This is a genomic window from Streptomyces sp. NPDC051322 (assembly GCF_040689485.1).
Taxonomy (GTDB): Bacteria; Actinomycetota; Actinomycetes; order Streptomycetales; family Streptomycetaceae; genus Streptomyces.
Window position 1 is genome coordinate 283987 of sequence record NZ_JBFBAK010000004.1, and the last position, 57671, is coordinate 341657.

Genomic DNA, 57671 nt, shown 5'->3' on the forward strand with positions numbered 1-57671 from the left:
TGGCACCGGTCCAACACCTACCGCTACAGCCTGCCCGATTTCTGGTAAGAGAATGGACTCATCTGTGACCAACACCGAGCTCACCTCCACCTCCACCCGCCTGCGCATCCCCCGCCCGGCGACGCCCTACCAGGGGGACATCGCCCGCTACTGGGACGGGGAGGCCAGGCCCGTGAACCTGCGTCTCGGCGATGTCGACGGCCTCTACCACCACCACTACGGCATCGGTGAAGTGGACCACGCCGCACTCGGCGACGCCGAGGACGGCGCAAGCGAGAAGAAGCTGATCGCCGAGCTCCACCGACTGGAGTCGGCGCAGGCCGAGTTCCTCCTGGGGCACCTCGGCGACGTCGGGCCTGACGACACGCTGGTGGACGCCGGCTGTGGCCGCGGCGGCTCGATGGTGATGGCGCACCAGCGCTTCGGATGCAAGGTCGAAGGTGTCACGCTGTCAGCCAAGCAGGCCGACTTCGCCAACGGTCGTGCCCGCGAACTCCGTCTCCAGGACCACGTCCGCGCCCGCGTCTGCAACATGCTCGCCACGCCCTTCGAGACCGGGTCGGCCGCGGCCTCGTGGAACAACGAGTCGAGCATGTACGTCGACCTGCAGGACCTCTTCGCCGAACACTCCCGCATCCTCGCGGTCGGCGGTCGCTACGTGACCATTACCGGCTGCTGGAACCCGCGGTACGGCCAGCCCTCGAAGTGGGTCTCGCAGATCAACGCGCACTTCGAGTGCAACATCCACTCACGCCGGGAGTACCTGCGCGCCATGGCCGACAATCGCCTCGTGCCACAGGCCGTCGTCGACCTCACCCCCGACACTCTGCCCTACTGGGAGCTGCGGGCCACGTCGTCGCTGGTCACCGGAATCGAGGAGGCGTTCATCAACTCCTACAAGGACGGGTCCTTCCAGTACCTCCTCATCGCGGCGGACCGCGTCTGACGTCTTGACGGCCGGGAGGGCCCGCTCCGACGGAACGTGCCCTCCCGGCGTAACGGTGCCGCCGGGGTCAGCCCGCCTTCGGCGGCTTCTGCGCGTCGAAGGCGAAGACCGTGTTCTTGGCCGCGGCCACGATCACCGCACGCCCCGCGAGGGTCACGCGCGGGCTTGCGCCCTGCTCGCCCGTCAAACCATCGGCCTGCGGGTCTGTCGTCCACAGGGGTGCGCCATCGTGCGGCGACAGCGCGACCACCCGGCCGGTGGCCGAGCTGAAATACAGCGCGTCGGCTCCCGCAACGGGACCCGACGCCCCCTCCACGCCCGTCTGCCGCGACCACTTCTTCCGGCCGGTCGCGGGGTCCAGCGCTGTGACGAGACCGGTCTGCCCGCTCACGTAGACGGTGCCGTCCGCCATGCCGGGCGTCCCCGCGTAGGTCTTGCCCAGTCGTGAGTACGTGACCTTCCGCGACGCCGGATCGACCCGCGCCACCCCGTCGTAGCCGACCAGCGCCGTTCCCTCCCTGTGTTCCTGCAGCAGTACGAGCCTGCCGTTGCCGACGCCCATCGGCACGGCGGGGCCGTTGACCGCGAGGGGCCCGCCCAGTGTCCCCGAGGCGCGGTCGACCGTGTACAAGGTGGGGTGGCGCACGTCTGAGGCATCCACCTCCGCATCCGTCGCGCACATCGCGAAGAGCCGTGGGCCCGCCGAGACGGGAGCACACTGCGTACCCGCGGGGAACGACGTCCTCCAGGTGACCTCACCGCTGTGCGCGTCCCGGGCATCGAAGCGGGAGTTGGAAGCGTCGACCGTCACGACGGCGGAGCCGATCACCACGGCGTCCCGAGTCCGACCCGTGACGGCCGTCGACTGGGCGCCGGACGGCACGGACCACAGCTCCCGACCGTTGTTCGCGTCGATGGCCACCACCTCGCTGGGAGGATCCTGCGGGGAGCCCTCGGCGGCGAAGCGGTAACCGAGCACCGTGTCGTCGGTGGCGCCCACCAGGTGCATTCCCTGGACGGGGACGCCCGGACTCTTCGCCGTCCACACCCGCGAGCCGTCCCGGGCCCTGATACGGGCCGCGACAACACCGCCGCCCCCGCAGAACAGCGCGTCGCCGTGCGCGACGCAACGCAGCTCGTCGGGGATGTCCGCGCGACCACCCTGCACGGTCTTGCGCCACGGCGCGAAGCCGTCCGGAAGTGCGCCACCCGGCGCCGCGACGCTGTTGCCCTTGTCGCCACCGCTGTTCCCGCCGAAGCCGCCCGCCTTCAGCGCGCCGACTCCCCCGCCGATCGCTGCCACTGCCACCGCGGCCGCGAGCACAGGCCGCCATCGGCGACGCAGTCGGCGGCCGATGGAGGTGCCCGTGCTCCCGGTGTCGGGACCGGCCGGGGCGGCAGGCGTGACGAAGTGATGCTGGGTGATCACGTCGCGGGTGCGGCCCGGGTCGACCCCGTTCGGGTCGGTCCCACCGAGGTCGGCCGGCAGGTCCCGCAGCAGCACGAGGAGTTCGTCCGCCGAGGGGCGCTCCTCGGGCTCCTTGACCAGGCACGACTCGACGACCGCACGCAAAGCCACCGGCACGGCACCCAGCGACGGCTCCTCGTGCACCACCTGATACGCCGTCATGTAGGGGCTGTCCGCGTCGAAGGGCCCGCGGCCCGTCGCCGAGTACACCAGCAGCGTCCCCAGCGAGAAGACATCGGACGGCGGCCCCACACCGCGCGGAGCCTGCAACTGCTCCGGCGACATGAAGGGCGGCGTACCGATGACCCGCCCTGTCATCGTCAGCGTCTGCTGGTCCGCGGCGCGCGAAATGCCGAAGTCGATGACGCGCGGGCCCTCGGCCGAGAGCACGACGTTCGAAGGCTTCAGGTCACGGTGGACGACCCCTACCCGGTGGATGTCGCGCAGCGCCTCAGCCAGCCCGATGGCGAGCCTCCGCAGCTCCGCTCCGTTCAGCGGGCCCTTCGTGGCGATGCGCTCGGCGAGCGTGTGCCCCTCGATATAGGTCGTCGCCATCCACGGCTGCTCGGCCTCAGGGGCAGCGTCGACCACGGCGGCGGTGAACGCGCCGCTCACCCGCCTCGCCGCCGCCACCTCCTGCCGGAAACGGATACGGAACTCGTCGTCCCCCGCGTACTGCTGGTGAATCAGTTTGATCGCGACAGGTCGCCCCGAGCTCGTACGGGCCAGAAAGACCGTGCCCATGCCACCCGAGCCGAGCCGCGCCTCAAGCGGATAGCCGCCGATCTCGGCTGGATCACCTCCGCGCAGCGACACTCTTCCCGCCCTCCCGTTCCCCGTGCACCTCTGCCACCACGGCCCTGCGTACCTGTCCTGCACACAAACTAGCCGCAGGGCAGTACGGCAGAGCAAAGCGGGTGACGAACAGGGCGCCCAGGGTTGCTCCTGCGCCGCACCGACGAAGCCCCGCCAAGGGCACAGAACCTGTGGCGACCCCGCAGTTGTGCGCATTCATCTATATGGACAGAATTCAAGAGACCGCTCTATTGACGCGGTCACGGCAAGTCCTTACCGTCTGAGAAAGCGCTTTCCCCCGTCTGTGACGGCCCGCCCCGTTCAAGCTGTCGAATAGCTCCTCCGCAGCGGAGGAGCTGCCGCAGACAGGGACCAGTTCGTGTGCCGGCTCTTCCGTCGCCGGACCCAAGTCACACCCTCCGACGGCACGGACCACGGACACCGCACACCCCCCACAACGAATCCGGAGACAAGCGATGCAATCGAGAGCCGCAGTAGCATCCGTCAGCCTGCTGGCCGGCGCCCTCCTCACGCTGTCCGGCAACACGGCGCGGGCCGTGTCGGTTCACGGCGACCACAGCGACGCCCTGCCCGCGGCCGTCGGCGCGGTGAAGGCGGCGGGCACCGTCCTCTACGTCGCGCCGAACGGCAAGGACAGCGCGGCCGGAACACAGTCGGCCCCGACCACGCTCACCTCAGCGATCAGCCGTATCACCCCCGGCGGCACGATCTACCTGCGCGGCGGGACGTACAACTACTCCTCCACGGTCATCATCCCGGCCGGCAAAAACGGCACCTTCAGCGCCCGCACCACCCTGTCCGCCTACCTGGGCGAAAAGCCGGTGCTGAACTTCTCGGCGCAGAGTGAGAGCTCGTCCAACCGGGGCATTCAGCTCAACGCCAACTACTGGCACCTGTACGGCTTCACCGTCCAGCACGCCGGCGACAACGGCATCGCCGTTGCCGGCAGCAACAACGTCATCGAGCGCACGGTGACCGCCTACAACCGCGACACCGGCCTGCAACTGGGCCGGATGGCCTCCAGCACCCCCAAGGCCGACTGGCCTTCCAACAACCTCATCATCAGCTCCGAATCGCATGACAACTCCGACTCCGACGGCGAGGATGCGGACGGTTTCGCCTCGAAGCTCACCACGGGGACCGGGAACGTCTTCCGCTACGACGTGTCCCACAACAACATCGACGACGGCTGGGACCTCTTCACCAAGACCGACACCGGCCCCATCGGTCCGGTGACCATCGAGTACTCCCTCTCCTACGGCAACGGCACCCTCAGCAACGGCACCCAGAACAAGAACGGTGACCGCAACGGCTACAAGCTCGGCGGCGACGACATCAAGGTCAACCACATCGTCCAGCACAGCATCGCCTACATGAACGGTCACCACGGATTCACCTACAACAGCAACCCCGGCGCGATGTCCATCTCGAACAACGCCAGTATCAGCAATGGTGAGCGCAACTTCTCGTTCGACGAGGGCAGTTCAGTGTTCCGCAACAACACCTCGTGCCGCAGCGGCAGCGGCTCCAACGACAAGGTCGTCGGCAACGCCGACAGCTCCAACCAGTTCTGGACCGGCACCAACGGGTCCCGCTGCTCCTCCTACACCGGCGCTCTGGGCTGGTCCTTCGCCTCCGACGGCCACCTCGCCGTGACCTTCGGAGGCCAAGTGGTGACGCCGTAAGCGAACCGGTCGCCCGAAGCGCAACATCCTCGAAGAGAGCACGTCAGCAGAAGCAAACGCCGAGCATCGAAGCCGAACGAGGAGCCAAGAATGCAAAGAAAAGTCGCACTGCGACTCCATGCGGCGCTGGCCACGATGGCCCTGGCGGCCGCGACCGGTGCGGTTCTGTCGATGCCCGAGGCATCGGCGGCGACCAGTGGCGCCACCGGCTACGCGGCCCAGAACGGCGGCACCACCGGCGGTTCGGGTGGGCAGACAGTACGGGCCACCACGGGAACCGCGATCAATGCGGCTCTGTGCAGCCGGGCCAGTAGCAGCACACCGATCACCATCCAGGTCGAGGGAACCATCAACCACGGCAACACCAGCAAGGTGTCGGGCAAAAGCTGCAGCACCGCCGACGACGTGATCGAGCTCAAGCAGATCAGCAACGTCACGATCACCGGGGTCGGCGACGGCGCCGTCTTCGACCAGCTGGGCATCCACATCCGCGAGGCCAGCAACATCATCGTCCAGAACGTCACCGTCCGGAACGTCAAGAAGTCCGGCTCCCCCACCTCCAACGGCGGAGACGCCATCGGCATGGAGAGAAACGTCCACAACGTCTGGGTCGACCACGCCACCCTCGAGGCATCGGGCGGGGAGGACGAGGGGTACGACAGCCTCTTCGACCTGAAGGACAACACCCAGTACGTGACCCTGTCCTACAGCATCCTGCGCAACTCCGGCCGCGGCGGCCTCGTCGGCCACAGCGACAGCGACCTGTCCAGCAGCTTCATCACGTACCACCACAACCTGTACGACAACCTCGACTCCCGCGCACCCCTGCTACGCGGCGGCACAGCCCACATCTACAACAACTATTACGTGGACCTCAACAAGTCCGGTATCAACTCCCGGGTCGGAGCCCACGCCAAGGTGGACAACAACTACTTCAAGGACTCCAAGGACGTCCTGGGCACCTTCTACACCGACAAGACCGGTTACTGGCAGGTCAGCGGCAACGTCTTCGACAACGTGACCTGGTCCAGCCCCGGCAGCGAGAACTACCCCGCCGGCCCCAACCCCCAGTCCAACACCACGGTCAGCATTCCGTACTCCTACAGCCTCGACAAGGCCAGTTGCGTGCCCGGCATCGTGAGCCGGACGGCAGGCGCCGACAAGGGTCTGCGGGTCTCGGACGGCAGCTGCCAGCCGTAGGGCCCGCGGACGTCGTAGTCGGTAAGCGGCCGCACCGATCGCAGCACGTCCACCTTGCGGCCAGGAGCCGCCGCTCGCCGAGGGTGAGCGGCGGCTCCTGGCCGGGAGGTCGGTGCCGTGCTGGTCGCGCTGGGCGCCGGCCCACTCCCGGTACCGCTCGCGGTCCCAGTCCTCCCGGCTGGCGGCCGTCAAGCCGAACCGGTCGTCGATGTGTCCCGCCGCGTGCAGGGCGGCCAGCGCGGGCAGGAGGTAGCGGCCCGTGAGGTCACCCGTCCCACCGAAGACGACGAGTCGTCGGATGGTCATCGGGAAGCGCCCTTCGCCCGTTCGAGATTGACTCCGCCGGCCGGCGCGATGCCCTGTCAACGAGCTCTCGGCCCACTCCCGACCGCACGTGGAGAAGTAATGGGCAATCCGGTGGTTGCGGAAGCTGACGGCTCGTCGTCGAGTCCTGCCGCTCGTGCAGACCTGCGTATGGCGCACGCCCTCCTGTGGCCGGTCAGACTCGGCTACGCGCCGCTGGGCGCGGTACTGCTCGAGTCTGTCAATCCAGCGGTGCGACTGGGGCGTTGACGGTTACTGGGGGTCCGCTGAGAGCCTGCCGTCGAGGGCGTTGAACGGCGGTCTTCCCGCGCATGGTCCGGCGGCCCTCGCCCTTGGCTGTGGCGGCGAGCGGCATGATCGCCGTGTAGACGCACTTCAATGGAAAGCAGGTCGTCCAGGAGCTGGGAGGGACCCCGCGCCAGGGAGCACCCGGCGCATCTCGCTCAGCGGCCCGGACGCACAGAGCCGCGCAAGCCCCCGCGACGTTCGGATCGTTCGCGCCGTCGCCGACAAGCCAGGAGTTCTCCTGGGCGTGACCACGAACATGGTATGGACCTGCCAAATCAACGGCGCTACTGTGAACCCGCCATACCGTGAGAGCGCTCTCAGTCTCTGCCCTTCGCACCCCCACCGAACTTCGGCTCGACGAAAGGCAACTACCTTGAGAAAAGCAACAGTTCTTCGCGCAGTGCTTTCGGCAGGCCTTCTCCTGACCGCCACGACCGTCGGGCTCACCGAAGCGGTGGCTGACGGCACGTCCACGCCTTCCCCTGTCAGCGCCGCCCGCCAGGCCCCTGCCTCGGACGATCTGCTGAGTGCCATGCAGCGCGACCTCGGGCTCACTCGAACCGAGGCGGTCGGCCGGCTCGCCGCCGAGACGGCGGCACGCCAGGTCGAACGCAGCGCCAAACGTGCGGCGGGCCACTCGTACGGGGGGTCATGGTTCGACGCGACGAGCGGAAAGCTCGTCGTGGCCCTCACCCGGACCGGCCCCCGGAAGGCCGTCGAGGCGACCGGCGCCCGGGTGACGCTCGTCCAGCACAGCGAACGGCAACTGAACTCGACGATGAAGCGCGTCAACGCCCTTCATGCGCCCGTCGGGGTGGCCGGCTGGCACGTCGACCCTCGGAACAACTCCGTCACCCTCGACGTCGTCGCCGCCCACAATCAGGACAACGATGTCCGCAGCTTTGTGGCCCGAGCCCGCAAGGCTGGCCCAGTCACCGTGAGCCAGACCGACCACACTCCTCGCACCCTCGCGGCCGGCACCGTGGGAGGCGATCCCTATTACACGGGCAACGTGCGCTGCTCCATAGGCTTCTCCGTGTCCGGCGGTTTCATCAGCGCCGGGCACTGCGCCCAGCCCGGCGCCGCCGTCTACGGCTGGGACCACACCTACATCGGCAACTTCCAAGGCTCCTCCTTCCCGGACAACGACTACTCCTGGGTCAACGTCGGCAGCGGCTGGTGGACCGTGCCAGTCGTACTCGGCTGGGGAACCGTCCCCGACCAGCTCGTGCGCGGCTCGGCCGAGGCACCCATCGGCGGATCCATCTGCCGCTCCGGATCGACCTCGCACTGGCACTGCGGCACCGTGCTGGCCAAGAACGAAACCGTCAACTACAGCGAGGGAGCGGTACACGAGATGACCAAGACGAACGTCTGCGCCGAGCCGGGCGACTCCGGTGGCTCGTTCATCAGCGGCGACCAAGCGCAGGGCGTCACCTCCGGCGGCTGGGGCAACTGCAGCAGCGGAGGCGAGACCTGGTACCAGCCGGTCAACGAGATCCTGAACCGTTACCACCTCACACTCACCACCGCGTGAGGTGACCGCACGCGCTCCAGGCCGCGCCGCCCTCCGCCCCCGAACGGTGGCCGGCGCGGCTCGCACGGACCCCTGAGGTCCGCCTCGGCCCGTGCCTGCCATCCGGTTGCGCCCGGTCGCCTGGCGGGCGTCAAAGTTCCCCCAACTCCTTGCGGCAACAAACCCATACCCCCAGGAGTCCGTTGTGCTTTCCCGCCGTGCCCTTCTCACCGCCGCGGTGGCCACCGCGGCCGCTCTTCCCCTGGCCACTGCCGGCACCGCCACCGCCGCCGCCCGCTCGGGGCCGAGTGTCCTCGCCGCGTCTCTCCCGATCGTGCTCGCGAACAACTCGGGCAGCTCCGCACCGGTCTACGCCTACATTTCCGGCGCCGACACCTCCGGCTGGCCCGGCTTCGTCACCGCGGACGGGGGCTTCCACCGGCTGCCGAGCCCGTCCTCGGTCCTGACCCCGGCGCCGGACTACGCCATCCCGCTCGGCGCATCGGGTTCCGCGCCCACCCGTCTGACCCTCGGCGACTACGTGATCGGCGGCCGCGTCTGGTTCTCGACCGGGCGCAAGATCCAGTTCTTCGTCAACCCGCCGGGCGGCAACGGTGGCGTCCCCGGTCTGGTGCAGCCCGGCTTCACCAGCTCCGACCCCAACTGGACCACCGGCTGGACCTTCTGCGAGTTCACCTACAACGCGGCGAACCTGTACGCGAACATCAGCTACGTCGATATGGTCGCCATGCCGGTCTCCATGGCCACCACCGGCGCCGCCGGGAACCAGTCGGTGCCTGCGCTGCCCTCGGGGGCCCTGGCTATCATCGCCTCCGGGCTGCGAGCCCAGCACGCGGCGGACGGGGCGCCCTGGGACCAACTGGTGGCGACCGACTCCTCGGGCACCGTCCTGCGCGTGCTGGCGCCCTCGCACGCGCCGGTGGACTTCGGCTCGTACTGGAACCCGTACCTGGACCGGGTGTGGGACTACTACCGCACCCACACCCTCACCGTGGACGGGCAGGGATCGATCGGCGCCTACTCGGGGACCGTCACCGGCGACGTGCTCACCTTCTCCGGACTCAACACCAACGGCGTGCTGTTCACCAGACCTTCCGCGGCCGACATCTTCGGCTGCGCGAGCGGCCCCCTGTACAACTCCGGCGCCGACGCCCGCTCCGCCGTCGCAGCCCGCCTCGCCGCTGCCCTCAACCGCTCCGACCTCCTGGTCTCCGGCGGCGATTCCCAGCCGAACGGTGTCACACCCGCCCAGTACTACACGGAGTCGACCACCAACCACTACGCCCGCCTGGTGCACCAGTACGCGAGCATCGGCTACGCCTTCCCGTACGACGACGTCGGCCCCACCGGCGCGGCCCCGGTGGACGGTCACCTCCAGGACCCGGCCCCCACGTCCTGGTCCGTCACCCTCGGCCCGGGCAGCGCATCGACGAACCCACCGGGCGGCGGCGGAACAAGTGCGTACTCCACCATCCAGGCGGAGGACTACGCCGCCCAGAACGGCACCCAGACCGAGACCTGCACCGACACCGGAGGCGGCCGCGACGTGGGGTACCTCGCTGCCGGGGACTGGCTGAAGTACGCCTCGATGGACTTCGGCCCCTCCTCCCCCGCCCAATTCTTGGGCCGGGTCGCCTCGGGTGCGGCCGCCGGCGTCAGCGGCGCGATCCGGGTTCGCGTAGACAGCCCCACCGGGCCGCAGATCGCCGAGATCGACCTCGGCTCCACCGGCGGCTGGCAGACCTGGCACACGGTGCCGGCCAACATCACGCGGGCGGTGACCGGCGTGCACGACGTGTACCTCACGTTCGCGGAGAGCACCGCGGATTTCGTCAACGTCAACTGGTTCACCTTCACCCGCTGACCGTCACCTCAGCCCCGCCATGGAAGGGCGGGAGGACCGCGATTTCGAGCTGTGTCGGCGGGGTCGAATCTGCCGGTCCGGCTCGTCGCGCAAGCGGTCCTCCGGCACCAGCCGCTCAGCGTGCGGGACGACCTGCGAAGCGTCCGGGCCTACGGAGCGGGCCAGGCACACGGCGAATCTCTCTTGACGAGACCCCTCACTTGGTACGGCCGGAAATCACTCCTGCGGTCGAGACGTCGTACCTAACCTGCAGACCGTCCCGACCAGCAGTTCCGCACCGGCTTGGGAAACCACTCCGCGGCACACCGCTTCTCGTCGACTATGTCCACCTCCTGATCCTTTGCGCAGGCGAGCGGCCCGACTGTCTGCCTTCTCCGGTATGGCGTGCCGGGCCCCTCGCCGCCGCAGGCAATCGCGGCAGGGGCCATTGCTTCAGCCCTACCCGGCACGCATCCGCGACTGGTTGCGCCAGGGGCGCCGCCAGCCCCATGCACGCACTTTCATCAGACTTCCTTCACGCAATGGTCACAAGTTTCGGTATGCTCCAGCACCTCTATCCGCACCATTGAGGGGGGAATCCTCATGAACGCCCGCCACGCCCTTGCCACCGCCGCGGCTGCCGCTTCAGTCATCGCGCTCAGCCTTGTGGCCGCCGCTCCTGCGCAGGCTGCCGAGTACTCCTCCGCCCTGAAGATAAAGGGCGTGCAGTACGACGCCCCGGGCAAGGACTCCAACAAGTGCTCGGGTGGCAACACCAAGAACGAGTACCTGACGATCAAGAACTACTCGCGCACGTCGACCGTCAACCTGAAGGGTTACGTCGTCAAGGACGCCGTCGGCAACAAGTTCACCTTCAAGGCGTCCCACTACCTGCAGCCCGGCGACTACGTCAGCCTGCGCGGTGCACACGGCACCGATTCCGACGCCAAGAACGTCGTCTACCGCCAGAACTGCAACTTCATCTGGAACAACGACAAGGACACCATCTACCTGTACAAGCCCACCGGCGCCCGCGCCGACGTCCACTCCTACACCAAGAAGTCCAACGACCGCGACGGCAACGGCTACATCACCTACCACGGCTGAGCAACCGGTACCTAGCGTCGTGGAGGTTGGGCACCTGTCCATCTTCCTGCCCAAACTCCACGACTGCAGGAGCGGAGCGGGCCGATCACCGCGCCGAGACCCACCTGACACCCCGATACCTGCTCGACCTGCAGTTACATCTGACTGCCGGAACCGTCGCATCGCGGCCCTCAGCAGCTCCGCGGAGCGGATGGTGCGGAAGCCCCGCGAGGCAGCCGGCAGCCCAGCCGATGGGCAGAACTGCGTCCGTCGGATGTAGGGGCCCACGAGCAACATCCCGGTGATCACCACGCCCCGAACAGCTCGACGACGAAACGGCTCAGTAGTGGGTCATCCCGGCTATCCAGGAAGAGTTCGGGTCAGGCGAGGAAGCTCAGCCGCACCTGACGGTTGGCATTGTCGACGTTCGTGTCCACCAGACACACCGACTGCCAGGTGCCCAGTTCCAGGCGGCCGCCGATCACCGGAAGCGTCGCATGCGGGGCCACGAAGGCGGGCAGAACGTGGTCCCTGCCGTGTCCGGGGCTGCCGTGGCGGTGCTGCCAGCGGTCGTCGGCGGGCAGTAGTCCGTGCAGCGCGCTGAGGAGATCGTCATCACTGCCCGCCCCGGTCTCGATGAGGGCGATACCGGCCGTGGCGTGCGGGACGAAGACATTGAGCAGGCCGTCGCGGCCCGCCGCCGCCTCCCGCAGAAACTGCTCGCAGTCCCCGGTCAGATCGGCGACCCGCTCGGCCGCTCCCGTGTCGATGTGCAGAATGCGTGTGGTGAAGCTGTCGTCCGGCATGCGCACCATTTTCACTCCCGAGCGGCGGAAGCGCGCGTCTGTTGTCCCATTGGGCCGGAGATCTCCGGCGGGAAGATCTCACCCTCCCGGCCCGTTGGGTGACGTGTGAACGAGTTTGCGGCACATCCGGTGGACGTGGTGGTCATAGGCGCCGGGCAGGCAGGACTGTCGGCCGCGCACCATTTGCGACGTGCCGGGATGGTCCCGGACCGCGATTTCGTGGTGCTCGACCATGCACCGCGACCGGGCGGCGCCTGGCAGTTCCGCTGGCCGTCGCTGACGTACGCCAAGGTCCACGGCATGCACGCCCTGCCGGGCATGGAGCTCACCGACGCCGACGGCAGCCGCCCGGCATCCGAGGTCATCGCGGCGTACTTCACTGCGTACGAGGACACCTTCGACCTTCGCGTGCACCGGCCGGTCGAGGTGTCGGCGGTGCGGGAGGGGGACGGCGGTCTGCTGCTGGTCGAGACGTCACGGGGCGTATGGCCGACCCGCGCGGTCATCAATGCGACGGGGACCTGGGACCGGCCGTTCTGGCCTCGTTATCCCGGCCAGGAGACGTTCGCCGGGCGCCAGTTGCACACCGCGGACTATCCCGGTCCGCAGGAATTCACCGGACAGCGGGTGGTCGTGGTGGGCGGCGGGGCATCGGGCACGCAGCATCTGATGGAGATCGCCGAGGTCGCCGCGGACACCACCTGGGTGACGCGCAGGCCTCCGGTGTTCCGGGAGGGTCCGTTCAACGAGGAGTGGGGGCGGTCCGCAGTCGCTCTGGTCGAGGAACGGGTGCACCGGGGCCTGCCGCCGCAGAGCGTGGTTTCGGTGACCGGGTTGCCGGTGAACGACGCCGTCCGCGCCGCCCTCGCCAACGGCACACTCGACCGGCTGCCGATGTTCGACCGGATCACCCCCGAGGGAGTGGCCTGGGCCGACGGACGCAGCGTGGCGGCCGACGTCATCCTGTGGGCCACCGGTTTCCGTGCGGCCATCGACCATCTGTCCCCGCTGAAGCTCCGGGAGCCCGGCGGCGGCATCCGGATGGAGGGGACCAGCGCCGCACGGGACGAGCGGATCCACCTGGTCGGTTACGGGCCTTCCGCGTCCACAATCGGCGCCAACCGGGCGGGACGGGCCGCTGTTCGCGACATCAAGCGTCTGCTGGACCGGGCTCCGGCGCCCGCCTGAACCGGACAGACGAACAGGGGATCGCCTGTTCCCCCGAACGCGTGAGCGTACGAGGTTCCGTTGCTTTCTCACCATCCGGAGCTGGATGCTTACGGTGCGCAAGCGACGGGCTGCAGACCGTATGTGCGCAGTCCCACTGATGCACCACGCACAAGGAGAAGCACCACATGAACTTCCTCACCAACCTGCTCGCCGGCGTCGTCCACTTCGTGGGTTGGCTCATCTGACACTCGTCTCGACCGGCGCCGTCGCTTCCCGTCCCACGGGAGCGGCGGCGCTGCCGTGTGGCCCGGCTGCGCCCGGGCCGTCGGCAACGGGCTCACACGGTGGGGGTCAGCTCACTGTCCCGGCGCACCAGGGCCGCGTATCGGCCGTCCAGGGCGAGGAGTTCCTCGTGTGTGCCGCGCTCGGCGATCCGGCCCTCGTCCAGCACGATGATCTGGTCGGCGTCCCTGACCGTGGAGAGCCGGTGCGCGATGGTGATGGTGGTCCGGCCCGCGGAGAGTCCGTCGATGGCCTGCTGGACGGCGAATTCGGTGCGGGTGTCGAGCGCGCTGGTCGCCTCGTCCAGGACCAGCACCGGTGGGTCGCGCAGGATCGTACGGGCGATCGCCAGGCGCTGCTTCTCACCGCCGGAGAACCGGTAGCCCCGCTCGCCGACCAGGGTGTCGTATCCGTCGGGGAGTGCGGCGATGTGGTCGTGGATCTGGGCCGCTCGGGTGGCTTCCTCGAGCTCCGCGTCGGTGGCGTCCGGTTTGGCGAAGCGCAGGTTGTCCGCGACGGAGGCGTGGAAGAGATAGGTCTCCTGCGAGACGACGCCGACGGCGCGCGCCAGCGTGGCGAAGTCGAGTTCGCGCACGTCGACTCCGTCGAGGGTGACGTGGCCACCGGTCACGTCATAGAGCCGGGGCAACAGGTAGCTGAGGGTGGACTTGCCGGATCCGGTGGGTCCGACGACGGCCAGGCTGCCCCCCGCAGGCACCGCGATGTCGATGGCGTGGAGGGTGCGGCCGGACTTCTCGTCGTAGGCGAAGTCGACGTCCCGGAAGCGCACTTCACCGCGGACCTTGTCGAGCCGCGCCGGGTTCTCCGGTTCGGTGATGTCCACCGGCAGGTCGAGGTACTCGAAGATCCGCTGGAAGAGCGCGAGTGAGGTCTGCATCTGCACGCCGGTCGACAGCAGACTCACGGCAGGCCGGAAGAGTCCCTGCTGGAGCGATACGAAGGCGACGAGCGTGCCGATCGAGACGGCGGGGCCGCCGGCCTGGAGCGACAGGCCCGCCGCCCAGTAGATGACGGCCGGCATGGCGGCCATGACGATGCCGATGGCCGACATCCGCCAGCGTCCGGCCATGCTGGAGCGCACCTCGAGGTCGACGAGCTGCTCGGATTCCTCGGCGAAGCTCCGGGTGAGCGAGTCGGCGCGGCCCATGGTGCGGCCGAGCAGGATGCCGCTGACCGACAGCGACTCGGTCACCGTGGCCGCCATCGCCGCCATCTGCTTCTGCCGCTGGGTCGTGATTTTCTTGCGCTCCCTGCCGACCCTGCGGCTGATCCAGACGAACACCGGAAGGAGCAGCAGGGAAACGACGGTCAGCCGCCAGTCGAGGGCGAGCATCGCCACCACCGTGGCGATGACTGCGGTGAGGTTGGAGACCAGGGAGGTCGCGGTGGAGGTGACGGTCGCCTGCATGCCGCCGATGTCGTTGGCGATGCGGGACTGGACCTCTCCGGTTCGCGTCCTGGTGAAGAACGCGAGTGGCATCCGCTGGAGTTGGCCGTAGACGGCTGTGCGCAGGTCGTGCATGACCCGCTGGCCGACGGTGGTGGAGATCAGGGTCTGCAGGACACCGAAGACGCTGTTCACCACCGCAGTGGCGATCATGCCCAGGGCGAGCAGGCTCAGCAGACCCGTGCGGCCCTGCGGAATCGCGGTGTCGAGGATGGCACGGAGCAGAAAGGGCGAGGCAACCGAAACCAGCGACGACGCGCCGACCAGCAGCCCGACGAGCGCCAGGCGTGCGCGGTACGGGCGGAAGAGCCGGAGGATGCGCCGCAGCTCGGCGGGCGGCTGGCCTGCTTCGCGGGGCGGGGGCGTCCAGTTGATGCGGTCGGGGTTCATGAGCTCCTTCGGAGGGGTCCGGTACATGTCTGCGTGGAGCATAGCTCACTGTTACCTATACTCACAATGCACTGCGTCCTGATATTGTTCCGGCATGCAGCCCTCCTCCTCCGGTCCCCCCGACGCCGACGCGCTGCTGGCCGAGCAGCTCTTCCGGGTGACCCGGAGGCTTTTCCGTATCCACAAGCAGCATCTGGCACCGGTCGGGATAACACCCGCGCAGTCCCGGCTGCTGCGCACCGTGTCGCACTGCGCCGAACCGCCGCGGATGGCCGATCTCGCCCATCGTCTGGAGGTGGTGCCGCGCGCCGTGACCAGCCTCGTCGACGCGCTGGAGGAGAGCGGCAGCGTCCGCCGTGTCCCCGATCCGACCAACCGCCGGGTGGTGCGGATCGAGCTCACCGACAACGGCCGGGCCACTCTGCGGGCGTTGCGCGACGCGCGCAGGATTGCCGCCGAGGAGATCCTGGCACCGCTGTCGCCCGAACAGCGCGAGACGCTCGGCGAGTTGCTGTCCACGCTGATGGACGGGGCACCCGTCCATCGAAACGGCGACTGCCCGCCGACATCCGAGCATTAAAATCGATTGCCCCGACCGGTGGTGAAGCGCGAACCTTGCACGGTTTGAGCCAACCTCCGATTCCTGGGACGCCATGCAGATCCGCGATCTTCCTTATCCAGATCCAGGCGAACCCGACGTCCGGTCAGGTCCACGTTTTCTCTACTGGCTCGGGCGCAACCAGCTCACCGGGCAGCTCAAGTCGCTCTCCTGGGGGTTGCTGAGCCAGTGCGGGATCGCGGGTCTTCCGCTGGCTGTCGGCTTTGCCGTCCAGGCCGTCATCGACCGGTCGGGCAGTCGCCTGGCCCTGTCCGGTGGGCTGATGGTGCTGCTCGGCGCAGTGATCGCGCTCGGGGACACCATGCTGCACCGGACCGCCGTCACCAACTGGATCACCGCCGCGGCCCGGGTCCAGCAACTACTGGCCCGCCGGACCGCCGAACTCGGTTCGGCGCTGACCCGCCGGGTGGCGGCCGGTGAGGTCGTCGCCGTCTCCACCGGTGACGTGGAGAAGATCGGCTGGTTCGTGGAGGCGGTCTCCCGCTTCCTCGCCGCCGCCGCCGCGCTGGTGATCATCTGCGTGGGTCTGGTGCTGTACCTGCCCTCGCTGGGCATCGTGGTGGCGCTCGCCATGCCGGTGCTGGCCCTCTCCGTCCTGCCGCTGCTCTCCCGTGCCACCGCGCGGGCGGACATCCAGCGGGAGAAGGCCGGCCGGGCCACCGAGCTGGCTTCGGACACCGTCGCCGGTTTGCGGGTCCTGCGCGGAATCGGCGGCGAGGAACTCTTCCTCGGCCGTTACCGGCGCGCCTCGCAGGAGGTCCGCGAGGCCGCGGTGCGCAGCGCGCGCATGTGGTCGCTGATCTCGGGGATCCAGGTGCTGCTGCCGGGGCTGCTGCTGATCGGGGTGGTCTGTTACGGCGCGAAGCTCACCGGCGAGGGACGGATCGAGGTCGGCCAGCTCGTCACCGTCTACAGCGCGGTGGCCCTGCTGCTCTCACCGTTGCGGCACTTCGAGGAGATCGCCATGGCGTACTCCTTTTCCCGGCCCTCGGCGAAGCGGGCGGCACGGGTGCTGGCGCTGGAGCGCACCTCCTACGAGACCACTGCGGACGGCGCCCCCGCCGGCGACCTCTACGATCCGGCCACCGGGCTGCTTGCACCCGCCGGCCGCTTGACCGCGGTGGTGTGCGGTGACCCGGACGCGGCGGGAACCCTGGCCGAGCGCCTCGGCGGGCACCCGCCGACCGAGGAGAAGACCCCCTCCGTACTGCTCGGCGGTGTGGCCCTGAACGACCTGCCGCTGGACACCGCACGCACCGCCGTCCTGGTACAGGACAAGGACCCGGTGCTGCTCTCCGGCACGGTGCGCGATCTGCTGGACGTACCGGCCTCCGGCCAGGTGACGGCCGATGACGCGCTGGCCGCCGCCCAGTGCGGTGACGTCCTGCAGGCGCTCGCCCAGGCGTCTGTCGACGCCGACGGCGACCCGATGCGGACCCGCATCACCGAACGCGGTCGTTCGCTGTCCGGCGGGCAGCGGCAGCGGCTCGCGCTGGCCCGCTCCCTGGTGACCGACCCGGAGGCGCTGGTACTCGACGAGCCGACATCCGCCGTCGACTCGCACACCGAGGCGCGGGTCGCGCAGGGCGTCAAGCAGTTGCGCGCCGAGCGGACGACCGTGGTGTTCACCTCGTCTCCGCTGCTGCTCGACCATGCCGATCGGGTGGTCTTCGTGCACGACGGAGCCGTCGCGGCAGTCGGTACGCACCGCGAACTGCTGCGCAGCGATCCGCACTACCGGGCGGTCGTCACCCGTGAAGCCGACGAGGAACCGGCCGGTGACGGTTCGGTAGGAGCCGGGCCGACCGGAGCAGGGCTGAGCACCGTGGAACTGACCGACGACGCGCAGGCGTTCGCAGACATCGAGGAGAGCGCATGATCGGCGTCGCGCCACCGGCGTACGACCCGGCGGCACCGCAATACGACCCGGCGGCACCGCAAACGGCGGCCACCCTGCCCGTCGGTACGCCCGCGACCGTGCGGGCCTATGTCCGCGGGCTGCTGAAGCGCCACCGCGGCGCGTTCGCCGTGCTGATCGGGGCGAACGCGATCGCCGTGATTGCTTCGCTGGTCGGCCCCTACCTGCTCGGCGGGCTGGTGGAGGACCTCTCGAACGGTACACACCAGCTGCATCTGCAGCGCACCGCGCTGGTCTTCGCGGCTGCGCTGCTCGTCCAGACGGTCTTCGTCCGTATCATGGGGCTGCGGGGCGCCATGCTCGGCGAGCAAATGCTGGCCGATCTGCGCGAGGACTTCCTCGTACGATCCGTCGCGCTGCCGCCCGGTGTCCTGGAGCGGGCCGGTACGGGCGACCTTCTCTCCCGTATCACCACGGACATCGACCGGCTCGCCAACGCGATGCGTGAGGCCGTGCCCCAGCTGGCGATCGGTGTGGTCTGGACCGGGTTGCTGATCGGTGCGCTCACCGTCACCGCGCCGCCCCTGGCGCTGGCGGTGCTGGTGGCGCTGCCGGTGCTGATCACGGGCTGCCGCTGGTATTTCCGGCGGGCGCCGTCCGCGTATCGCTCGGAGGCTGCCGGCTACGCGGCCGTCGCCGCGATGCTCACCGAGACCGTCGACGCGGGGCGGACGATCGAGGCGCACCGCCTCGGCGCGCGCCGGGTGGCCCTCTCCGACCGCCGGGTGAAGGAGTGGACTGCCTGGGAGCGCTACACGCTCTGGCTGCGTTCGGTGCTCTTCCCGGTCATCAATGTCACCTACGTGACGATCCTGGGCGCCGTACTGATGCTCGGCGGTGTCTTCGTACTGCAGGGCTGGCTCAGCGTCGGACAGCTGACGACCGGCGCGCTGCTGTCCCAGATGATGGTGGACCCCGTCGGCCTCATCCTGCGCTGGTACGACGAGTTGCAGGTCGCCCAGGTGTCGCTGGCCCGGCTCGTCGGTGTCCGGGAGATCGAGCCCGACGCCGGTGACGCACAGGTGCGTCCGGACGGGCGGGAGGTGCGCGCCGACGACGTGCACTTCGGCTACCGAGAAGGCGTCGACGTACTTCATCGGGTGACGCTGGATGTGCCACCCGGGACCCGCATGGCACTGGTCGGCCCGTCCGGCGCGGGCAAGTCGACACTGGGCCGGCTGCTCGCGGGGATCTACGGTCCGCGGACCGGCGAGATCACGCTCGGCGGTGCGGAGCTGGCCAGGATGCCGGCCGAACAGGTCCGCAAGCACGTGGCCCTGGTCAACCAGGAACATCACGTCTTCGTCGGCTCGCTGCGGGACAACCTGCTACTGGCCCGGACGGACGCGGACGAAGCCCAGCTGTGGGCGGCGCTCGGCGCGGTCGACGCGGACGGCTGGGCGCGGGCCCTCGACGACGCCCTGGACACCGAGGTCGGCTCGGGCGGACTTGCCCTGACACCGGCCCAGGCCCAGCAGATCGCGCTGGCCCGGCTGGTGCTGGCCGATCCTCACACCCTGGTGCTCGACGAGGCGACCTCGCTGCTGGATCCACGGGCGGCGCGGCATCTCGAGCGGTCGCTGGCGCGGGTGCTGGACGGGCGGACGGTGGTGGCGATCGCACACCGACTGCACACCGCGCACGACGCGGATGTGATCGCGGTGGTGGAGGACGGGCGGATCCGCGAGCTGGGCAGCCATGACGAGCTGGTGACGGCGGACGGGGCGTACGCGGCGCTGTGGAGGTCATGGCACGGGTAGGGCGCCCCGGCGCGTGCCTGTTCCGTCCCCCGCTCCCCCGGTCTCCGGCCGGAGCAGGGAACGGAACGGGCACGCAGCAGGCAGGAGCCCTCAGATGACACCCATCGCCGCGGCCGCCCCCACCCCGCCGGCCACCATGAACAGCGGCATCAGCACCTTCAGTTCCACCCAGCTCCCCGCCCGGAACCGCATGAACTTCGGCGGACCCAGCGGATACCAGTGATGGCGCCCGAGCGGGATCGGCCAGAGTATCGGACAGCCGGACACCGTCAGCGCGTCCCCGACGTCATGGACCAGCGCGCCCAGCACGATCGGCAGTCCCAGCCACATGTACGCCTGGCCGGGAGCGGCGAAGAGCCAGTCCGAACCGTTGCCCGGCTGGTCCAGCACGCCGGCCAGAATCCACGCACTGGCCGCGCCCAGCAGCCACACCAGGACATCGCTGCTGGTGCCGCGGGAGGCCCGCCACAGCAGCCCCTCGATGGCGAGCACCATGTGGACGAAGAGTATGGCGAGCACGGCCCACCGGCCGCCGAAGACCGCCGCCGCTGCGGCGCCCGCGCCGAGCAGCACCGCCCACAGCCAGGTGTGCGTCAGCGTGCGGTGTCCGCCCGACCTGCGCGGGTCGCCCTTGCCGCGGGTGGCCTTGTAGACGGCGGCTGCGATCGTGTCGACGATCGCGCAGAGCGCGTGCGACAGGGGGCCGAACGCTGTCGAGATGGTCGCTGCCTTGTGGTCCAGGTCCGGAGCCAGCGCGGCGCCCGCGCTGATGAGCGCGCCGACGACAAGGACCGGCCACGGCATGGGATGCCCGTACGCCGCGGCCGCGGCCCCCACCCCCAGCCAGGCTGCTGCCCCTGACAGTGAGTGCGCCGGTCCCATCATGGTCGTTCCCGCCCCGTTTGCTTGTGCCGAAGGCCAGTTGAGGCCTGGTCGAGAGGGCAGCGTATCTCCCGTGATCTTTCTGGCGGCAGCCGGTTCCCCTCTGGAGGCGGAAGGCAGGCAAGATGGGGGGTGTGACCCTTATCGATCAGCTCCCGCCGACCGCCGACCCCGATGCCCTGTTCGAGGCTTTCTCGTCGTGGGCGGAGGATCAGGGCATCACGCTCTATCCGGCTCAGGAGGAGGCGCTGATCGAAGTGGTCTCGGGTGCGAACGTGATCCTCTCGACCCCCACCGGATCGGGGAAGAGCCTGGTCGCGGCGGGTGCGCACTTCACCGCGCTGGCTCAGGACAAGGTCACCTTCTACACCGCTCCGATCAAGGCACTGGTCTCGGAGAAGTTCTTCGACCTGTGCAAGCTCTTCGGCACCGAGAACGTCGGCATGCTCACCGGCGACGCCTCGGTGAACGCGGACGCCCCGGTCATCTGCTGCACGGCCGAGGTGCTGGCCTCGATCGCGCTGCGGGACGGCAAGTACGCGGACATCGGCCAGGTCGTGATGGACGAGTTCCACTTCTACGCGGAGCCGGATCGCGGCTGGGCCTGGCAGATCCCGATCCTGGAGCTACCACAGGCGCAGTTCATCCTGATGTCGGCGACCCTCGGCGATGTCTCGCGCTTCGAGGAGGACCTCACCCGGCGCACCAGCCTGCCCACCTCCGTCGTCCGGTCCGCCAGCCGCCCGGTGCCCCTCTCCTACGAGTACCGGCTGACGCCGATCACCGAGACGCTGACCGAGTTGCTCGAGACGAAGCAGTCGCCCGTCTACATCGTGCACTTCACGCAGGCCGCCGCCGTCGAACGGGCGCAGTCGCTGATGAGCATCAACATGTGCACCCGCGAGGAGAAGGACAGGATCGCCGACCTGATCGGCAACTTCCGCTTCACCACGAAGTTCGGCCAGAACCTTTCGCGCTATGTGCGCCACGGCATCGGTGTGCACCACGCCGGCATGCTCCCCAAGTACCGACGCCTGGTCGAGAAGCTGGCACAGGCCGGGTTGCTGAAGGTGATCTGCGGTACGGACACGCTCGGTGTGGGGGTCAACGTCCCCATCCGTACGGTGCTGTTCACGGCTCTGACGAAGTACGACGGGACGCGGGTGCGGACTCTCCGGGCCCGGGAGTTCCATCAGATCGCGGGCCGCGCGGGCCGGGCCGGTTTCGACACCGCGGGTTTCGTCGTCGCACAGGCGCCCGAGCACGTGGTCGAGAACGAGAAGGCGCTCGCCAAGGCGGGGGACGACCCGAAGAAGCGCCGCAAGGTGGTCCGCAAGAAGGCCCCGGAGGGCTTCATCGCGTGGAGCGACAGCACCTTCGAGAAGCTGATCGCCTCCGATCCCGAGCCGCTGACCTCACGCTTCCGAGTCACCCACACCATGCTGCTGTCAGTGATCGCCCGCCCCGGCAACGCGTTCAACGCGATGCGCCGTCTGCTCGAGGACAACCACGAGCCGCGCAAGGCACAGCTGCGTCACATCCGCCGGGCCATCGCGATCTACCGCTCGCTTCTGGACGGCGGAGTGGTGGAGCAACTGGACACGCCGGATGCGGAAGGCCGCATCATCCGGCTCACCGTGGACCTGCAGCAGGACTTCGCGCTCAATCAGCCACTGTCGACGTTCGCGCTCGCCTCGTTCGATCTGCTGGATGCCGAATCGCCTTCGTACGCACTGGACATGGTCTCCGTCGTCGAGTCGACGCTGGACGACCCCCGGCAGATCCTGGCCGCCCAGCAGAACAAGGCGCGCGGTGAGGCGATCGGCCAGATGAAGGCCGACGGGCTGGAGTACGAGGAGCGCATGGAGCGGCTGCAGGAGGTGACGTACCCCAAGCCACTCGAGGAGCTGCTGGTGCACGCGTACAACGTGTACCGCACCAGTCATCCGTGGGTGGGCGACCACCCGGTCTCGCCGAAGTCCGTCATCCGTGACATGTACGAACGCGCCATGACCTTCACCGAGTTCACCTCGCACTACGAACTCGCGCGCACCGAGGGCATCGTGCTGAGGTATCTCGCGGGGGCCTACAAGGCGCTGGACCACACGATTCCCGACGATCTGAAGTCCGAGGATCTGCAGGACCTGATCGCCTGGCTGGGCGAGCTGGTCCGCCAGGTCGACTCCAGCCTGCTCGACGAGTGGGAGCAGCTCGCCAACCCCGAGGTGGAGACCGCCGAGGAGGCCGCCGAGCGCGCCGACCAGGTGAAGCCGATCACCGCCAACTCCCGTGCCTTCCGCGTGCTGGTCCGCAATGCGATGTTCCGCCGGGTCGAGCTGGCGGCGCTCGACCAGGTGGCCGCGCTCGGCGAGCTGGACGCCGACGCAGGCTGGGACGAGGACGCCTGGGGCGACGCCATGGACGCCTACTGGGACGAGTACGACACCCTGGGCACAGGCCCGGACGCCCGCGGTCCGAAACTGCTGATCATCGAGGAGGACGCGGAGCACGGGCTGTGGCGCGTCCGGCAGATCTTCGCCGATCCGAACGGCGATCACGACTGGGGCATCAGCGCGGAAGTGGACCTCGCGGCCTCCGACGAAGAGGGCCGCGCGGTGGTCCGCACGACGGCAGTCGGCCAGCTGTGAGCGGGCCGATCCGTCCACGCGGCCACGCCGTGCGCGGGGGGCCGAGCTGTGAACGTGGCCCACGCGGTGAAGGTTGCCGAGTATGAAAGTGGCCGAGTGTGAAGGTGGCCGAGGTGAACCAGGAGAACAACGCATGACGAACCCCGCCGAGCGGCTCATCGATCTGCTCGATCTGGAGCAGATCGAGGTCGACATCTTCCGCGGCCGCAGCCCGGACGAGTCCCTGCAGCGGGTCTTCGGCGGGCAGGTCGCCGGTCAGGCCCTGGTCGCTGCCGGCCGTACGACGGACGGAGAGCGGCCGGTCCACTCACTGCACGCGTATTTCCTGCGGCCCGGCAGTCCCGGTGTGCCGATCGTCTACCAGATCGAGCGGGTCAGGGACGGACGCTCCTTCACCACCCGCCGGGTCACCGCCGTGCAGCAGGGCCGCACCATCTTCAATCTGACGGCTTCCTTCCACCGGCCCGAGGAGGGCAGCTTCGAGCACCAGCTGCCTCCGTCACACCCCGTACCGGACCCGGAGACACTGCCGACCGTGGCCGAGGAGATCCGCGGTCATCTGGGGGCCATGCCGGAGACACTGCAGCGCATGGCGCGTCGGCAGCCCTTCGACATCCGCTATGTGGACCGGCTGCGCTGGGCCCCGGACGAGATCGCGGGCGCCGACCCGCGCAGCGCCGTGTGGATGCGCGCGGTCGGGCCGCTCGGCGACGACCCGCTCGTGCATACCTGTGCGCTCACCTACGCCAGCGACATGACACTGCTCGACGCCGTCCGTATCCCTGTCGAACCGCTGTGGGGGCCGCGCGGCTTCGACATGGCGTCGCTGGACCACGCCATGTGGTTCCACCGGCCGTTCCGTGCCGACGAGTGGTTCCTCTACGACCAGGAGTCCCCGATCGCCACCGGTGGCCGGGGCCTGGCCCGCGGCCGGATTTTCGACCGGGCGGGACGACTGCTGGTCTCCGTCGTCCAGGAGGGGCTGTTCCGCAAGCTGGGGGGCTGACGGGCCCCCGGAATCCCCGCATAGCGTTCGACTATCGGTCGCATTCCTGAATCGCGCATTGTGAGCGTCCCCCTCCTGAGCGAGCCTGGCCACAGTCGGCACCAGGCCGGCGAGTCCAGCGAAGGGGAGGAAATGGCAGCACACCTTCGGCTCAACTTCATCGACGGGAAGTGGGTACCGGCCGAGTCCGGACAGACCCGCGAGAACGTCAACCCAGCCGACTTCTCCGACGTGATCGGCGAGTTCGCCGAGTCAGGTGGGGTCGACATCGACCACGCCGTCGATGCGGCGGCGGTCGCGCTGCCCGCCTGGCGGCAGCTCGGTCCCATCAGGCGCGGAACTCATCTGACGGAGGCGAGTCGCATCCTCGGTGAGCGCGCCGAGGAGGTCGCCGCGGCCATCACCCGGGAGCAGGGCAAGCTCCTGTCGGAGGCACGCGGCGAGGTGTCGCGGGCGCGCGCCATCCTCGACTTCACCGCTGGACAGGCTCGGCTGCTCGGCGGAGTGACGGCGCCGGCCGAGGAGGAACGTACCTTCGCCTATACCTTCCGTAAGCCGATCGGGGTCGTCGGTCTGGTCTCTCCATGGAACTTCCCGCTGGCCATTCCGATGTGGAAGGTGGCCCCGGCGCTGCTGTCCGGGTGTACGGCCGTGCTCAAGCCGTCGCCCCTGACGCCTCTCACGTCGGCGCTGCTGGTCGAGGTGTTGCAGCAGGCGGGCGTCCCGGACGGCGTGGTGAATCTGGTGCAGGGCGACGTCGCGGCCGGCGAGGCGCTGGTGGCCAATCCCGCGGTCGCCGGGATCAGCTTCACCGGATCGCTGCCGGTGGGCACGGCCATCCACGCGGGCGGTGCACGGCGGCTGCTGCGCACCCAACTGGAACTGGGCGGCAAGAACGCGCTGATCGTGTGCGACGACGCCGATATCGGCCGGGCCGTGGACGCCGTGCTGCACGGTGCCTTCGGACAGGCCGGGCAGCGCTGCAGCGCGACCAGCCGGGCCGTCGTCGACACGAGGGTGCGGGACGAGTTCCTGGACCGGCTCGTGGCGCGGGTGTCGGACCTGCGGGTCGGTCCGGGCAACGATCCCGCGTCGGAGATCTGTCCGGTCGTCAACACAGCCCGGCTGGAAGCGGCGCTGACCGCGGTCACAAGGGCGCAGCGGGACGGCGGGAAAGTGCTGTGCGGTGGCGGCCGGGAGATCCGGGAGGATCTGCCGGAGGGCTGCTACGTCCAGCCGACGGTGATCCGGGACGTGCCGTGGGACAGCGAACTGGCCCAGGAGGAAGTCTTCGGTCCTGTTCTCGCAGTCGTCGATGCGGACGGTTTCGACCAGGCGATGACGATCGCGAACTCGGTGAAGTACGGGATGTCGGGCACCATCTTCACCGCTTCCCAGTCGCGGGCCTTCGAGGCCATCGACCGCTTCGAGGCAGGGATGTTGCACGTCAACCGGCCGGGTGTCGGGGCGTACGCGCATCTGCCGCACGTCGGTTCCAAGGCATCGCAGTACGGGCCGCCCGAGTGCTCCCCCGAGGTGTGGGACTTCTACACCGAGTGGCATTCGGCTTGCATCAGTCACTGACGGCTCTCGTCAGGGGAGGCAGCGGTAGGGCCCGGCGGGATTTCCCGCCGGGCCCTACCGCTGTGCAGGTCAGGAGCCGACGACCTGCTGTGCGAGACCGAAGGACAGTGTCATGCCGGCCCCGCCGAGTCCGTTGACGATGGTGACACCGTCCTCGGGGGTGAGCAGCAGTTCCGTCCGTCCGTCGCGCAACGACGGGTAGTAGCCGCTCCAGTACTCGGTGATCTGCGGGTCGGGCAGCTTGGCGAAGGTGGCGAGGTAGTCGAGAACCGCCTGGTTGATCTGCTGGCTCTCGAAAGGGTCGTGCGTCTTGCCGTACGCGTGGCTGTCGCCGATCGTCAGCCTGCCGTCCGACGTCTGCGACAGCAGTACATGGATGCCGTTCTCCCGGTGGAAGGTGTATTGCTCGGACAGCCGCTCCGCCAGAGCGGCGCGTGAGGTGCAGTCGTCGAACGCGGCGTAGTGCAGCAGTGTCAGCCCGCCGCAGAGCATCGGGCCGAGCTGCCAGCCCGCCGGCTGCACTCCGGTGCGCATCATTTGAAGCTTGCAGCGCACCATTCCGCTGTCGGCAAAGACGTCGGGGTACAGCGTCTCGAAGTCGTTGCCGCTGCACACGTAGACGTTGTCGACCCGCCAGTCACCCGCGGTGGTCGACACGGTCGGCATGTCGATACCCCGCACCGTCGCGCCGAACCGGACATCGACGCCGTGCTCGGCGGCCAGGTATACGGCTACTGCCGGTATGGCCCTGCGCGGGTCGACGTTGACCTCCGTCGGGCTCCACATGGCGCCCAGGAGCCCGTCGGCCCGCGCCGCGTCGCTGCGCTTCAGCGCGTCCTTCGCTGTGATCATGCCGGTGCCGTGCTCGCGGGCCGCCGGGGTGGTCGCGACGAACTCCTCCAGTACCGCCATCTCGTCCGTCTCGTGCGCCAAGTGGAGCGAGCCGCTCGGGACAGCCCACAGACCGGTCTTGGCCGCGATCTCCAGCCAGACCTCGCGGCTGCGCAGCGCCCGTTCGTAGACCTCGCCACGCTGCTGCCCGATCGACCAGATCATGCCGAAGTTGCGAATGGAGGCGCCGACGGAGAAGTCGTCGCGCTCGAACAGCACCACCCGGTCACCTCTCTTGGCGGCGGCCAGGGCATGGGCGAGGCCGACGATGCCGCCGCCGACGATGGCGGTGTCAGCACGGTAGTTGGTCATACGGTTCCCCTCTCAGGACGGACCAGCAGGGTCAGAATCGGGATGTGGCGCACGGGAGATGCCGGGCGACGGGAGATGCGGTTACGCGGCACGGGGCAGCCGGTTCCAGTGCGGGAGCATGACCAGTCCGGCCAGGAACGCCGCGCCGGCGAAGCCGGCGAACAGCACTGAGCCGGAGAGGAATCCGGGCAGCAGCCCACCGAGGATCGCTCCGACCGATCCACAGCCGTTGACGAGTCCCGCCGCGGTCCCCGCGCCCTTGGCGCTGCCGAAGTCGACGGCAGCCACACAGGAGATCATCGCGTCCGCGGCGTACACGGCCAGGCCGATCAGCGCCAGCATGGCGATCATCACGCCGGCGTTGCCGGCTGCGGTGAGCGGCATGAACAGCGCGAGTGCGGCGGTCAGCACGCCCAACGCGATCACGCAGCCCGGCACCCGGCGGGACTGGAAGAGCCGGTCCGAGACCCATCCGATGAGGATCGGCGCGGCAACTCCGGTGACGCCGAAAGCGATCGGGATGAGAGTGTCGCCGACCTTGCCGACCTCGGGGAGCCGGCGGCTGACGATGACGGGGCCCCAGAGCAGGATCGCGTATCGAGCGGGCTTGAGCAGGAAGTAGCTGACGCCCAGGGTCAGCACCATGCGGTCGCGCAGCGTCTCACGATAGAGCGCGAGGCTGGTCGGGCCGGCCTCCTTGACATCGTCGGCCGCGATGTCCGGGCCGGGGGCGGAGGGGGCCTCGTCGGGGGCGGCGAGCCCCACATCCTTCGGTGAGTTGCGCTGGAACACCAGGAACAGCACGAGGATCAGGCCGAGTGTTGCGGCGCCCCCGAAGAACGCCGCCTGCCAGCTGTCGAAGACGGAGTAGGCGACCCATCCCAGGAACGGCGGGGCAACCAGCCCTCCGAAGGCGTAATTGGTGCTCCACAGGCCGAGGATCCGGCCGCGCTCGCCCACCGAGAAGAAGTTGCCCATGTTCTTGCAGAGCGGGGCCCAGCCGGCCGACTGGGCGAGCCCCTGGATGACCATCGCGCCGCCGAAGACCAGCAGGGCGCTGCTCAGCCCCATCAGGCAGGCGGCGGCGATGGCGCCGATCATGCCGCCGATCACCACGACGCGCGGGCCGAACCGGTCGGCCCACATCCCCCACAGGAACTGGCCGGCCGCGTATGCCGCGAGGTAGACGGCGTCGATGGCCCCGAGGGCATGCTCGGTGAGCACGGTGTTCACCGTGGGGTCGTCGAGAATCCCGAGCTTCGCGACGGAGAACGTCTGGCGTGCGAAGTAGAAGCCCGCGTAGGCGAGCCAGGTGATGACGAAGATCTGCCGACGCCAGTGAGTGGCCCGGGCGGAGAGCGGTACCGGAGAGATCTGGCTGAGCGCTTCACGGCTGGTGACGGCGGCGCTGGTCCGGCTGTCCGGTTCTTGCTGTGGTACGAGGTCGGCCATGGTGGTGTCCTGTCCTCGGGATGCGGGGAAAGTTCGGGTGGTGCGGCCACAGGGTTCGGTCTTCCATTCGGCTTTCGGGGGCGCTGCCCGGCCCCGGTACACGCTTCGGCGGCAGCAGGGTGGGCGAGGTCAGTCGGTGAGCGACTGACCTGCGGCGAGTGAGGTGCCCACCCAAAAGGCGTCGAAGTTCCGCAGTCGGTGCCCCGCGGGCAGCGTCCCGGTATGCGCGTTCACCAGGAAAGGCACCTTCTGCTCCGTCAGCCCGCCGTGCGAGCGCAGCGGCTCCTTGAAGTCGGAGATGTCGTGCCGCGCCGGGGTGGTCCCGAGGACCGCGTTGCGTTCGGAGATGACGACGATCTCGCCGATCCGGTCGCCGGGGAGCTCGAAGCGCTCGCACGCCTCCGCGCGGGTCAGGACGGTGTGCACGCCGTCCTCCGCGGCGAGTCCCGCCACGACGGCGGGTACGTCGGCGTTGTCGGGCAGATGCACGGTGGCGTACGACCCGAGCGCCCCGTGGTGCACGGTGTACGGATCAGTGATCGGCAGGATCACCCTAGACGCGCCTTCGCCGAGCCTCTCGTCGAGGAGATCCTGCAGGAACACGACCTGCGCCGTGCCCCCGCCGTCGCTCTTGGCGTTCATGCCGTGGTCGGCGGTGATGACGAGGACGGCTCCCAGGGCGTCGATCTTCTCGAAGTACATGTCGAGCATGGCGTAGAAGTCGTTGGCGGCCCGCGAGCCGGGGGCGTGCTTGTGCTGGACATAGTCGGTCAGCGACAGATACATCAGCTCCGGCCGCTCCTGCTCCAGCACATCGACGCCGGCGGCCATCACCAGCTCACTGAGTTCCGCGCTGTAGACGGACGGCAGTTCCATGCCGACCCGTTCCAGCACCTTGGTGATGCCGTTGTTCTCCTCGGTCAGCTGATCGGCCTTCTCCGCGGAGAAGCACATGCCGTCCTTCAGTCCGCTGCCCAGCAGCCGGCGCAGTTTGTCCTTGGCCGTGATGATCGCGACCTTGGCTCCGGCCTGCGCGAACACCGAGAAGATGGTCGGTGCGCGGAGCAGCTCCGGGTCGTTCATCATGACCTCGGTGCCGGTCGCCGTGTCGTAGAAGTAGTTGCCGCAGATGCCGTGCACGGCCGGCGGCACACCCGTCGCGATGGACATGTTGTTGGGGTTGGTGAAGGACGGCATCGTGCAGTCGCCCCGCAGATCGCTGCCCCTTTCCAGCATCCGCTCCAGGAAAGGCATCCGGCCGTCCGCCACCGCCCGTTCGTGGTAGGCGTCCTCGCTGCCGTCGATGCAGACCACCACGACGGGCCGCTGGGGCCAGGAGTAGTCGCGCCCGTTCACGGAGAGGTGCTCGGCCCGCCCGGCAAGAGAGTCCTTCATGTATGGATCCGCCCCTCGAGGTTGAAGACGAAGACGGCCACTTCCGTCTCGTACCAAAGGGGTAACACCCAGCGCCGCCGGCGCAGAACCTCTTGGATTGCTATAGCCGTCATAGCCGCATGCACGCCGCCGCGCCCCTCCCCACCAGGGCTGATCGCGGATAGGATCGCCGACAGCCGATCATGACGGGTCCTGCGAGGAGGAGTGTGGAACTCAACCTTCACCGCTTGTGGATCTTTATGCAGGTCGTCCAGCACCAGGGATTCTCGGCAGCCGCGCACAAGCTCTACATGAGCCAGCCGTCCGTCTCCAATCAGGTACGCAGGCTCGAGCAGTCACTGCGCGTCACACTGATCGACCGTTCCGGCGCCCGGATCCGGCCGACGGCGGAGGGCGAGGTGCTGGCCGAGTACGGCAAGCGCGTGTTCCTCCTCGCCGACGAGGCGGTCGCCGCCGTGCAGCAAGTCAGCGGACTCACCTCGGGACGGCTGCTGGTGGGCGGCACGACGACGGTCGGCACCTATCTTTTGCCGCAGTTGCTCGCCCGTTACCAGGAGCACCATCCGGGAATCGAGTGCGACGTCTACGTGGGCAACAACGAGGCCGTACTGGAACGGCTGCTGGCCGGCGGCATCGGCATCGCCGTCGTCGCGGGCGCGCCCACGGCTGAGCAGCTCGTCTCGGAGACGGTCCTCTCCGAACGGCTCGTGCTGATCGCCGCCCCCGGCCATCCGCTGGCCGGTGGGCAGCAGGTGGAGCCGGCCGCCTTGCGCGGCTCGCGGTTCCTGCTGCGCGAGCCGGGCTCGCAGACCCGCGAGCTCCAGGAACAGGTGCTGCAGGACTGGGAGTTGACGGACTACTCACGCAGTGATGTGTGGGGCCCCGAGGCGGTCAAGCAGTGCGTGGCGGCCGGCCTCGGGGTCTCGTTGATCTCCGAGCACGCAGCCGCCGACCACGTACGTGCCGGGACGCTGGTCCTCGTGCCGGTGGGGCCCGAGCCGCGGTCCCGGCCGGTCAATCTGGTGCGCCGCCGGGACCGGCTGTTGTCCCCTGCCGAGCGGGCCTTCGTCGGGATACTGAAGTCGCTCGGTCGCTGGCCGGATGAGCTGCCCGGTCGGTGACGACCGGCCCGGCACGTCCTGGAACACTGTTGCGTGACAGTGACCCATGACAGGAGCCATCGATGAGCCTGTACGACATCCCGCTGAGGACCCTGACCGGCGAGCCCACTTCGCTGGCCGATTTTCGGGGCCGGGCGGTGCTGCTGGTGAACGTCGCGTCCAAGTGCGGCCTCACGCCGCAGTACGCGGGGCTCGAGCGGCTGCAGAAGACCTACGGCGACCGCGGCTTCACCGTCCTCGGCGTGCCCTGCAACCAGTTCGCCGGCCAGGAGCCGGGCAGCGCGGAGGACATCCGGACCTTCTGCTCGGCCACCTATGGGGTGACCTTCCCGATGCTGGAGAAGACCGAGGTCAACGGCGAGCGGCGGCATCCGCTGTACGCGGAGCTGACCCGGGTGGCCGACGCCGGGGGCGAGGCCGGGGACGTCCAGTGGAACTTCGAGAAGTTCGTGATCTCCCCGCAGGGCGAGGTCGTCTCGCGTATTCGCCCGCGTACCGAGCCGGACGCGCCGGAGGTCGTCGCGGTCATCGAGGCGCAGCTCCCGGCCTGAGCGGCTGCCCTGGCGCCGGTGTCCGGCCCGCGCTTGCGGGCCGGACCGGACCGGACCGGCCGCAAGGGTTCAGCGGATGGGCATTCCGGAGAGGGTCCGGGCGATCACCAGTCGCTGGATCTCGCTGGTGCCCTCGAAGATCGTGTAGATGGCGGCGTCCCGGTGCATACGCTCCACCGGGTACTCGCGGGTGTAGCCGTTGCCGCCGAGGATCTGGATGGCCTGGGCGGTGACCTTCTTGGCGGTCTCGCTGGCGTACAGCTTGGACATCGAGCCTTCGGCCGAGGTGAACTGCTTGCCGGTGGTCGCCATCCAGGAGGCGCGCCAGACCAGCAGTCGTGCGGCGTCGATCTGCGTGCGCATGTCGGCGAGCTGGAAGGCGACGCCCTGGTTGTCGATGATCGGGCGGCCGAACTGGCTGCGGGTCCTGGCGTAGTCGAGTGCCACCTCGTACGCGGCGCGGGCGGTGCCGACGGCCATGGCGCCGACTGCCGGACGGGAGGCCTCGAAGGTGGCCATGGCGGCGTTCTTCACCCTCTCGCCCCCGCCCTGCGCGGCCCGCTCGCGGGCCCGGGCCAGCCGCTCGTCGAGCTTCTCCTTGCCGCCGAGCAGGCAGTGGCCTGGGATCCGTACGTCCTCGAGGACGACCTCGGCGGTGTGCGAGGCACGGATGCCGTGCTTCTTGAACTTCTGGCCCTGCGAAAGGCCGGGGGTGCCGGGCGGGACGATGAACGACGCGTGTCCCTTGGAGCCCAGATCCGGGTCGACGACGGCGACCACGACATGCACATTGGCGATGCCGCCGTTGGTCGCCCAGGTCTTGGTGCCGTTGAGCACCCACTCGTCGCTCGCCTCGTCGTACACCGCGCGGGTACGCATGGCGGCGACGTCGGAACCGGCATCGGGCTCCGAGGAGCAGAAGGCGGCGAGTTTGACGTCGTCCGGGTCGCCGTACATCTGGGGAATCCAGGTGCCGATCTGCTCCTCGGTACCGTTGGAGAGAACGCCGACCGCCGCGAGGCCGGTGCCGACGATCGACAGGGCGATGCCCGCGTCGCCCCAGAACAGCTCCTCCATGGCCATCGGGATGCCGAGGCCGCTCGGGTCGAAGAACTGCTGGGCGTAGAAGTCCAGGGAGTAGATGCCGACCTTCGCGGCCTCCTGGATCACCGGCCAGGGCGTCTCCTCACGCTCGTCCCACTCCGCCGCGGCGGGGCGGATGACGTCTGCTGCGAACCCGTGGATCCAGTCGCGGACCTGCTTCTGGTCGTCGTTGAGTTCGAGCGTGAACTCGGCCATGTCCCCTCCAGCACTGCGGGCAGTCGTTTCATCCATGCGTTACTAACGGTAACTTCAGTGTGTTACTCACAAGTAGCCTCTGTCAACCTCCGAAGGCGCGATCAGCACCGGTATCGAACAGGGTGTTACGTTTCGCGGGGGCACGGAATTCGCAGGGGCGGGGAGAGGCACGCATGGGCACCACAGAAGCCACGCAGCAGTCGGCGGCACACCGGCGACGCAAGGAACTGCTCGAGGCGGCCGACCGTGTCGTCCTGAGGGACGGACCGAAGGCGTCCATGAACGCCATCGCCGCCGAGGCAGGCATCACCAAGCCCATCCTCTACCGGCACTTCGGGGACAAGGGCGGTCTCTACCGGGCGCTCGCCAAGCGGCACACCGACGCACTGCTCGACGCACTGCGGGCCGCGCTGGACGCCCCCGCCGAGCGACGCGAACGCGTCGAGGCGACGCTCGACACCTATCTCGCGGCGATCGAGGCGCGACCGCAGGTCTACCGGTTCCTGATGCATCCGGCCGACGAGTCCCAGCAGCCCGAGCAGGCCTTCGATGTCGGACTGCACTCGGCGCCGCTGCTGCGCCGGCTCGGCGAGGAACTGGCCAAGGTGATCGCCGAGCGCGTCGACCTCGGCCCGGACAGCGATCAGCTGGCCCGCGTCTGGGGCCACGGCATCGTCGGCATGATGCACGCGGCCGGCGACTGGTGGCTCGGTGAACGCCCGTGCTCCCGCGAGCGGTTGGTCAGCAGCCTGGCCGATCTGCTCTGGGGCAGGCTGGCCGCTTCCGGGAACCGGGCCGGCGGTCCGGGCTTCTGAACGCCGGCGGCATCCGGCCCGGCTCCCTTCGGACGGACGGCGCTGCTGCCGAAGCCGGCCTACCGGGGCCGCCGGCCGGCCGCGCGCAGCGCCTTGCGCTTGCGCCAGCCGGTGAGCCGGTCGGTGTAGACGGTGCCGTCGAGGTGGTCGCACTCGTGCTGCAGACAGCGTGCGAAGAATCCGCTACCGCTGACGGTCACCGGCTCACCGGTCACCGAGAAGCCTTCGACGACGGCGTGGTCGAAGCGAGGGGTGCCCGCCTCGACGCCGGGCAGTGAGAGACAGCCCTCGGCGCCCCGCACGGTGATCCCGTCCGCCTCGACCAGCCGGGGGTTGACCAGATGACCGAGGTGGCGGACGTCCTCGTCGTCAGGGCAGTCGTAGACGAACACCCGCCACGCCACGCCCACCTGGTTCGCCGCGAGTCCGACCCCGCGGGCCGCGTACATCGTGGCGAACAGGTCCTCGACGAGCTGCGCGAGCGACGGGCCGAATGCGGCCACCGGTTCGCACGGAGCGTGCAGTACCGGATCACCGAGCGGCCTCATCGCTCGCACGCGTCCGGAACTGCCGGGGATCGGGCGGTTTCGCATGGCCGCAAGGGTACGTTCCACCCGGCGGGGCATCGCCGCCGGTGGTGCCGAGGTCGGGCAGGCGGCCGGATCTCGATAGGCTGAGCCCCGCGCCGACGCAAGGAGGATCCAGAACGATGGCAGGCAACACGGAGCCGCTGTCGCCGCGGGCCAAACTGGCCGTGACGGCAGGCAAGGCCGCGGCAGCGGTATCGCGCGCCGCGGGGCGCGGCAGCGGGTCGGTGATCGGCGGCAAGGTCGCACTGCGGCTCGACCCCGACCTGCTGGGACGTCTCGCGCAGCACCTGGACGTGATCCTGGTGTCGGCGACCAACGGCAAGACGACGACGACCCGGCTGATCGCCGAGGCCCTGCGGGCCGCCGGCCCGGTGGTCTCGAACGCCCTGGGCGCCAACATGCCCGCGGGGATCACCTCCGCGCTGGCCGGCGGCTCGGACGCGCGCTACGGCGTGATCGAGGTCGACGAGAAGTACCTGGCCGGGGTGGCGCGCGACACCACGCCCAAGGCGATCGCCCTGCTCAACCTCTCCCGGGACCAGCTCGACCGGGCCGGCGAGACCCGCATGCTGGCCGAGCGGTGGCGCGAGGGGCTGGCCGGCACCAAGGCCGTGGTCATCGCCAATGCCGACGACCCGCTGGTCGTCTGGGCGTCCTCCTCCTCGCCCACCGTGGTGTGGGTGGCCGCGGGTCAGGAGTGGAAGGACGACGCCTGGTCGTGTCCTTCCTGCGGCGGTGTGCTGCAGTGGCCGAACGACGACTGGTTCTGCGCCGACTGCGGTTTCCGTCGCCCCACGCCCAGTTGGGCGCTCTCCGGCGATCACGTGCTGGATCCGCACGGCTCCGCGTGGCCCATCCATCTGCAGTTGCCGGGCCGGGCCAACAAGGCCAACGCCACCACCTCGGCGGCCGTCGCCGCCACCTTCGGGGTACCGCCGCAAGTGGCGCTGGAGCGGATGTACGCGGTGCAGGCCGTCGCCGGCCGCTACGACGTGGTGTCGTTCCTGGGCCGTGAACTGCGCCTGCTGCTCGCCAAGAACCCGGCGGGCTGGCTGGAGACGTTCTCGCTGATCGACCCGCCACCCACCCCGGTGATCCTGGCGGTCAACGCCCGCGGCGCCGACGGTACGGACACCTCCTGGTTGTGGGACGTCGACTACACCCGCCTCGCCGGCCATCCGATCTTCGTGATCGGGGACCGCAAGCTGGACCTCGCGGTCCGCCTGGAAGTGGCCAATCTGCAGTTCCGGGTCTGCGAGAGCGTGGACGAGGCCGTTCAGTACGCACCGCCCGGCCGGATCGAACTGATCGGCAACTACACCGCGTTCCAGGACGTGCGCCGCCGCGTCGGCAACTGACCGCAGAGGAAACGATGATGAGCGAGAACAGCCTGCGTCTGGTGTGGGTCTACCCTGACCTGCTGAGTACCTACGGCGACCAGGGCAACGCCCTGGTGGTGGAGCGCCGCGCCCGTCAGCGCGGTCTCGACGTGACACGTATCGACGTACGCAGCGACCAGCCGGTGCCGACGTCCGGTGACATCTACCTGATCGGCGGCGGCGAGGACCGCCCCCAGCGGCTGGCCTCCGAGCGACTGCGGCGGGACGGCGGCCTGCAACGGGCGGCCTCCAACGGAGCGATCATCTTCTCGGTCTGCGCCGGGTACCAGATCCTCGGTCACGAGTTCATCAACGACCTCGGCGAGCGCGAGCCGGGCCTCGGGCTGCTCGACGTGGTGTCCACCCGCGGGGAGGGCGACCGCTGCGTGGGCGATGTGTACGGCGACATCGACCAGCGGCTGGGTCTGCCGCCGCTGACCGGCTTCGAGAACCACCAGGGCATCACTCATCTCGGCCCCACCGCCCGCCCGTTCGCCCGGGTGTCCCTCGGCCGGGGCAACGGAACCGGCGACGGCACCGAGGGGGCGTACAACGACACCGTCTTCGGCACGTACATGCACGGTCCGGTCCTGGCCCGTAATCCGCAGATCGCCGATCTGCTGCTGAAGCTGGCTCTCGACGTGAACGCGCTGCCGCCGACCGACGACCGGTGGTACGAGGCGCTGCGCGCCGAACGGGTCGCCGCAGCGACCCAGCCCGCGTAGCGGCGCCACCCGCATGAGGCGCCGGACGTACATCTGAGCGGTGTCCAGCAGGCGGACGTCAGGTGCGGTCCGGCCGCTCCGCGCCGGTATGGTGACGGGGATCCAGCCGGACGACGTGGTCCGGTCACAGGCCCACGTTGCAAAGGTTTGTCGGGCAATGCGAATTGGTGTGCTCACCTCCGGCGGGGACTGCCCCGGCCTGAATGCCGTCATCCGCTCGGTCGTTCACCGTGCCGTCGTCGACCACGGCGACGAGGTGATCGGCTTCCACGACGGGTGGAAGGGCCTGCTCGAGTGCGACTACCGCAAGCTGGACCTCGACGCGGTGGGCGGCATCCTGGCCCGCGGCGGCACGATCCTCGGCTCGTCCCGGGTCCAGCCCGCCCATCTGCGGGGCGGCGTGGAACGCGCCAAGGGCCACGTGGCCGACCTGGGCCTGGACGCGATCATCCCGATCGGCGGCGAGGGCACGCTCAAGGCGGCCCATCTGCTCTCCGAGGCGGGGCTGCCGATCGTCGGCGTGCCGAAGACGATCGACAACGACATCGCGTCGACCGACGTGACCTTCGGTTTCGACACGGCCGTCGGTGTGGCGACCGATGCGCTCGACCGGCTGAAGACCACCGCCGAGTCGCATCAGCGGGTGCTGATCGTCGAGGTCATGGGGCGCCACACCGGCTGGATCGCGCTGCACTCGGGTATGGCTGCCGGTGCGCACGCCATTGTGGTCCCAGAGCGCCCCTTCGACATCGGCGAGCTCTCCGAACTGGTCGGCCGGCGTTTCTCGGCCGGCAAGAAGTTCGCCATCGTGGTGGTCGCCGAGGGCGCCAAGCCCCGCGAGGGCTCGATGAGCTTCGATGTGGGCGGCAAGGACATGTACGGCCACGAGCGTTTCGCCGGTGTCGCCAGGCAGCTCTCCGCCGAGCTCGAGCAGCGGCTCGGCAAGGAGGCCCGACCGGTGATACTCGGCCATGTTCAGCGCGGCGGCACTCCCACCGCGTACGACCGGGTACTGGCGACACGTTTCGGCTGGCACGCGGTGGAGGCGGCGCACCGCGGCGCCTTCGGGATGCTCACCGCGCTGCGCGGCACGGAGATCGTCATGGTGCCGCTGGCGGAGGCCGTGGAGACGCTCAAGACGGTGCCGGCCGAGCGGTATGCCGAGGCAGAGTGCGTGCTCTGACCGCTCCGCGCCGTACAGCGGCGAGCGCTCCGTAATCGTCCGATACGGTATGAACTGCCCCCGGCCGCAACCGCGGCCGGGGGCAGTTCTAGTCTGGTGCGGACATCAGGCACGAATCAGGAGTGAGTGGATGGATCACAGCGGGCACGGCATGACCATGGATCTGCCGCCGTTCACGCTGGGGCGGGCGCTGGAGTTCTCCGCGGACCCGTTCTTCCTGATCGGCTGCCTGCTGGCTCTCGCACTGTACGGCTGGGGTGTGATGCGGCTGCGCGGACGAGGCGACAGCTGGCCGACGCACCGGATCGTGCTCTTCACCATCGGTGTGCTGACCGTGGCGGTGACGATGTGCACCGGGCTGAACGACTACGGCATGGTGATGTTCAGCGTGCACATGGTGCAGCACATGATCATCAGCATGCTCTCCCCCATCCTGCTGCTGCTCGGCGCACCCGTGACGCTGGCGCTGCGGGCGCTGCCGGTGGCCGGCCGCGGCAACCGCAAGGGGCCGAGAGAACTGCTGCTGGCGCTGTTGCAGAGCCGCTACCTGCGGATCATCACGCACCCGGCGTTCACCATTCCGCTCTTCATCGCCAGCCTCTACGGGCTGTACTTCACCCCGCTGTTCGACACCCTGATGGGGTCGAAGACCGGGCACATCGCGATGATGGTGCACTTCCTCCTCGTCGGCCTTGTCTTCTTCTGGCCGATCATGGGCGTGGACCCGGGGCCGCACCGGCCGGGCTACATCATGCGGATCATGGAACTCTTCGCCGGTATGCCCTTCCACGCCTTCTTCGGCATCGCCCTGATGATGGCGACCCAGCCGATGGTGCAGGCGTACCGCCACCCGCCGCTCTCACTGGGTATCGACGCGCTCTCCGATCAGGAGGCGGCGGGCGGGATCGCCTGGGCGTTCAGCGAGGTCCCCTCGGTGATAGTGCTGATCGCACTGGTCTTCCAGTGGTACCGCTCCGAGCAGCGGGTCGCCCGGCGCTCCGACCGGGCCGCGGACCGCGACGGTGACAAGGAACTGGCGGCGTACAACGCCTATCTCGCTTCGCTTCAGACCCGCGGCCAGTAGCGGCGGAGGCCCCTGTGGGGTGACGATGGTCCTCCGGCCCGAGGAGGAGCGGACATGCCCGGTTCTACGAAAGCGATGGGTGTCATGACCGTCGGCGCCCTGGTCATGGTGACGGGGTACTCGGCGGTACTCGGCAGTAGCGGATGGCTGTGGTTCGGCTGGGTGATCCTGGGGATGGTAACCCTCGGAATGATCGCCTCGCGCGGCACCGACTGAGCCGGCGAGCACGCACGTCCCGGGTGGGTCCGGCGGACTGAAGGGCTCAGGTTGTTCTACTACATCTTGAAATACGCCGTTCTGGGACCACTGCTGAGGCTGCTTTTCCGGCCCAGGATCGAGGGCCGCGAGCACATCCCGGAGGACGGCGCGGCCATCGTCGCCGGAAACCATCTGTCCTTCTCCGATCACTTTCTGATGCCGGCCGTCATCAGGCGGCGCATCACGTTCCTGGCCAAGCAGGAGTACTTCACCGGTCCGGGCGCCAAAGGCCGGCTCACCGCGGCCTTCTTCCGCAGCGCCGGACAGATCCCGGTCGACCGCTCCGGCAAGGAGGCCGGGAAGGCCGCGGTGCGTGAGGGGCTCGGTGTGCTCAGCCGGGGCGAGCTGCTCGGCATCTACCCGGAGGGCACCCGCTCGCACGACGGCAAGCTCTACAAGGGCAAGGTCGGCGTCGCCGTGATGGCGATCAAGGGGCAGGTGCCGGTGGTGCCGTGCGCCATGGTCGGCACCTTCGAGATCCAGCCTCCCGGGCAGAAGATACCGAAGATCAAGCAGGTCACGATCCGCTTCGGCGAACCGCTGGACTTCACCCGCTATGCCGGCATGGAGAACCAGAAGGCGGCGCTGCGTGCGGTCACCGACGAGATCATGTACGCGATCCTCGGTCTCTCCGGTCAGGAATACGTCGACGAGTACGCCGCGGACGTGAAGGCGGCGCACGCCAAGAAGTTCCCCAAACGACTGCGCTGACGGCGAATCAGCCCTCGGCAGAAGTTCGTGGGCAGGGCCGGAGCCGGGACCGTAGCGTCGGCCTCATGACTACCGGGAACGCTTTTGTACTGGGAGCGACGGGCCAGATCGGGCGGGCCGCGGTGCGCGCCCTCGCTGCGGACGGCTGGGAGGTGCAGGCGGCTTCCCGCGGGGCGGGCCGCGACGACGGCCTGCCCGACGGTGTACGAACAGTGCGTGTCGACCGGGACGACGAGGGGGCGCTGGCCGCGGCGCTCGGTGACGGCTGCGACGTACTGGTCGACATGGTGGCGTACGGACAGGACCACGCCAGACAGCTCACCGGACTCGCCGACCGTATCGGATCGGCGGTGGTGATCTCCAGTGGTGCGGTGTACGAGGACACCGACGGCCGAAGTTTCGACACCCAGGGCGCGCCCGACGGGTTCCCCCGCTATCCGGTGCCGATTCCGGAGAATCAGCCGACGGTGGCTCCGGGAACGGCGACGTACGGCACGCGGAAGGTCGCCCTGGAGCGCGGTCTGCTGGCTGCGGCCGGGACGCTTCCGGTGACCCTGCTGCGGGCCGGCGCCATCCACGGTCCGCACTGCCGCACGCCGCGCGAGCTGTTCTTCGTCAAGCGCGCACTCGACGGGCGGCCGGTGCGCGTCCTGGCCCACGGCGGCCGGAGCCGGTTCCATCCGGCCCATGTCTCGAACCTCGCCGAGATGATCCGGCTGTCCGCCCGGCAACCGGGAGCCCGGGTACTCAACGCGGCGGACCCGCAGGCCCCCACCGTCGCCGAGATCAGCGCGGCGGTCGACGAGGTCATGGGCGTGCGGAGCGAACTGGTCCTGATCGAGGGTTCCGCACCGGTGGGGAACACGCCGTGGGGCGTCGACCATCCGGTGGTGTACGACCTGTCCGCCGCCGAGCGGGAACTCGGCTACCGCCCGGTGACCGGGTACGCCGAGTCACTGCCGCGGACGGTGGAGTGGCTCACCGCGCAACTGCGCGGCAAGGACTGGCGGGAGGCCTTCCCCGCGATGGCGAAGGCGTACGACCCGCATCTCGACCTCTTCGACTACGCGGCGGAGGATGCCTGGCTCGACAGCCCGGCACGGCATGGCTCTTCGAGCCCTTCGTGAGTGGGGCCCGCCGGATGCGGGAGGACTGGTCTCTGGGGTTCGTCAAGGTCGACCGGTCCGACATATCGATAGCTCCGCCCCGTTCACTCACGTCAGCCAACCTGGAGCACTTCCGACACACGCTGCCGGCCCACCGCGGCGTCGAGCCCGGCGGCGAGGGAGGGCACGAGCATGCAGCAACTCCAGTACAGGTCCTTGGAAGCCACGATCCCTCGTAGCCGTCCCCAGCGGCCGGCGAGCGCGACCGTGAGCTGTGACCGGGCTCCATCGGCAAACCGCGCTCGAGGGGCACAACGCCCCGGTTCCCGTCTCCAGCAATACAGCGCACGACCGTGAGGACAGTTGGGCCCAGCGGCCTCGAGTTCGGCACTGAACAGCTACGTCGAGCCGACGGGCCACGTCCTGGACCAAGGCGTCGCCTCCCCAGGGCTCACAACGCGTCGAGTCAGGTCACCCGCTATACCTGTGCTGCCCTGGCGAAGGAGTTGGTGACCGCGACAGCGCTCCACCAACACGGCTCTCCGGAGTCTGGTGTGCTTGTCGCGGCCCACGGATCCGCCGTGCGCAAGTTCAATCTTCATCGGCGTGGCGGGGACCGTGATCGGCGTGGGTAGGCTCTTCAGGAAGCTACGCGAACCACGGTCCCCACTACGGGAGGGGAGCCCACGCCCGCCTCTGCTCAGCGGACGAATCCCGGTCGGAGATCTATGACAACCAGTGGTCACCGCATTCCCCTGCCGGAGTTTGGTCAGGCCTGAGCAACGCTTCGTTCATTGGTAGCCGACTCTGCGCCTGTCGCCACGTTGTGGTTGTGCAGAGCGCGGTACGAGATGAAGTACACGAAGGCCTGAAGTCCCCAGGTGGCGAGAGCGAGGACGTAGAAGGTAGTGCGGTCCTTGTCGTCGCCCGGAAGCGGGAAGAAGTCGTACGTGAGTGCGACGAAGGTCGCCGCAGCGGTAGTGAACGCAGAAGCGATGGCCAGACCCCTGGCACGGATCTTCCAGAGCCGCAACGAAAAATAGGCGAGAAACACGGTAGAGAGCGCGTTGACGATGACGAAGAACGTTGCCGGGACGACGTGGAACCCATGGCCATGGAACTGCTGGAGATACAGCCCGGCGACGATGCCCAGTCCAAACACGCTGATGTCGACCGCCACCGTCGGCTTGTACCGGTGCGTTACTCGCATCAAGCCCATGACGAGAATCAGGGAGACGCCCACCGATCGTGAGAAGGCATCGAAGAAGTACGCGATAAAGTACATGGGGTTGCTCGTGTCGCCGCCGAGGAGGGACCAGGCGAGGAAGTTCGAGCCGGATATGGCGATGATGATCCATTCCAGGCCGAGCAGGTAGTTGCCGTACTGCCGAATGAGTTTCCATCCGTAGAAGAAGCCGACGAAGATCATCCAGAGGTCGGACAGCATGAAGAGCAGTGCTTTCACGGTTTGCGGTTCCTTTGGCTGGGGCTCTCTTGCTGAGCAGAAGGCCAATCCGTACAGGGATTCGTTGAACTGCCTCGGACATGGACGCTGTCAGAGCGAAGGGGCTGGTTCAGGACACGGCAGCTTCAGCCCGCCGACCGGACCGAGCGCGTGAGATCAGCACAGTCACCACGATGAGCAGGGCCAGAACTCCTGAGAGCCAGTAGCCGATGCCGTAGAGGCCCCTTGCAGCGACCTCGCGACCGGTTCCGGGCACCGGTACCAGGGCGGCACTGAGGTCGCCGCTGACCAGTGCCGTGCCGAAGGCGAACCCCACGGCCATGAAGGTGCCGGCGGCACCGGCTGCCATTCCGGCCTTCTCCTCGGACACTGCCATCTGCACCAGGGTGAAGCTGGCCGTGTAGCCGATTCTGCACCCGAGACCCAGGACGGCAGATCCCACGAGGTACTGCCACTGCTGGTCGTGCGCCACGGCAAGCCAGGCCAGTCCCGCTGCACTGATGAGCGCTCCGGTGACAAAGACGGGCACACCACGGCCCTTGAACAATGCGCGGTCGAGCACTGTACCGCGGACCAGGAACGCCGCCGCGAAGGGTGCCATGACCAACGCGGTGTTCAGCGCGCTGAGGCCGAGGCCGTAGGCGTCTGCCGGGCGAAGAGCCGCGGGAGTGATCTGGGCGTAGGTGCTGAGCAGGAGCATGAAGGCCGCATTCACGGCTGCGAACAACGCGATACACACGCACGAAGCGGTGACCAATGGCGCCTTCATCATCGCGACGTCGAAGACCGCCGAGGACGACTTGCGCTCGACGCGCACCCAGGCGATGCCACCGATGATGCCGGCCGCCAAGGGAATGAGTGCAGCGGTGCCCCACAGCAGGCCCTGCGTCAGCGTGAGCAGGATGGCAGCGACCCAAGCGATCATCCACACCGTGCCGAGTACTCCGATGCGGCGGGCGCGCTCGGCGGGCGGGACATGCGGGATCGTGGCGTAGGACGCAGCGGCCGTGGCCGCGCAGGCAGCGGTGAGGATGATGAAGAAACATCGCAGCGACAGGTTCTCGACGATGAAGCCACCACCGATCATGCCGACGACAATGCCGGCACCGGTGGCGATGACCAGGACCGCGACTCCCACCGTGATGCCGCTCTCGCCGAGATTGCGGCGCAGGAAACCGAGCGGGAGCAGCTGGGCCGCGCCACCGAAGCCCATCAGAGCGCAGCCGACCAGAAGGGTCGGATACGAGTCACCGACGGCCGGGATGAGCGCGCCGACCGTGAGGAATGCGGCAGCCGCCACGGAGGTGTTCCGGTCGCCGTGCACGTCGGCGAGGCGCGGCAACAGGATGAACCCGGCCCCCCCGCCCAGGGTCAGCGCCGAGTAGACCCATGTCGTGTCGGCCACTGTGGCGAGGTGGTAATGCGCCTGGATGACCGGCAGGAGCGGTGGCAGGACGAAGACGACTGCGTTGGTCAGGGCGACCAGCAGCGCGGCTACGCCGATGAGCGCCCACTTGTTCGGCGCAGGGCGAGAAGGCGCCTGGTGGTCGAGTCCGGCAGGTTGATGGATCTCTGTCATGCCATTTTCCGATTCTTATCAGACGTGGCCGGGAAGCCCGGCTCCGATGGCGGTGCAGTCGTCACGGCTGCGCAGGCCGACGGGGTCGAATATCTGCTCATCGACTCGCATCGGCCGACCTAGCGCTCCGCGGACCAGTCGAGCGCTCGCTGGATCTCCTGCGGGAACGACCGGGACGGCGTCGAGATCGAAGGGAGCGAGTTCGTTCTTGTCATGGCAGGCCCACGCTTTTGCAGGACGCGGCCACGCCGGATCGGCGCCGACTCACCCTTCGATCCGCCCGAACGCTAAGCCAAGTTAGTCATCCGTTCAAGACATTCGACCTAAAAATTCCGCAGCCCGGTCGCAGCTCTCGACCGCAGGCCCACACCAGGACGGGCATCGGCCGACCAAGCGCCTGCGTAGGCGGCTTTCACCAGGAGGATTTCGCGCGAGCGGCCCCAACAAGAGTGGATCTGGAGCTAGAACCTCAAGGTGATGGCAGAGACGCTCGAGGGGCGAAGCGGTCGGCCACGTGGTGTTGACAGAGCCGCCGACGCCGCCGGGGTCGACGACCCGGCCACCGTGGCGGCGCCAGCCCTGGTCCACGCCTTCTTCGAGGAGGGCCCTAGCGAAAGTTGATCATATGATCTAGTCTTACGATCGGGTTATATCGCCCAGGTCCTGTCATGGTCCCTGCATAAGGAGCACCCCTGTGACTACTCCTCCCGTCGAACGATCAACGCCGTCCCCCAGTCCGGACGGCAGGCGGGCCTGGCCAGGGCCCGCGGAGACAGGAGTGCAGCAGCCGCCCAGTTGGCGCAGGCTTCTCGACCCCGAATCGCTCCAGGCAGCCGATCTTTTGTCCGAGGTGCTCCCGCGGCCTCTGCATACTCTCGGGCTTGAGGGCGTGCGAAAGTTCACGGCCCCGCAGCCCCCGCCCCGACACACCCAGGTCGCATCCGTGACAGAGGACGACGCCACCTGGACCGAGTCAGCCGGCGTGCATCGCTCCGTGCCGGTTCGAATCTATCGGCCGCACGAGCCCCACCCGGCGTCTGCCGGCCTGCCCTGCCTGCTCTATCTCCATGGTGGGGGCTTTACGGTCGGCAGCCTGGACGGCGTCGACGAAGTGTGCCGTCTCTTCAGCAGCCGCGCCGGGTGCGTCGTGGTCTCGGTCGACTACCGACTGGCCCCCGAGCATCCATTCCCCGCCGCGATCAACGACACGCGGGCAGCCCACGCCTGGCTCGTCGAAAACGCGGCGGCCCTTGGCATCGACAGCCACCGCATCGCAGTCGGCGGTGACTCGGCCGGCGGAGGCCTTGCGGCAGCGCTCTGCCTGGACCTGCACAGTCGCGGACTGCCCCAGCCGGCGCTCCAGGTCCTCATCTACCCGGCGGTGGACGACTCTTTCGACCGGCCGTCCTGGGCCGAGTTCGCGGACGCACCCTTGATGGGGACCGCCGACGCGAAATGGTTTCTGCGTCAGTACGTGGGCGACGACGGCGTGGCACCCAGCCCCCTCCTGACGCCCCTCCAGGCTCCGACCCTGGCCGGCCTCGCCCCCGCCCACATCATCACCGCAGAGGTGGATTGCTTGCGCGACGACGCCGAGGCGTATGCGCGCCGGCTCAAGACAGAAGGCGTCCCGGTACGGCACCACCGCTGTCCAGGGGTGTTCCACGGCTTCTTCACCGAGGTCGGCACCTTCGTCAAGGCCGCCGAAGCCGTCACGGATGCGTGTGCCAGCCTCCGCAACGTCTTCAGCGACGGGGCTCTCACATCGTGACGAGCCACGTGGCCCATGCCGAGAACTCGCGTCAGGTGCAACGCTGTTGCGTTCGTGCTCCCGGAGCAGACGCTCACGTCTTCCTGATCACCCAGCTCGAGTGCGCGAGCGCCGAGCTGGGTGATTGCGTTGTTTTGGAGAGAGCTGTCAGGCCCCGGCAGCGTCGAAACTGAGGACTCAGTGGCCGGACATGCCACCGTCCACGGCGAGCGTGCTGCCGGTGATGTAGGACGAGGCCGGCGATGCCAGGAAGAGCACCGCCGCGTCCAATTCATGCTGCCGTCCCAGCCTGCCGAGAGGGCTGCGTTCCGCGATGAAGTCCATCAGCAGGTCCTCGGGCACGGCCGCTGTCATCTCGCTGGCGAAGTAGCCGGGCGCCACCGTGTTGACCCGGATGCCCCGGCGGCCCGCCCACTGGGCGGACAGGTCTCGGGTCAGTCCCATCAACCCGGCCTTGCTGGCCGAGTACGCGGCTTGCGGAGCGTAGGACGTGATGAAGCCCAGGGTGCTGGCGACGTTGACGATGCTGGAACCGGGCGCCATGACCTTCGCGCAGGCCTGGGCCGACCAGTAGGCGCCGTTGAGATTGAGGTCGATGACCCGGCGGAACTCCTCCGGACGCTCACGCAACGCGGGGACTGCGGTACCGATGCCCGCGTTGTTGATCAGGACGTCGATCCGGCCGAACTCCTCAAGGCCGGCCCCGACCATCACCTCGCACTGCTCGGGATCGGTGGCGTCTGTGGCAACGGTGACCGCACGCCTTTCGGCTGCCCGCACCTGGTCGGCGACGGCCTCCAGCTTGTCGGTACGGCGCGCGGCGAGCACGAGGTCGGCACCGGCCTGAGCCAGCGCGACGGCGAAGCCGGCGCCGAGTCCGGAGCTGGCGCCGGTGATGACGGCCACTTTGCCGTCCAGGCGGAACAGGTCGAGGACAGAGGTGGTCACAGGTTCCTCCTCAGTGCGCGCAGTCCGGCCGCGGCCAGGGGCGCCGGAGCGTCGCCCACGGTCTCGAACCCGGAGCCGAGGGTCAGGCCCTGGCGGTGGCGGGCGTGGATGCCTTCGGCGATCACCGCGATCTTGAAGTAGCCGAGGGCGATGTAGTAGCCGACGTTCTCCAGGCCGCGGCCGCTCGTGGTGGCGTAGCGCTCGGCCAGGTCGGCGGGTGCGGGCAGACGTGGGCTGGTCGAGGCGGCCCCGCCCGCAAGGACCGGTGCGAAGACCGGGTCGGTGTAGACCAGGTGCAGGCCGAGGTCGGCGAGCGGATCGCCGAGCGTGGCCATCTCCCAGTCCACCAGGGCACGGACCTGCGACGGGTCGGCCGGGTCGAGGATGGCGTTGTCGATGCGGAAGTCGCCGTGCACGACAGAGGCGCCGCTCTCGGGCGGGCAGGCCTGCGCGAGGAGCGCATGCAGGGCCTCGACATCGGGCAGAGGGCGGGTGCAGACCCGTCGCCACTGGTCGCGCCAGCGCGCGACCTGGCGGGCGAGGTAGCGCTCGGGCCGACCGAAGCCGTCAAGGCCCACTGCGGCGGGCTCGACGGCGTGCAGCCGGGCCAGCACGTCCACCAGGGCGTAAGCGCAGTCGGTGACCGTCTGGCCGGGCCACGCGCCCAGTTGTGCCTCGGTGCGGATGACGACACCGTCCACGTACTCGACCAGAGCGAACGGCACACCCATCACCCGGGCGTCGCCGAAGGCGACAGCCCGTGCCACCGGAACACCGCTGCCGGCGAGCGCGGAGACCACCCGGTACTCCCGGGCCATGTCGTGCGCCGAGGGCGTCAGCCCGCCCAGGGGCGGACGGCGCAGCACCCAGCTGCTCTGACCGTCCGTCAGCCGGTAGGTCAGATTGGAACGGCCTCCCTGCATGAGCTCCGATGGAGCTCACCGCGGAAGCCGGGGACGCTCTCGGCGCAGAACCGCGTGAGTGCGTCCAGGTCCAGTCCCTCGACGGTGTTCATCGACCGGCCGCCTGCTCGTGGCGCTTCACCGTGCGGCGAGCGATGGCCCAGCGGTGCGTCTCCGACGAACCGTCATAGATCCGGAACGGGCGGACCTCGCGCAGGAACCGCCCGAGCAGCACGTCCCCCGACACCCCCAGCGCCCCGCAGATCTGCAGCGAACGGTCCACCACGCGGTGGATCGCCTCGGCGCAGAAGGTCTTGGCGATCGACGTGGACTGAGCGCCGGAGCGGCCTTCGTCGAGCTCCCAGCACGCCTGCGTGATCAGCCCCCGCGAGGCGGCGATGTCGATCTCGTTGTCCGCGATCATCTGCTGGACCATGCCGAGGTCGGCAAGGCGTGACCCGAACAGCCGCCGCTCGGCGGCGCGCGCCACAGCGATGTCCTGCGCGCGGCGGGCGATGCCGACCCAGCGCATGCAGTGCGTCATACGCGCCGGACCGAGCCGGACCTGGGCGTAGCGAAAGCCCTCGTCCACCTCGCCGAGGACCGCCTCCTCGGACACGAAGCAGTCGTCGAAGAGCAGCTCGATATGGCCGACGAACAGGCTCTCGTCCAGGGTCTCGATGTGCCGGACCGTCTTCATGCCCGGGTTGTCGGCGTCGACCAGGAACATCGTCGCGCCGCCGCGGTCCCCGGGCTCGCCGGTGGTGCGCGCCATCACGATGGCGAACCCGGCACCGTCGGCCCCGGTGATGAACCATTTGCGGCCATGAATCCGCCAGCCGCCCGGAACCCGCTCGGCCCGGGTCGTCAGCGCGTCGGGGTCGGATCCCGCCCCGGGCGCGGGCTCGGTCATGGCGAAGCACGAGCGAACCGCTCCGGTGGCGAGCGGGCGCAGGTAGCTCTCCTGCTGCGCCGGCGTCGCGATGGCTTCCAGCATGTGCATGTTGCCTTCGTCCGGCGCCGCGATGTTCAACGCCAACGGTCCGAGCAGCGAGTAGCCGGCCTCCTCGAAGACCAGCGCGCGCCCACGCATGTCAAGCCCGTGGCCGCCGTGTTCCGGCGCCACATGTGGGGCGAAGACGCCTGCTTCCTTCGCAGCGGTCTGCAGCTGTATCCGCACCTCGTCCGAGTGGACGACGCCGCGGTGCTCCTCTTCGACAGGAAGCACGACGTCGGATACGAATCGCGCCGTGCGTTGCGCGAGTTCCGAGACGCCGGTTTCGGGGGCCAGGTCGATAGGCACACGTTCTCCAATGGGCTGATGTCTGTTGTCATGCCGGTTGGCGAGCCAGCTGCGGATGCCGCGTGCCAGGGCCTGGTCGGAGCGGTGGACGCGTCGCTTGAGCTTCTTCTGTGTGAGCTCTGCCCTGCGGCCCCTACAGCTGACGCAGGACCTTCTCAAGGGCGTCAGCGGTGGTATCGATGTCTGCCTGGCGATGCGCAGTGCTGAGGAAGATCTTGCCCGACGGCATGAACATCGCGCCGCCGGCGAGCATCCCGCCCAGAATCTGCGACCACAGGCCGCCGGTCCCGTGCAGGCTGGTGGCCTCGTGGTCCGGGACGAACTGAAGGAGAGAACCGAGCCGTTGGAGGCGGGCAGCGCGCGGCCCGGAGGCCAGCAGGCCCCCGATCACCACCTCGAACCGTGCGGAGACGCTCTCCAGAGTCTGATAGACGGAGGGGTCCGCGAGAACTCCCATGGTCGCCTTTACAGCGGCCAACGCGACAGGATTACCGTTGAACGTTCCGGCGTGCACCACACCATCGGTCACCTGGTCGATCAGGTCTGCTCGCCCGACAACGGCGCTCTGGGTGAAGCCACCGGCCATCGCCTTGCCGAAGACGGAGAGGTCGGGGCGCACCCCGAAGAGCTCGGCCGCGCCTCCACGAGCGATCCGGAAGCCGGCGATCACCTCGTCGTAGACGAGCACCACGCCCTGCTGGTCACAGCGGGATCGCAACGTCTGCAGGAAGTCCTGCGAGGGTGCTTCGACACCGGCGTTGCTCATGATCGGGTCGATGAGTATCGCGGCGATGTCTCGTTCGGCGGCCTCCGCGAGAATGCGTTCGATCATCTCCACATCGTTGAACCGCGCCACCACCAGGTCGTCGAGCACGCTCGGACTCTGGCCCCTGCTGGCCGGCACCGCGGCCTCGCCCGAGTCGGTGTCACTCAGGCCGGCGTACACCGTGTCGTGCCATCCGTGATAGCTCTTGGCGAACTTCACGACCCGACGACGCCCCGTGGCCGCCCGCGCCAGGCGCAGTGCGATCTGAACCGCCTCGGTCCCGGTGTTGCTCCACAGCAGGCGTTCACCGTGTGGCACCGATTCCAGCACGGCCTCCGCTGCCGCGTACTCGAGAACATGGCCGGTGCCGACGATCTGCATTCGGCCGGCCACACCCAGTACGGCGTCCATGATGCGCGGGTCGCTGTGTCCGAGGACCAGGGGACCCCATGCCATGACGTAGTCGACGTAGCGGTCGCCGTCCAGGTCCCAGACATGGGCTCCTCGGGCTTCGCTCACGAAGAGAGGATGTGGCTGCATGGCTGCGCGGAGGCCGGAGCCCACCCCGGCTCCCACGCTGCACCGGGCCCGCTCGAAAGCGATGCGTGATGACTCCAAGCCCATCCGACGTTCCTTCCTTTCTCGCTCACCGGAACAGGCCGCCCTGGAAGACGGCCGGTCCCGGCTACTGTTCGACGCCCGGCGCCACCGGGCGAGGTCTTGCGGGAGCCTCAGGGCGCGACGCGCGCACCTTTGCTGGCCAGGGCGCCTACCGGCAGGTCCTCGACGGTGCGGAATCCGGGCGCCGCCTCGACGACCGCGGTCACGGCGTTCGACGCCATGGCCACGGTCGAAAGAAAGCTCTCGAACCCGCCGGGCACCGCGACTTCGATCGTCTGCTCACGACCGACGACGAGGAGTTCGTCGCCGCGTTCGACAGCGTCCTCGGGGTCGAAGATGCCGAACCGAGTGGCCAGTTCGATGACCGGCTTCCCTTGCAGAAGTCCACGAGCCCGGTGCAGGACGCTTGTCACGGTTCCTGCGGCGATGACGGTGTGCTGCCCCTTGCGTTCCGTTTCCGCGATCACGTCTCGCTCGACGGCATCGACCTCGATCGAGTCGAGATCCCACTCCAGTCCTCGAGCCAGAGCGCCGATACTCTGCGCGAAGCCGACGTGCCCCATGACGCGGCCCGCATCGCGCTCGGTGTCGAAGTCGGCCGGCGTGAGCCCAAGCCCGAACTTCCTCAGGATCGCCCCGTAACGCCTCATGTCCGCTGTACGCCGCACGGAGACGCGCTCCACCCCGAGCGTGAGGCCGCTCAGCACCAGCGGCAGCGTGTCCATCAGCATCCCGGGATTGCAGCCGGTGCCGAGTACGGAGACACCGTGTTCGCGCGCGAGCCGATCCAGGCGAGCCACAGCCTGAGCGTGGCTCCGGGTCGGATCCCGCAACTCCTCGCAGATCGACAGGACGTTCGTCCCACTCTCCACAAGGGCGGCGACGGTCGGTTCTATCGTCTCGACCCAGGACGAGGTGGCGACAACCGCCACGTCGGCAGACGGCAGCTCCGCGATGGAAGAGACCACAGGGACACGCGGCGCACCGGCGACGAAGTCAGCGAGGGGCACTCCAGCCTTGTCCACCCCGATGTCCAGCGCACCCAGCAGTTCGCAGTCGCGTCGGCTCACCAGCGACTCAGCGATGGCGATGCCTGTAGCGCCGAGTCCGACGAGAACAACACCGGTCGCCTTGGTCATGTTTGAGTGCCTCCTTCAGCACACGCGAGACATCGGCACCGACTCCGGCGTCCCGTAGGTCAACGAGCAGGAACGAGGGCCGAACCTCGCCGACGTCCCGCAGAAGGCCGCTGGACGGTCATCTGCGGGACGTCTCGCTCACTGGGCGTCGGCCACGAGGCCGCGTGAGCTGATACGGCCGGCCTCAGAGCTTGAGGTAGTCGCCCAGGTCGGCGTAGTCGACCTGCCACAGGCCGGGAGAGCCCGTCGGGTACTGGGAGCGGAAGCCGAGCACGCGCTGGACGCGCGGCGAGAGCGTCTTGGCGATCTCCTTGTCGACGAGGAAGGGGTAGGCCTCCTCGCCGGTGAGGAAACCCGCGTTGAACGTGAAGGCCAGGCCCCGCCGGTACTCGTCGGCGGTCTGGTTCGCCCCACCGCCGTGCGCGGTCTTACCGCTGATCAGCAGGACGTCTCCGGCATTCATGACCGCGGGAATCGTCTGCTCAGGAGTCCCGCGGTCCTCGAAGTCGCTCCAGTGGTTGCTCCCGGGGATGACGCGGGTGGCGCCGTTCTCCTCCGTGAAGTCGGTCAGGGCGACCAGGAAGTTGATGGTGACCTCCGGGCCCTTGGGCCCCATCCCGATGAACGGGAACCAGTTCTCCAGGTCCCGGTGCAGCATCTGTCCTGCGCTGTTCGGGCCGATCTCGATCACCTGCGCGGTGGTCATCCAGTAGGTACCCGACTCCTCCAGGAAGACCAGGTCGCTGATCTCGTGGACCAGGGGGTGTTCGATGACCTCGCTGCGGAACGTGGCACTGTGCGTCACCAGGTTCGTGAGTCGCTTGGTGTTGTGGCCGTGAAACGCCGCCACGATCTCGTTCTCGTGGGTCGAGCCTGGCCGAAGAGCCTCCATCGGCGGCTCGATGTCGGAGTTGAAGCGGTCGATCTGCTCCGTCGTCAGGAAGTTCTTGATGATGACGCCGCCGTCACGGGTCACGATCTTGAGAATCTCTTCCGCCGACGTGTCAGCCGCCACAGACGTCAGGGCCTGGGCCTTCTCCTGTGCTGTCATGTGAATTCGCTCCCTCAATCTGAATTCCGGTTGACCGAGTACTCGATCAGCCATGGGCATCCTGGCTTCACAGCGTTTGATGCCTGCTGAGCCGACGCGATTGCGCGCCGCCTCTTCGCTGGGCCGGCATACGGCGGCTCAGCCTTCCGTGAGGTTGTCGGTGCGGCTCGAACGAGCGCAGCGGCCTCCTCAAGCTCGCTTTCTGCGTATCGCCTGGCCGGCTGCTGATCGTCTTCGCGACGGATCAGCTGAGTTCGATCCAGGTCGTCTTCAAGGTCGTGAACTTGTCGAGGCCGTGGAGGCTCCGGTCCGACCCGTGACCGGAGAGCTTCTGACCGCCGAACGGCACCGAGGTGTCGCCCTCCTCGTAGCAGTTGACCCAGACCAAGCCGGCCTGGATCTCCCTCGACAGGCGGTGGGCCCGGGCGAGGTCGCTGGTCCAGATCGCGGACCCGAGTCCGTAGTCGGAGTTGTTGGCGATCGCGATTGCCTCGGCATCGTCGCGGAACGTCGTGACCGACAGAACGGGCCCGAAGATCTCGTGCTGGGCGAGGCGGCTGCCTGGGTCCACGTCCACGAAGACCACCGGATCCACGTACAGGCCGTGGGTCCTCTTCCGGTCCGATCCGAGGACGAGCCGGGCTCCCTCCGCGATCCCCTTGCGCACCTCGCCCAGCACGTCATCGCGATGCCGCTCATATGCCAGCGGCCCCATCGTCGTCGCCGGGTCCAGCGGATCGCCGATCTTGTGCCGGTCGAGATGATCCACGACCCTGGCGACCAGGTCGTCGCGGATGTCCTCGTGCACGAGAAGCCTCGACCCCGCCGTGCACATCTGCCCGCTGTTGAAGGAGATCGCCCAGGCGGCCATCCGCGCGGCCTCGTCGAGATCCGGTGCGTCAGGGAAGACGATGTTGGGAGACTTGCCTCCCAGCTCCAGCCAGACCGGCTTCGCGTTGGACTGTCCGGCGTAAGTCAACAGCTGCTTTCCGACCTCGGTCGAGCCGGTGAAGGTCACCGTGGCGACGTCGTTGTGCAGCGCCAGCGCCGAGCCGACTGTCGCACCGCTGCCGGTGAGCACCTGCAGCACCCCGGCCGGCAGGCCCGCCTCCGCGGAGAGTTCCGCCGCGCGCAGGAGGGAGAGGGGCGTTTGCGTCGCGGGCTTGACGACGACGCTGTTTCCCGACGCGAGAGCCGCGGGAATCTTGAACATCGACAGTGTCATCGGGAAGTTCCACGGCGTGATCGCGCCCACGACCCCCAGCGGCTCCCGCGTCACCAGGGCGACGGAGTTGTTTCGGCCGCGTGGAGACTCGTCCATCAGCTTGTCCGCGAGTTCGCCGTACCAGCGGATCGTGTTGATGGCGGTGCGCAGTTCGACGGACCATGCCACCGTGGCCGGCTTGCCCATCTCGAGCGCGACCAGCAGGGCCAGTTCGTCCCGGTGCTGGTCGAGCAGGTCCGCCCAGCGGATCAGTACGGCGCCGCGCTCCCGGGGCTCCAGGCCTGCCCAGCCTCGGGACGAGAACGCCTGCCTGGCTCCCTGGACGGCCCGGTCCACGTCGTCGCGGTCCGCGCTGGGGACGTCCGCGAAGGGCAGTCCGTCGCGCGGGCTGATGACGGCGGCCGTCCGGCCGGTCCGCGATGCGGCCCATTCGCCGTTGATCCACATTCCGCGGGGCAGGCTCAGCCGGCTCTTGAGGGCGAGCCAGTCGTCCAGTGAACGTGCGGTGCCCGTTCGGTCCGTGTTCACCACGTCGCGCCTCCTGTCATGGCGGGGCTGGGGGCGCCCGTCGTCGACACCGCGACGAGCCAGTCGAATGCAGGGTCAGGCGAGGCCATCCACTCGGGGTGCCACTGCACCCCCATCACCGGGCTGTCATCGAGCCCGATGGCTTCGACGACGCCGTCCGCGGCGGTGCCCATGACGCTCAGTCCCCGGCCGAGTCGGTCGACCGCCTGGTGGTGCCAGGAGTTGACGACGCGCTGGGGGCCGTAGAGCGTGTGGGCGAGACTCCCCGGCGTAAAACTGACGGTGTGTTCGTCATCGCCGTCATCAGGTGCGAAGTTCGGGGATACGTGGACGATCGGGCCCTCGTCGATGTGCTCGACGAGAGTGCCGCCGAGTACGACGTTGAGCAGGTGGTGACCGCGGCAGACGCTTAGGAGCGGAACGTTGGCCTGGAGCGCGGCCACGATCAGGTCCGCCTCGTACTCGTCTCGTTCGAGGTCCGGCGCATCGAAGTCCCATCGCGGGTCGACCGCAGGGTCGACCTGGACGCTACCGCCCCACCGGGAAGGGTGAATATCCTGCCCCCCAGTGACGATGAGTCCGTCGAGACGGTCAACCACGTGTTCCGCTTCGACATTGAACGGCAGGTTGACCGGTATTCCGCCCGCAGCCGCCACGCTGTCGCCGAACGCACTGAAGTACGAGTTGATGAACTGGAATTGGAAGCGGCGCGACGTCCTTGCCACCATGCCCAGGCTCAGGCGGCGGCCCGTGATTCCGATCAGCGGCTTCATGTTCACACCTCCCCGACCCGGGCGACGACGCGAATCTCGTGTCCGGACGCCAAGGCCTTGAATCCGTCGTTGATGGTGGCCAGGTCGCACCGGGCGGTTACGAGATCGTCGAGGCGGAGCAGGGCCACGCGGTTGAAGTGCACGTACAGCGGGACGTCTACCTTGAAGTGGTTGGAGCCCATGAACGAGCCCTGGATGCGCTTCTCCTCCAGGAACAGCTCCGCCCCTCGGACCGGAATCGGCTGGGAGTCCGGGATCATGCCCATCACGGTGGCGGTCCCGCCCGGCCGGAGCATGGCGAACGCCTGTCCGGCCGTGGTGCCCGAGCCGACCGCCTCGAACGCATGGTGCACGCCGGTGCCGGTGACCGCCCGCACCGCCGCAACCGGGTCGGTCTCCCGCGCGTTGACGACGTGCGTCGCGCCGAATTGGACGGCACGGTCCAGCTTGCTCTGCACGACGTCGATCCCGATGATCTGCGCCGCGCCCGCCAGTTGTGCGGCCTGGACGGCGGCAAAACCGACCCCGCCGAGGCCGATCACGGCGACGCTGTGCCCTGTGTGCACCGAGGCACTGTGCAGCACGGCGCCCATGCCGGTCGTGACGGCGCAGCCGAGCACACTCGCGGTCTCCGGACGGATGTCGTCAGGGATGGCGACCAGGCCGTTCTTGTGGACGAGGATCATCTCCGCGAAGGCGCCGATGCCGGCGGTCGGCCGAACCGGCCGACCGTCAGGCTTCGTCAGCCGCGGTCGGGATCGCTCCTGTTGCAGTCGTGAGCGGTTCACACACAGGGTCTGCCTGCCGGTCGCGCAGTACTCACAGGTACCGCAGTGCACGGACAGACACGTCACGACCGTGTCGCCCTGCGCGAACTCTGACACGCCCGCGCCGACTGCCACGACCTCCCCAACCGCCTCGTGACCAAGGACAATCGGCGGTTGGGTCTCGAAGGTCCCGTCGATCTCGTGCAGGTCCGAGTGGCACAGGCCGGCGTACGCCACCTTCACCAGTACCTCGTCCGGACCGGGATCGTCGATCACGAGCTCCTCGAGCTCGAGGAGGCCCGGAGCCGCGTTCAGGACGGCGGCTGTGATCCGGGTGCTCATGCCAGCTCGAAGTATCGGCTGCGCTCCCACGGGGTGATCCCGGAGTCGGGGTCGCCCCCACCAGTGTGGAACGACAGCCACTCCGACAGGCGCGTGCCGATCCAGTAGCCGACGAACTCACCTCCGAGCGCCTCGGGCAGGATCTTGTCCGCCTCCAGTGCCGAGGCCGCCTGGCTGATGCTCGCGGGAATCGGCTCCCCGTCGGGGCGGAACCAGGCCATGCCGGTCAAGGGGGTGGGCGGCTCGAGTTCGTTGCGGACTCCGAAGAGGCCTGCGCCGAGAACGGCCGCAGTGACCAGGTACATGTTCGCGTCCGAACCGGGCACGCGGTACTCGATGCGGGACTGCTTCGGGTGGTCCACAACGGCGCGCACCGCCGTCGTCTTGTTACCGACTCCCCAACTGATGGTCGTGGGCGGACCCTCGGCGGGGATGAGCCGGCGATAGGAGGTGATGAAGGGAAGGGCGATCGACGTCGTACCCGCCATCGTCGGCATCACGCCGCCGATGAACCGGCTCATCACGTCAGACGGACCGCCGGGGCTGTAGAAGGCGTTCCCGTCCGGCGTTGCCAGCGAGAGGTTCAGGTGCGACGCCTGGCCCCAGGCGTCCGACCACTTCGCCATGAACGTCATGGTCCGGCCGAGCTCGTGGCCCACCTCGCGCATCACCTGGCGACATCGGGCCCAGCGGTCGGCGACCTCGACGGCACTGCCCATCGCGACATTGACTTCGATCTGGCCTGCGGCGGCCTCGTCGTTCCAGGCCTCCCAGTCGATGCCGATGGCCCTCAGCCGCTCCTCCACCCGCTCCAGGTACGCGCGCCAGTCCGCGTCCTTGGCGAGCACGTAGGCACCTCCGCTGGTGCCGCCGAGCGGAGTGAGGTTCTCGTAGCCCTTGGCGCGGGCTTCGCGGACCGACTCCTCGAAAATGGTCGCTTCGATCTCGATTGCGGTGTTGACCGTGAAACCGAGCTCCTTGGCGTCGGCCTCGACGCGGCGCAGCAGGTTGCGCGGACAGACGGAGACCGGGGTGCCGTCCTGCGTCCAGAAGTCGCCGATGACGGCCGCCTTACCCGGCTTCCACACAACCAGCGTGCTGAGGTCGGGGCGGAGGAAGATGTCCGCGAGTTCGCCGCGCCAGGAAGGGAAAGGTATACCGAGGATCGGGGTGCTGCCCAGGTCGTTGCCGAACACGACATCCGCGAAGGCGAATCCCTGCTCGACGCTGCCCAGGAACTTCTCCCGCGACAGGGTCTTTCCGATGAACGTGCCGTCGAGGTTGGTGGCCTGGATCTCGACGGACGTGATGCCGTGCTCATCCAGCCAGCGGTCAAGCTCATTAATGGTCATCTCAGACACCGAATCTCACCTTCCAGTGCGCGCCACACATTGCCGACAGGTGCGCCACGCTGCCGACGACGGTGACGCCGGTCGCGAGAGCGAACAGAAAAGTTTCACCGCGGCCGCTGAACGCCGCCGCCAGCGCGTCCGCGGGGCCGTGCACCTCGTACGCCGGTGCGTCCTCGCCGAAGCGGACCTCCTGCTCCTCGGTCTGGCAGACCACGCGGAGCCCCTCGGGGAATCCGATCGAGCCCTGGTTCGCCGCCCAGAAGGACGATGCGGCATCACGCCAGGCGGGCACCGGCGGGTTCAGCAGTGTCTCGACCGCCGAGGCGAGCTCATCGGGCGTCGCGGCGAGCGCGTAATCGGAGTAGGGCACGAGGGGGATGGCCTCGACGCCCTCGTCCACGCCGTGGTGGATGTCCACGCCGCCCTCGGCGAAGAGCAGGGTCGCGGACTGGGCGTCCAGCTGCGATCGCAGCGCCACGGTGCCGGTCAGCCCCGTGAGCAGATCACGGAGTTCCGGAACCGCTGTGCTCTCACGCAAGGC

At 68.7% G+C, this 57671-nt stretch carries 46 protein-coding genes and 2 pseudogenes (2 of these 48 only partly in view); 25 read left to right on the forward strand and 23 right to left on the reverse strand.

Annotated elements, in window-relative coordinates; translation table 11 throughout:
- Together AB0436_RS12460 and AB0436_RS12465 are read left to right on the forward strand one after the other, a co-directional pair.
- Nucleotides 1-48: the 3' end of a family 2 encapsulin nanocompartment cargo protein terpene cyclase gene (locus AB0436_RS12460; RefSeq protein WP_366467764.1), read on the forward strand. 1263 nt of this gene lie to the left of the window's left edge; only the last 48 of its 1311 coding nucleotides appear in the window; the start codon falls outside the window, past its left edge; its stop codon occupies nucleotides 46-48.
- A gap of 16 nt (nucleotides 49-64) precedes the next feature.
- A complete protein-coding gene (locus AB0436_RS12465) occupies nucleotides 65-946 on the forward strand; it encodes a geranyl diphosphate 2-C-methyltransferase (RefSeq protein WP_366467960.1) in 882 nt (293 codons plus the stop codon).
- Between the two features lie 67 nt (nucleotides 947-1013).
- On the opposite strand, the gene AB0436_RS12470 is transcribed toward AB0436_RS12465, so the two are convergent.
- Nucleotides 1014-3230 carry a serine/threonine-protein kinase gene (locus tag AB0436_RS12470; protein ID WP_366467765.1) on the reverse strand — a complete coding sequence of 739 codons (2217 nt, stop codon included), beginning with the start codon at nucleotides 3228-3230 and terminating at the stop codon, nucleotides 1014-1016.
- 455 nt (nucleotides 3231-3685) lie between these two features.
- Here AB0436_RS12470 and AB0436_RS12475 point away from each other — a divergent pair, with 455 nt between their 5' ends.
- Both AB0436_RS12475 and AB0436_RS12480 read left to right on the forward strand, forming a co-directional pair.
- Nucleotides 3686-4915 carry a right-handed parallel beta-helix repeat-containing protein gene (locus tag AB0436_RS12475; RefSeq protein WP_366467766.1) on the forward strand — a complete coding sequence of 410 codons (1230 nt, stop codon included), beginning with the start codon at nucleotides 3686-3688 and terminating at the stop codon, nucleotides 4913-4915.
- 90 nt (nucleotides 4916-5005) lie between these two features.
- A pseudogene (locus AB0436_RS12480) lies at nucleotides 5006-6106 on the forward strand (pectate lyase); the annotation flags it as partial.
- 150 nt (nucleotides 6107-6256) lie between these two features.
- Here the strand turns inward: AB0436_RS12480 and AB0436_RS12485 are convergent.
- A pseudogene (locus tag AB0436_RS12485) lies at nucleotides 6257-6421 on the reverse strand (glucose-6-phosphate dehydrogenase); the annotation flags it as partial.
- Nucleotides 6422-7100: 679 nt separating this feature from the next.
- Here AB0436_RS12485 and AB0436_RS12490 point away from each other — a divergent pair.
- The 3 genes from AB0436_RS12490 (at nucleotide 7101) to AB0436_RS12500 (ending at nucleotide 11214) form a co-directional block, all read left to right on the forward strand.
- A complete protein-coding gene (locus tag AB0436_RS12490; protein ID WP_366467767.1) occupies nucleotides 7101-8264 on the forward strand; it encodes a S1 family peptidase in 1164 nt (387 codons plus the stop codon).
- A gap of 184 nt (nucleotides 8265-8448) precedes the next feature.
- Nucleotides 8449-10128, forward strand: a complete 1680-nt coding sequence (locus tag AB0436_RS12495) for a beta-1,3-glucanase family protein (protein ID WP_366467769.1) — start codon at nucleotides 8449-8451, stop codon at nucleotides 10126-10128.
- 582 nt (nucleotides 10129-10710) lie between these two features.
- The gene (locus tag AB0436_RS12500) at nucleotides 10711-11214 is read left to right on the forward strand and encodes a lamin tail domain-containing protein (protein ID WP_366467770.1); all 504 of its coding nucleotides are present in this window, start codon (nucleotides 10711-10713) and stop codon (nucleotides 11212-11214) included.
- Between the two features lie 359 nt (nucleotides 11215-11573).
- Here AB0436_RS12500 and AB0436_RS12505 read toward each other — a convergent pair whose 3' ends face one another.
- Nucleotides 11574-11999 (reverse strand): YjbQ family protein, encoded by a 426-nt coding sequence (locus AB0436_RS12505; RefSeq protein WP_366467771.1) that lies wholly within the window; start codon nucleotides 11997-11999, stop codon nucleotides 11574-11576.
- Nucleotides 12000-12104: 105 nt separating this feature from the next.
- Here AB0436_RS12505 and AB0436_RS12510 point away from each other — a divergent pair, with 105 nt between their 5' ends.
- Entirely contained in the window at nucleotides 12105-13187 is a 1083-nt protein-coding gene (locus AB0436_RS12510; protein ID WP_366467772.1) for an NAD(P)-binding domain-containing protein, read from the forward strand.
- A 319-nt stretch (nucleotides 13188-13506) separates the two neighbouring features.
- On the opposite strand, the gene AB0436_RS12515 is transcribed toward AB0436_RS12510, so the two are convergent.
- The gene (locus tag AB0436_RS12515; protein WP_366467773.1) at nucleotides 13507-15309 is read right to left on the reverse strand and encodes an ABC transporter ATP-binding protein; all 1803 of its coding nucleotides are present in this window, start codon (nucleotides 15307-15309) and stop codon (nucleotides 13507-13509) included.
- A 94-nt stretch (nucleotides 15310-15403) separates the two neighbouring features.
- Between AB0436_RS12515 and AB0436_RS12520 the strand changes: the two genes are divergently transcribed.
- The 3 genes from AB0436_RS12520 (at nucleotide 15404) to AB0436_RS12530 (ending at nucleotide 19606) form a co-directional block, all read left to right on the forward strand.
- On the forward strand, nucleotides 15404-15889 hold the full coding sequence (locus AB0436_RS12520) for a MarR family transcriptional regulator (protein WP_366467774.1): 486 nt from the start codon (nucleotides 15404-15406) through the stop codon (nucleotides 15887-15889).
- A gap of 73 nt (nucleotides 15890-15962) precedes the next feature.
- Nucleotides 15963-17807 (forward strand): ABC transporter ATP-binding protein, encoded by a 1845-nt coding sequence (locus tag AB0436_RS12525; RefSeq protein WP_366467775.1) that lies wholly within the window; start codon nucleotides 15963-15965, stop codon nucleotides 17805-17807.
- Nucleotides 17804-19606 (forward strand): ABC transporter ATP-binding protein, encoded by a 1803-nt coding sequence (locus tag AB0436_RS12530; protein WP_366467776.1) that lies wholly within the window; start codon nucleotides 17804-17806, stop codon nucleotides 19604-19606. Before AB0436_RS12525 ends, AB0436_RS12530 begins: the two co-directional genes overlap by 4 nt.
- 90 nt (nucleotides 19607-19696) lie before the next feature.
- On the opposite strand, the gene AB0436_RS12535 is transcribed toward AB0436_RS12530, so the two are convergent.
- Complete coding sequence (locus AB0436_RS12535) at nucleotides 19697-20491, reverse strand: metal-dependent hydrolase (RefSeq protein WP_366467777.1); 795 nt, start codon at nucleotides 20489-20491, stop codon at nucleotides 19697-19699.
- A gap of 131 nt (nucleotides 20492-20622) precedes the next feature.
- Between AB0436_RS12535 and AB0436_RS12540 the strand changes: the two genes are divergently transcribed.
- The 3 genes from AB0436_RS12540 to AB0436_RS12550 all read left to right on the forward strand — a co-directional run bounded on the left by AB0436_RS12540 (nucleotide 20623) and on the right by AB0436_RS12550 (nucleotide 25726).
- Complete coding sequence (locus AB0436_RS12540) at nucleotides 20623-23136, forward strand: DUF3516 domain-containing protein (RefSeq protein WP_366467778.1); 2514 nt, start codon at nucleotides 20623-20625, stop codon at nucleotides 23134-23136.
- A gap of 133 nt (nucleotides 23137-23269) precedes the next feature.
- Nucleotides 23270-24142, forward strand: coding sequence for an acyl-CoA thioesterase II (locus AB0436_RS12545; protein ID WP_366467779.1), 873 nt, complete (start codon nucleotides 23270-23272; stop codon nucleotides 24140-24142).
- 132 nt (nucleotides 24143-24274) lie between these two features.
- Nucleotides 24275-25726, forward strand: a complete 1452-nt coding sequence (locus AB0436_RS12550; protein ID WP_366467780.1) for an aldehyde dehydrogenase family protein — start codon at nucleotides 24275-24277, stop codon at nucleotides 25724-25726.
- Between the two features lie 69 nt (nucleotides 25727-25795).
- Here the strand turns inward: AB0436_RS12550 and AB0436_RS12555 are convergent, their stop codons facing one another.
- From AB0436_RS12555 to phnA, 3 genes are all read right to left on the reverse strand, one after another.
- Nucleotides 25796-26929 carry a TIGR03364 family FAD-dependent oxidoreductase gene (locus AB0436_RS12555; RefSeq protein ID WP_366467781.1) on the reverse strand — a complete coding sequence of 378 codons (1134 nt, stop codon included), beginning with the start codon at nucleotides 26927-26929 and terminating at the stop codon, nucleotides 25796-25798.
- A gap of 81 nt (nucleotides 26930-27010) precedes the next feature.
- Entirely contained in the window at nucleotides 27011-28381 is a 1371-nt protein-coding gene (locus AB0436_RS12560) for an MFS transporter (RefSeq protein WP_366467783.1), read from the reverse strand.
- A gap of 129 nt (nucleotides 28382-28510) precedes the next feature.
- The gene (gene phnA / locus AB0436_RS12565; RefSeq protein ID WP_366467784.1) at nucleotides 28511-29776 is read right to left on the reverse strand and encodes a phosphonoacetate hydrolase; all 1266 of its coding nucleotides are present in this window, start codon (nucleotides 29774-29776) and stop codon (nucleotides 28511-28513) included.
- Nucleotides 29777-29982: 206 nt separating this feature from the next.
- On the opposite strand from phnA, the gene AB0436_RS12570 reads away from it, so the two are divergent.
- On the forward strand, nucleotides 29983-30897 hold the full coding sequence (locus AB0436_RS12570; protein ID WP_366467785.1) for a LysR family transcriptional regulator: 915 nt from the start codon (nucleotides 29983-29985) through the stop codon (nucleotides 30895-30897).
- Nucleotides 30898-30959: 62 nt separating this feature from the next.
- Complete coding sequence (locus tag AB0436_RS12575) at nucleotides 30960-31448, forward strand: glutathione peroxidase (RefSeq protein ID WP_366467786.1); 489 nt, start codon at nucleotides 30960-30962, stop codon at nucleotides 31446-31448.
- Between the two features lie 69 nt (nucleotides 31449-31517).
- Here AB0436_RS12575 and AB0436_RS12580 read toward each other — a convergent pair whose 3' ends face one another.
- On the reverse strand, nucleotides 31518-32747 hold the full coding sequence (locus AB0436_RS12580) for an acyl-CoA dehydrogenase family protein (protein WP_366467787.1): 1230 nt from the start codon (nucleotides 32745-32747) through the stop codon (nucleotides 31518-31520).
- 173 nt (nucleotides 32748-32920) lie between these two features.
- Here AB0436_RS12580 and AB0436_RS12585 point away from each other — a divergent pair, with 173 nt between their 5' ends.
- Nucleotides 32921-33562, forward strand: coding sequence for a TetR family transcriptional regulator (locus AB0436_RS12585; RefSeq protein ID WP_366467789.1), 642 nt, complete (start codon nucleotides 32921-32923; stop codon nucleotides 33560-33562).
- A 59-nt stretch (nucleotides 33563-33621) separates the two neighbouring features.
- On the opposite strand, the gene def is transcribed toward AB0436_RS12585, so the two are convergent.
- Complete coding sequence (def, locus tag AB0436_RS12590; RefSeq protein WP_366467791.1) at nucleotides 33622-34155, reverse strand: peptide deformylase; 534 nt, start codon at nucleotides 34153-34155, stop codon at nucleotides 33622-33624.
- Between the two features lie 116 nt (nucleotides 34156-34271).
- On the opposite strand from def, the gene AB0436_RS12595 reads away from it, so the two are divergent.
- From AB0436_RS12595 to AB0436_RS12625, 7 genes are all read left to right on the forward strand, one after another.
- Nucleotides 34272-35510, forward strand: a complete 1239-nt coding sequence (locus AB0436_RS12595) for a MurT ligase domain-containing protein (protein ID WP_366467792.1) — start codon at nucleotides 34272-34274, stop codon at nucleotides 35508-35510.
- Between the two features lie 17 nt (nucleotides 35511-35527).
- Nucleotides 35528-36256 (forward strand): glutamine amidotransferase, encoded by a 729-nt coding sequence (locus tag AB0436_RS12600; protein ID WP_365858113.1) that lies wholly within the window; start codon nucleotides 35528-35530, stop codon nucleotides 36254-36256.
- A 157-nt stretch (nucleotides 36257-36413) separates the two neighbouring features.
- Nucleotides 36414-37439 (forward strand): 6-phosphofructokinase, encoded by a 1026-nt coding sequence (locus AB0436_RS12605; RefSeq protein ID WP_366467793.1) that lies wholly within the window; start codon nucleotides 36414-36416, stop codon nucleotides 37437-37439.
- Between the two features lie 130 nt (nucleotides 37440-37569).
- Entirely contained in the window at nucleotides 37570-38523 is a 954-nt protein-coding gene (locus tag AB0436_RS12610) for a cytochrome c oxidase assembly protein (protein WP_366467794.1), read from the forward strand.
- A 54-nt stretch (nucleotides 38524-38577) separates the two neighbouring features.
- The gene (locus AB0436_RS12615) at nucleotides 38578-38739 is read left to right on the forward strand and encodes a hypothetical protein (protein ID WP_365858120.1); all 162 of its coding nucleotides are present in this window, start codon (nucleotides 38578-38580) and stop codon (nucleotides 38737-38739) included.
- 51 nt (nucleotides 38740-38790) lie between these two features.
- Nucleotides 38791-39492, forward strand: coding sequence for a lysophospholipid acyltransferase family protein (locus AB0436_RS12620; RefSeq protein WP_366467795.1), 702 nt, complete (start codon nucleotides 38791-38793; stop codon nucleotides 39490-39492).
- A 65-nt stretch (nucleotides 39493-39557) separates the two neighbouring features.
- Nucleotides 39558-40619, forward strand: a complete 1062-nt coding sequence (locus AB0436_RS12625) for an NAD-dependent epimerase/dehydratase family protein (protein WP_366467796.1) — start codon at nucleotides 39558-39560, stop codon at nucleotides 40617-40619.
- A gap of 748 nt (nucleotides 40620-41367) precedes the next feature.
- Here AB0436_RS12625 and AB0436_RS12630 read toward each other — a convergent pair.
- The gene (locus AB0436_RS12630) at nucleotides 41368-42063 is read right to left on the reverse strand and encodes a transporter (protein WP_366467797.1); all 696 of its coding nucleotides are present in this window, start codon (nucleotides 42061-42063) and stop codon (nucleotides 41368-41370) included.
- A 109-nt stretch (nucleotides 42064-42172) separates the two neighbouring features.
- Nucleotides 42173-43642 carry an MFS transporter gene (locus AB0436_RS12635; protein ID WP_366467798.1) on the reverse strand — a complete coding sequence of 490 codons (1470 nt, stop codon included), beginning with the start codon at nucleotides 43640-43642 and terminating at the stop codon, nucleotides 42173-42175.
- A 943-nt stretch (nucleotides 43643-44585) separates the two neighbouring features.
- Here AB0436_RS12635 and AB0436_RS12640 point away from each other — a divergent pair.
- Nucleotides 44586-45413 (forward strand): alpha/beta hydrolase, encoded by an 828-nt coding sequence (locus AB0436_RS12640; protein ID WP_366467799.1) that lies wholly within the window; start codon nucleotides 44586-44588, stop codon nucleotides 45411-45413.
- Between the two features lie 177 nt (nucleotides 45414-45590).
- Here the strand turns inward: AB0436_RS12640 and AB0436_RS12645 are convergent, their stop codons facing one another.
- From AB0436_RS12645 to AB0436_RS12695, 11 genes are all read right to left on the reverse strand, one after another.
- Nucleotides 45591-46361 (reverse strand): SDR family oxidoreductase, encoded by a 771-nt coding sequence (locus AB0436_RS12645; protein WP_366467800.1) that lies wholly within the window; start codon nucleotides 46359-46361, stop codon nucleotides 45591-45593.
- Nucleotides 46358-47284, reverse strand: a complete 927-nt coding sequence (locus tag AB0436_RS12650; RefSeq protein WP_366467801.1) for a phosphotransferase family protein — start codon at nucleotides 47282-47284, stop codon at nucleotides 46358-46360. Before AB0436_RS12650 ends, AB0436_RS12645 begins: the two co-directional genes overlap by 4 nt.
- An 88-nt stretch (nucleotides 47285-47372) precedes the next feature.
- On the reverse strand, nucleotides 47373-48566 hold the full coding sequence (locus AB0436_RS12655; RefSeq protein ID WP_366467802.1) for an acyl-CoA dehydrogenase family protein: 1194 nt from the start codon (nucleotides 48564-48566) through the stop codon (nucleotides 47373-47375).
- 133 nt (nucleotides 48567-48699) lie between these two features.
- Nucleotides 48700-49956, reverse strand: a complete 1257-nt coding sequence (locus AB0436_RS12660; RefSeq protein ID WP_366467803.1) for an aminotransferase class III-fold pyridoxal phosphate-dependent enzyme — start codon at nucleotides 49954-49956, stop codon at nucleotides 48700-48702.
- Between the two features lie 107 nt (nucleotides 49957-50063).
- Nucleotides 50064-51092 (reverse strand): dihydrodipicolinate reductase, encoded by a 1029-nt coding sequence (locus tag AB0436_RS12665; protein ID WP_366467805.1) that lies wholly within the window; start codon nucleotides 51090-51092, stop codon nucleotides 50064-50066.
- A 184-nt stretch (nucleotides 51093-51276) separates the two neighbouring features.
- The gene (locus AB0436_RS12670) at nucleotides 51277-52143 is read right to left on the reverse strand and encodes a phytanoyl-CoA dioxygenase family protein (protein ID WP_366467806.1); all 867 of its coding nucleotides are present in this window, start codon (nucleotides 52141-52143) and stop codon (nucleotides 51277-51279) included.
- A 244-nt stretch (nucleotides 52144-52387) separates the two neighbouring features.
- Nucleotides 52388-53899 (reverse strand): aldehyde dehydrogenase family protein, encoded by a 1512-nt coding sequence (locus AB0436_RS12675; RefSeq protein WP_366467808.1) that lies wholly within the window; start codon nucleotides 53897-53899, stop codon nucleotides 52388-52390.
- On the reverse strand, nucleotides 53893-54669 hold the full coding sequence (locus AB0436_RS12680; RefSeq protein WP_366467809.1) for a gamma-glutamyl-gamma-aminobutyrate hydrolase family protein: 777 nt from the start codon (nucleotides 54667-54669) through the stop codon (nucleotides 53893-53895). The genes AB0436_RS12675 and AB0436_RS12680 overlap by 7 nt, the downstream gene beginning before the upstream one ends.
- 2 nt (nucleotides 54670-54671) lie before the next feature.
- Complete coding sequence (locus AB0436_RS12685; protein WP_366467810.1) at nucleotides 54672-55778, reverse strand: Zn-dependent alcohol dehydrogenase; 1107 nt, start codon at nucleotides 55776-55778, stop codon at nucleotides 54672-54674.
- Nucleotides 55775-57130, reverse strand: a complete 1356-nt coding sequence (locus AB0436_RS12690) for a glutamine synthetase (protein ID WP_366467961.1) — start codon at nucleotides 57128-57130, stop codon at nucleotides 55775-55777. Before AB0436_RS12690 ends, AB0436_RS12685 begins: the two co-directional genes overlap by 4 nt.
- Before the next feature lies 1 nt (nucleotide 57131).
- Nucleotides 57132-57671, reverse strand: the 3' portion of a protein-coding gene (locus tag AB0436_RS12695; RefSeq protein ID WP_366467811.1) for a hypothetical protein. The gene runs 66 nt beyond the window's last position; only the last 540 of its 606 coding nucleotides appear in the window; its start codon lies beyond the right edge, outside the window; it ends in the stop codon at nucleotides 57132-57134.

Coding starts and splice junctions, on each gene's coding strand:
- AB0436_RS12475 (WP_366467766.1), top strand. CDS start 3,686: ATGCAATCGAGAGCCGCAGTAGCATCCGTCAGCCTGCTGGCCGGCGCC.
- AB0436_RS12500 (WP_366467770.1), top strand. CDS start 10,711: ATGAACGCCCGCCACGCCCTTGCCACCGCCGCGGCTGCCGCTTCAGTC.
- AB0436_RS12505 (WP_366467771.1), bottom strand. CDS start 11,999: ATGCCGGACGACAGCTTCACCACACGCATTCTGCACATCGACACGGGA.
- AB0436_RS12515 (WP_366467773.1), bottom strand. CDS start 15,309: ATGAACCCCGACCGCATCAACTGGACGCCCCCGCCCCGCGAAGCAGGC.
- AB0436_RS12520 (WP_366467774.1), top strand. CDS start 15,404: ATGCAGCCCTCCTCCTCCGGTCCCCCCGACGCCGACGCGCTGCTGGCC.
- AB0436_RS12525 (WP_366467775.1), top strand. CDS start 15,963: ATGCAGATCCGCGATCTTCCTTATCCAGATCCAGGCGAACCCGACGTC.
- AB0436_RS12530 (WP_366467776.1), top strand. CDS start 17,804: ATGATCGGCGTCGCGCCACCGGCGTACGACCCGGCGGCACCGCAATAC.
- AB0436_RS12535 (WP_366467777.1), bottom strand. CDS start 20,491: ATGATGGGACCGGCGCACTCACTGTCAGGGGCAGCAGCCTGGCTGGGG.
- AB0436_RS12545 (WP_366467779.1), top strand. CDS start 23,270: ATGACGAACCCCGCCGAGCGGCTCATCGATCTGCTCGATCTGGAGCAG.
- AB0436_RS12550 (WP_366467780.1), top strand. CDS start 24,275: ATGGCAGCACACCTTCGGCTCAACTTCATCGACGGGAAGTGGGTACCG.
- AB0436_RS12555 (WP_366467781.1), bottom strand. CDS start 26,929: ATGACCAACTACCGTGCTGACACCGCCATCGTCGGCGGCGGCATCGTC.
- AB0436_RS12560 (WP_366467783.1), bottom strand. CDS start 28,381: ATGGCCGACCTCGTACCACAGCAAGAACCGGACAGCCGGACCAGCGCC.
- phnA (WP_366467784.1), bottom strand. CDS start 29,776: ATGAAGGACTCTCTTGCCGGGCGGGCCGAGCACCTCTCCGTGAACGGG.
- AB0436_RS12575 (WP_366467786.1), top strand. CDS start 30,960: ATGAGCCTGTACGACATCCCGCTGAGGACCCTGACCGGCGAGCCCACT.
- AB0436_RS12580 (WP_366467787.1), bottom strand. CDS start 32,747: ATGGCCGAGTTCACGCTCGAACTCAACGACGACCAGAAGCAGGTCCGC.
- AB0436_RS12585 (WP_366467789.1), top strand. CDS start 32,921: ATGGGCACCACAGAAGCCACGCAGCAGTCGGCGGCACACCGGCGACGC.
- def (WP_366467791.1), bottom strand. CDS start 34,155: ATGCGAAACCGCCCGATCCCCGGCAGTTCCGGACGCGTGCGAGCGATG.
- AB0436_RS12595 (WP_366467792.1), top strand. CDS start 34,272: ATGGCAGGCAACACGGAGCCGCTGTCGCCGCGGGCCAAACTGGCCGTG.
- AB0436_RS12600 (WP_365858113.1), top strand. CDS start 35,528: ATGAGCGAGAACAGCCTGCGTCTGGTGTGGGTCTACCCTGACCTGCTG.
- AB0436_RS12605 (WP_366467793.1), top strand. CDS start 36,414: ATGCGAATTGGTGTGCTCACCTCCGGCGGGGACTGCCCCGGCCTGAAT.
- AB0436_RS12610 (WP_366467794.1), top strand. CDS start 37,570: ATGGATCACAGCGGGCACGGCATGACCATGGATCTGCCGCCGTTCACG.
- AB0436_RS12615 (WP_365858120.1), top strand. CDS start 38,578: ATGCCCGGTTCTACGAAAGCGATGGGTGTCATGACCGTCGGCGCCCTG.
- AB0436_RS12625 (WP_366467796.1), top strand. CDS start 39,558: ATGACTACCGGGAACGCTTTTGTACTGGGAGCGACGGGCCAGATCGGG.
- AB0436_RS12635 (WP_366467798.1), bottom strand. CDS start 43,642: ATGACAGAGATCCATCAACCTGCCGGACTCGACCACCAGGCGCCTTCT.
- AB0436_RS12650 (WP_366467801.1), bottom strand. CDS start 47,284: ATGCAGGGAGGCCGTTCCAATCTGACCTACCGGCTGACGGACGGTCAG.
- AB0436_RS12660 (WP_366467803.1), bottom strand. CDS start 49,956: ATGGGCTTGGAGTCATCACGCATCGCTTTCGAGCGGGCCCGGTGCAGC.
- AB0436_RS12665 (WP_366467805.1), bottom strand. CDS start 51,092: ATGACCAAGGCGACCGGTGTTGTTCTCGTCGGACTCGGCGCTACAGGC.
- AB0436_RS12670 (WP_366467806.1), bottom strand. CDS start 52,143: ATGACAGCACAGGAGAAGGCCCAGGCCCTGACGTCTGTGGCGGCTGAC.
- AB0436_RS12680 (WP_366467809.1), bottom strand. CDS start 54,669: ATGAAGCCGCTGATCGGAATCACGGGCCGCCGCCTGAGCCTGGGCATG.
- AB0436_RS12685 (WP_366467810.1), bottom strand. CDS start 55,778: ATGAGCACCCGGATCACAGCCGCCGTCCTGAACGCGGCTCCGGGCCTC.
- AB0436_RS12690 (WP_366467961.1), bottom strand. CDS start 57,130: ATGACCATTAATGAGCTTGACCGCTGGCTGGATGAGCACGGCATCACG.